The sequence below is a fragment of the Parashewanella curva genome, from assembly GCF_003675895.1.
GTDB lineage: Bacteria > Pseudomonadota > Gammaproteobacteria > Enterobacterales > Shewanellaceae > Parashewanella > Parashewanella curva.
This window is the reverse complement of sequence record NZ_ML014785.1, coordinates 1-45,300: the sequence shown is the minus strand read 5'-3', so window position 1 is coordinate 45,300 and position 45,300 is coordinate 1. Positions and strand designations below refer to the sequence as shown.

At 41.0% G+C, this 45,300-nt stretch carries 40 protein-coding genes and 1 other RNA gene; 17 read left to right on the top strand and 24 right to left on the bottom strand.

From position 1 onward, the window contains the following. Positions 1–203: 203 nt before the first annotated feature. The 7 genes from D5018_RS12540 to rsmI all read right to left on the bottom strand — a co-directional run bounded on the left by D5018_RS12540 (position 204) and on the right by rsmI (position 7,919). On the bottom strand, positions 204–749 hold the full coding sequence (locus D5018_RS12540; protein ID WP_121839345.1) for an outer membrane beta-barrel protein: 546 nt from the start codon (positions 747–749) through the stop codon (positions 204–206). A gap of 36 nt (positions 750–785) precedes the next feature. Further along, positions 786–1,415, bottom strand: coding sequence for a phosphatase PAP2 family protein (locus D5018_RS12535; RefSeq protein WP_165905060.1), 630 nt, complete (start codon positions 1,413–1,415; stop codon positions 786–788). An 85-nt stretch (positions 1,416–1,500) separates the two neighbouring features. Then, positions 1,501–1,865, bottom strand: an RNA gene (rnpB, locus tag D5018_RS12530) — RNase P RNA component class A. Between the two features lie 105 nt (positions 1,866–1,970). Continuing rightward, the gene (locus D5018_RS12525) at positions 1,971–5,093 is read right to left on the bottom strand and encodes an efflux RND transporter permease subunit (RefSeq protein WP_121839343.1); all 3,123 of its coding nucleotides are present in this window, start codon (positions 5,091–5,093) and stop codon (positions 1,971–1,973) included. 4 nt (positions 5,094–5,097) lie between these two features. Then, entirely contained in the window at positions 5,098–6,192 is a 1,095-nt protein-coding gene (locus D5018_RS12520; protein ID WP_121839342.1) for an efflux RND transporter periplasmic adaptor subunit, read from the bottom strand. Between the two features lie 36 nt (positions 6,193–6,228). Next, positions 6,229–6,864: a TetR/AcrR family transcriptional regulator gene (locus D5018_RS12515; protein WP_121839341.1), complete on the bottom strand. Its 636-nt coding sequence runs from the start codon at positions 6,862–6,864 to the stop codon at positions 6,229–6,231. Between the two features lie 212 nt (positions 6,865–7,076). Next, positions 7,077–7,919 carry a 16S rRNA (cytidine(1402)-2'-O)-methyltransferase gene (rsmI, locus tag D5018_RS12510; protein ID WP_121839340.1) on the bottom strand — a complete coding sequence of 281 codons (843 nt, stop codon included), beginning with the start codon at positions 7,917–7,919 and terminating at the stop codon, positions 7,077–7,079. Between the two features lie 95 nt (positions 7,920–8,014). Between rsmI and D5018_RS12505 the strand changes: the two genes are divergently transcribed. The 7 genes from D5018_RS12505 to D5018_RS12475 all read left to right on the top strand — a co-directional run bounded on the left by D5018_RS12505 (position 8,015) and on the right by D5018_RS12475 (position 14,643). Then, the gene (locus D5018_RS12505) at positions 8,015–9,835 is read left to right on the top strand and encodes a penicillin-binding protein activator (protein ID WP_121839339.1); all 1,821 of its coding nucleotides are present in this window, start codon (positions 8,015–8,017) and stop codon (positions 9,833–9,835) included. Beyond that, positions 9,832–10,158 carry a YraN family protein gene (locus D5018_RS12500; protein ID WP_121839338.1) on the top strand — a complete coding sequence of 109 codons (327 nt, stop codon included), beginning with the start codon at positions 9,832–9,834 and terminating at the stop codon, positions 10,156–10,158. Before D5018_RS12505 ends, D5018_RS12500 begins: the two co-directional genes overlap by 4 nt. 348 nt (positions 10,159–10,506) lie before the next feature. Continuing rightward, positions 10,507–11,337 carry a hypothetical protein gene (locus D5018_RS12495; protein ID WP_133309288.1) on the top strand — a complete coding sequence of 277 codons (831 nt, stop codon included), beginning with the start codon at positions 10,507–10,509 and terminating at the stop codon, positions 11,335–11,337. 87 nt (positions 11,338–11,424) lie between these two features. Next, the gene (locus D5018_RS12490) at positions 11,425–12,018 is read left to right on the top strand and encodes a phosphoheptose isomerase (RefSeq protein WP_121839336.1); all 594 of its coding nucleotides are present in this window, start codon (positions 11,425–11,427) and stop codon (positions 12,016–12,018) included. Beyond that, positions 12,015–12,581: a division/outer membrane stress-associated lipid-binding lipoprotein gene (gene dolP / locus D5018_RS12485; RefSeq protein ID WP_121839335.1), complete on the top strand. Its 567-nt coding sequence runs from the start codon at positions 12,015–12,017 to the stop codon at positions 12,579–12,581. Before D5018_RS12490 ends, dolP begins: the two co-directional genes overlap by 4 nt. Before the next feature lie 123 nt (positions 12,582–12,704). Further along, positions 12,705–14,174, top strand: a complete 1,470-nt coding sequence (locus D5018_RS12480; RefSeq protein ID WP_133309287.1) for a hypothetical protein — start codon at positions 12,705–12,707, stop codon at positions 14,172–14,174. A 118-nt stretch (positions 14,175–14,292) separates the two neighbouring features. Further along, positions 14,293–14,643 carry a RidA family protein gene (locus D5018_RS12475; RefSeq protein ID WP_121839333.1) on the top strand — a complete coding sequence of 117 codons (351 nt, stop codon included), beginning with the start codon at positions 14,293–14,295 and terminating at the stop codon, positions 14,641–14,643. A 52-nt stretch (positions 14,644–14,695) separates the two neighbouring features. Here D5018_RS12475 and D5018_RS12470 read toward each other — a convergent pair whose 3' ends face one another. Next, complete coding sequence (locus D5018_RS12470; RefSeq protein ID WP_121839332.1) at positions 14,696–16,720, bottom strand: methyl-accepting chemotaxis protein; 2,025 nt, start codon at positions 16,718–16,720, stop codon at positions 14,696–14,698. A gap of 227 nt (positions 16,721–16,947) precedes the next feature. Between D5018_RS12470 and D5018_RS12465 the strand changes: the two genes are divergently transcribed. After that, on the top strand, positions 16,948–17,127 hold the full coding sequence (locus D5018_RS12465) for a cytoplasmic protein (protein ID WP_121839331.1): 180 nt from the start codon (positions 16,948–16,950) through the stop codon (positions 17,125–17,127). Positions 17,128–17,231: 104 nt separating this feature from the next. Here D5018_RS12465 and D5018_RS12460 read toward each other — a convergent pair whose 3' ends face one another. The 6 genes from D5018_RS12460 to rpe form a co-directional block, all read right to left on the bottom strand. Further along, complete coding sequence (locus D5018_RS12460) at positions 17,232–18,455, bottom strand: hypothetical protein (RefSeq protein ID WP_121839330.1); 1,224 nt, start codon at positions 18,453–18,455, stop codon at positions 17,232–17,234. Between the two features lie 30 nt (positions 18,456–18,485). Then, a complete protein-coding gene (locus tag D5018_RS12455) occupies positions 18,486–20,849 on the bottom strand; it encodes a bifunctional diguanylate cyclase/phosphodiesterase (RefSeq protein WP_121839329.1) in 2,364 nt (787 codons plus the stop codon). Continuing rightward, positions 20,849–21,508 carry a cupredoxin domain-containing protein gene (locus D5018_RS12450; protein WP_121839328.1) on the bottom strand — a complete coding sequence of 220 codons (660 nt, stop codon included), beginning with the start codon at positions 21,506–21,508 and terminating at the stop codon, positions 20,849–20,851. The genes D5018_RS12455 and D5018_RS12450 overlap by 1 nt, the downstream gene beginning before the upstream one ends. Positions 21,509–21,813: 305 nt before the next feature. Then, entirely contained in the window at positions 21,814–22,812 is a 999-nt protein-coding gene (trpS, locus tag D5018_RS12445; RefSeq protein ID WP_121839327.1) for a tryptophan--tRNA ligase, read from the bottom strand. A 21-nt stretch (positions 22,813–22,833) separates the two neighbouring features. Beyond that, complete coding sequence (locus D5018_RS12440; protein WP_121839326.1) at positions 22,834–23,511, bottom strand: phosphoglycolate phosphatase; 678 nt, start codon at positions 23,509–23,511, stop codon at positions 22,834–22,836. Continuing rightward, a complete protein-coding gene (rpe, locus tag D5018_RS12435; RefSeq protein WP_121839325.1) occupies positions 23,508–24,185 on the bottom strand; it encodes a ribulose-phosphate 3-epimerase in 678 nt (225 codons plus the stop codon). The genes D5018_RS12440 and rpe overlap by 4 nt, the downstream gene beginning before the upstream one ends. Before the next feature lie 212 nt (positions 24,186–24,397). Here rpe and D5018_RS12430 point away from each other — a divergent pair, with 212 nt between their 5' ends. Further along, on the top strand, positions 24,398–24,709 hold the full coding sequence (locus D5018_RS12430) for a hypothetical protein (RefSeq protein ID WP_133309286.1): 312 nt from the start codon (positions 24,398–24,400) through the stop codon (positions 24,707–24,709). Beyond that, a complete protein-coding gene (locus D5018_RS12425) occupies positions 24,709–24,897 on the top strand; it encodes a DUF2970 domain-containing protein (RefSeq protein ID WP_121839323.1) in 189 nt (62 codons plus the stop codon). Before D5018_RS12430 ends, D5018_RS12425 begins: the two co-directional genes overlap by 1 nt. 50 nt (positions 24,898–24,947) lie before the next feature. Here D5018_RS12425 and D5018_RS12420 read toward each other — a convergent pair whose 3' ends face one another. From D5018_RS12420 to D5018_RS12380, 9 genes are all read right to left on the bottom strand, one after another. Then, entirely contained in the window at positions 24,948–25,787 is an 840-nt protein-coding gene (locus tag D5018_RS12420) for a Dam family site-specific DNA-(adenine-N6)-methyltransferase (protein ID WP_121839322.1), read from the bottom strand. 68 nt (positions 25,788–25,855) lie between these two features. Then, the gene (locus tag D5018_RS12415) at positions 25,856–27,259 is read right to left on the bottom strand and encodes an SPOR domain-containing protein (protein ID WP_121839321.1); all 1,404 of its coding nucleotides are present in this window, start codon (positions 27,257–27,259) and stop codon (positions 25,856–25,858) included. Positions 27,260–27,304: 45 nt separating this feature from the next. Continuing rightward, positions 27,305–28,408 carry a 3-dehydroquinate synthase gene (gene aroB / locus D5018_RS12410; RefSeq protein ID WP_416351542.1) on the bottom strand — a complete coding sequence of 368 codons (1,104 nt, stop codon included), beginning with the start codon at positions 28,406–28,408 and terminating at the stop codon, positions 27,305–27,307. Between the two features lie 406 nt (positions 28,409–28,814). Further along, positions 28,815–29,330, bottom strand: a complete 516-nt coding sequence (gene aroK / locus D5018_RS12405) for a shikimate kinase AroK (protein ID WP_121839319.1) — start codon at positions 29,328–29,330, stop codon at positions 28,815–28,817. A 238-nt stretch (positions 29,331–29,568) separates the two neighbouring features. Continuing rightward, positions 29,569–31,626, bottom strand: coding sequence for a type IV pilus secretin PilQ (locus tag D5018_RS12400; RefSeq protein WP_121839347.1), 2,058 nt, complete (start codon positions 31,624–31,626; stop codon positions 29,569–29,571). Positions 31,627–31,648: 22 nt separating this feature from the next. Further along, positions 31,649–32,173, bottom strand: coding sequence for a pilus assembly protein PilP (locus D5018_RS12395; protein WP_121839318.1), 525 nt, complete (start codon positions 32,171–32,173; stop codon positions 31,649–31,651). Continuing rightward, the gene (locus tag D5018_RS12390; protein WP_121839317.1) at positions 32,173–32,784 is read right to left on the bottom strand and encodes a type IV pilus inner membrane component PilO; all 612 of its coding nucleotides are present in this window, start codon (positions 32,782–32,784) and stop codon (positions 32,173–32,175) included. The genes D5018_RS12395 and D5018_RS12390 overlap by 1 nt, the downstream gene beginning before the upstream one ends. After that, positions 32,781–33,362 (bottom strand): PilN domain-containing protein, encoded by a 582-nt coding sequence (locus D5018_RS12385; RefSeq protein WP_121839316.1) that lies wholly within the window; start codon positions 33,360–33,362, stop codon positions 32,781–32,783. The genes D5018_RS12390 and D5018_RS12385 overlap by 4 nt, the downstream gene beginning before the upstream one ends. Then, positions 33,350–34,429: a pilus assembly protein PilM gene (locus D5018_RS12380; RefSeq protein WP_121839315.1), complete on the bottom strand. Its 1,080-nt coding sequence runs from the start codon at positions 34,427–34,429 to the stop codon at positions 33,350–33,352. The genes D5018_RS12385 and D5018_RS12380 overlap by 13 nt, the downstream gene beginning before the upstream one ends. Before the next feature lie 339 nt (positions 34,430–34,768). Between D5018_RS12380 and D5018_RS12375 the strand changes: the two genes are divergently transcribed. From D5018_RS12375 to D5018_RS12345, 7 genes are all read left to right on the top strand, one after another. Further along, complete coding sequence (locus D5018_RS12375) at positions 34,769–37,330, top strand: penicillin-binding protein 1A (protein WP_121839314.1); 2,562 nt, start codon at positions 34,769–34,771, stop codon at positions 37,328–37,330. An 83-nt stretch (positions 37,331–37,413) separates the two neighbouring features. Next, complete coding sequence (locus D5018_RS12370) at positions 37,414–38,346, top strand: calcium/sodium antiporter (protein WP_121839313.1); 933 nt, start codon at positions 37,414–37,416, stop codon at positions 38,344–38,346. Positions 38,347–38,516: 170 nt separating this feature from the next. Continuing rightward, positions 38,517–39,200 carry a tetratricopeptide repeat protein gene (locus D5018_RS12365; protein WP_121839312.1) on the top strand — a complete coding sequence of 228 codons (684 nt, stop codon included), beginning with the start codon at positions 38,517–38,519 and terminating at the stop codon, positions 39,198–39,200. A gap of 92 nt (positions 39,201–39,292) precedes the next feature. Continuing rightward, entirely contained in the window at positions 39,293–40,375 is a 1,083-nt protein-coding gene (locus D5018_RS12360) for a sensor histidine kinase (protein ID WP_121839311.1), read from the top strand. Next, complete coding sequence (locus tag D5018_RS12355; RefSeq protein WP_121839346.1) at positions 40,375–40,971, top strand: response regulator transcription factor; 597 nt, start codon at positions 40,375–40,377, stop codon at positions 40,969–40,971. The genes D5018_RS12360 and D5018_RS12355 overlap by 1 nt, the downstream gene beginning before the upstream one ends. A gap of 57 nt (positions 40,972–41,028) precedes the next feature. Continuing rightward, the gene (recG, locus tag D5018_RS12350; RefSeq protein ID WP_121839310.1) at positions 41,029–43,104 is read left to right on the top strand and encodes an ATP-dependent DNA helicase RecG; all 2,076 of its coding nucleotides are present in this window, start codon (positions 41,029–41,031) and stop codon (positions 43,102–43,104) included. 421 nt (positions 43,105–43,525) lie between these two features. After that, positions 43,526–44,407, top strand: a complete 882-nt coding sequence (locus tag D5018_RS12345; protein ID WP_121839309.1) for a DUF3014 domain-containing protein — start codon at positions 43,526–43,528, stop codon at positions 44,405–44,407. 293 nt (positions 44,408–44,700) lie between these two features. On the opposite strand, the gene D5018_RS12340 is transcribed toward D5018_RS12345, so the two are convergent. Next, positions 44,701–45,156 (bottom strand): hypothetical protein, encoded by a 456-nt coding sequence (locus tag D5018_RS12340; protein WP_121839308.1) that lies wholly within the window; start codon positions 45,154–45,156, stop codon positions 44,701–44,703. Positions 45,157–45,300: the final 144 nt, after the last annotated feature.

The window sequence follows — 45,300 nt, the reverse complement described above, 5'->3', positions numbered from 1 at the left end:
TAAGGGTTTGTGTGTTTTAGTTTTTGTCTAAGCAACAAGATTATAACACGCAAACCCTTACCTTTTCTTTAAATATCAACATGATAAACGATTTTTATTGTTGGATTTGAACTCCGAAACTTGAGTTAAATAGATAAAGATAGAAAGAGGGCATATTTTTAATGCCCCCTTTTCAATTTAATCATTGCCGTTTGATGAAAAACTTAAAAATCAAACCGCAAGCCAATGTTAGCAATATCCACATCATTTGAACGATTGTAAGAAAAATCAACCACTAAACTGTCGGTTAAGCGATATCCTACGCCAGCACCAATGCCGAGTTTCCAATCATCAGAGTCAACACTCAGGTTATTTCCAAGAATGCTTGTCGTACCTTTAGAATCTATACGGGTATAAGTCGGTTCGCCATAAATGATGAATCCATTATCCCATTCATATTGAGCGCGAACAGCCAAACCAAATGCAGCTTCAAGCTCAATGTCAATGGTTTGCACTTGGCCAGGAATAGGACTTGGTACAGAAACGTCATCTTCACCGACACCTGTTGCATATCTAAGCTCGGGGATGATATCGAAACCTTCACCGACATCAAAACGGTAGGATAACGATCCTTGAATTCCATTTAACGATACATCTGGCCCACTATCATTACTCATAATACCAATGTAATGTACACCAGCTCCCCACTGAGCCATTGCTGTCGTAGAGAAACCCGCCAGTATTATTGCCAATAGTGTTTTTTTCATCATTCACGTCCTTATGTTGATAAATTTCATTAGGCAGAGTCAGTATAGTTGAGATTTAATTTTTTGAAGTGCGAAAGCAAAACAGCTTAATCCAATAGCCATGCCCACCAACACATCAGAGAAGAAATGAATGCTGATAATGATCCGACTTAATCCTAAAAATACGCCAAAGCTAACAGTCAACAAGGCAAGCAGTCTGTGTTTTTGATAAAGGACTATCCCTATTGGGATAATCAAACTCGCCGCCATAGTGGCATGCCCAGACGGCATTGAGCTGTAATCGTGGATGAGTGTGAAGCCATGAAAGCCATACCAGTCATGCTCGATAAATAGTTTCGGACGATAACGACCAAGCAAAAACTTAAGCAAAAAAGTAACGCCAATCGCTAAAGTATAACCGCTAAATACGACTTTCATATCATGAATACTATCAATTTTGCCTTTCGAATAAAGAAGCAAAATCAATAGCCCAACGATGATAACAAGCGGTAAGATCACCCCTGTTCCTGTACTTGCGCCTAATAAATGCATAGCATCAAATAAAGCAGTATTTTCAAACAGCTGGTAACAGTAGAGAGCAATCGCCTTATCCCAATAAACAAAACTGACGATTGCAAGTACGATAAGCACTAATGAAATACGATAAAGAACATCACTGATAGATTGCATGCCCATTCTATCCTGATCTAGAGGTTATAGATTGAGCCTAGCGTAGAAAGCAAAAATGTCGACCGAAGTCGACATTTTTATAGAATTAGTGAGTTGACACTTGTAAGCCGGGTTCTGTTCTGTCTTGCGACAGCGACAATCATTCGTCTAGGCCTGCAATCGCTCGCAGGCTCAAGCAATCTACCCGTTCCCAACGCGAGCCACGCCATGCGGGAACCTATTTGATCTTGCTCCGAGTGGAGTTTACCTTGCAACCAACTGTTACCAGTGGCCCGGTGCGCTCTTACCGCACCCTTTCACCCTTACCAAGCAAGCTTGGCGGTCTTCTCTCTGCTGCACTTGTCGTCGGCTCACGCCGCCCAGACGTTATCTGGCACCCTGCTCTTTGGAGCCCGGACTTTCCTCCCCACCATCCATAAAGATGATGCAGCGATTGTCTCGGTCAACTCGCGAGGTATTATACCCGTGATAACTCAAGATGCAACTGTGTATCTTGAGACATCACGGGTATACACCCAAACCATAGACTCTAGGTTATGGCTTAGGCATGGAATATCACGCCGTTTTAACAGAGCGACGATTATTCCACCAACTCGAGACATTAGCCCCTAACACCAACAAGCACGGAGTTAAGAATAAGGTCAGTACCGTTGCAAACGCTAAGCCACCGGCAATCGCACTGGCTAATTGTGTCCACCATTGAGTAGACGGTGCGCCGAACGCGGCTTCTCGATTAATAAAATCAAGGTTCATCGACAGTACCATAGGGATCAAACCAAGTACGGTCGTCCCTGCGGTTAACAGCACTGGTCGTAAACGTAATTCCCCTGTTATCAAAGCCGTATGATAAGCAGAATGACCTTGTTTACGCATTGCATTGTAAGTATCAATCAATACGATATTGTTGTTTACCACAATCCCTGCTAACGCAATGATCCCTAAACCAACCATCACAACACCGAAAGCTTGTTGAGCGACTAACAGTCCGAGTAATACCCCAGCGGTTGAAAAAATAATAGCACTCAGTACCAGCAAGCTTTGATAAAAGCTATTAAACTGCATAAGCAGAATCATCAACATGGCAAACACCGAAATAAAGAAAGCTTGAGATAAAAATACCCCTGTTTCTTTTTGATCTTCAGAATCGCCTTTTTCGGTAATACGAATATCAGCAGGGAAGCTCTCGTTTTTCAACTTGGATTGCAGGGTTTGCAAACGTTCGCTGGCTAAAAAACCCTCTTTTATGTCTGCTTGTATGGTAATAACCCGTTTGGCATCGACACGTTTAATGGTTCCTGTTTTCGCAACTGGCTTTAACTCTACAAAATTAGATAACGGCACAGAGCCAGATGGCGTTTGAATACTGAAATTAGACAGCTGATCTAAATTGCGTTCGCTTTGTGGAAAGCGGATCATAATATCGACTTCTTCTTCAGCATCATCGGGTCTAAAGTCTGTAACCTTATAACCACGAGTCATCATTTGGATGGCACTACCAATAAGGTTAATGTCAGCGCCATAACGCGCAGCAGCGCGGCGATCTACCGTCACCTGCCAGTCGATGCCAGGCAGAGGTCGGTTATCTTCAATATCTTTTAGACCGTCAGTTTTATCCATTTCAGCTCGGATCATATCTACCGCATGGTAAATGTTCTCTTGGCTAATACCACTGACTTGTAATTGAATAGGTTTACCGGCACTTGGACCATCTTCTTGTTTACGAAACTCTAATTTAACGCCAGCAATATCGGCTGTTTTTTGGCGCATTTCGTCAAGGATTTTCGATGCAGGACGACGCCATTTCCAATCAATAAATTGAAACTGAACCGTACCCACGACATCTTCAGCCAGCTGGTTAGGCGCTTGATTATAAGATTGTGCTGAAACAGACTTAAGCTCAGGCATACCAATCAAACGTTCTTCAACGTGGCGAAGCAGCTTATCTTTTTCGTAAATAGACAAATCACCACGAGCATGAACCAGTACTTTAGCACTATCAGGCTCTGTATCAGGGAAGAACTCTGTCCCTAATCCAAAGGTAAAATAACTCATGTAACTGATAATGATCGCCATGATCGTCAGGCCAAACACCTTGGTTGGGTGACGTAAGCCTAACGCTAAGGTCTTTGAATACCAGCCTTTACCATGGGCTTCAGCTTGCTCTGTGTCATCAACAAGAGCAGTCTCAGCACTCTCGTTTCTACTGGGAGCTTTTTTGCTTATGGCAGCACCTAGCACAGGCAGGAACACCAAAGCCACGAACAATGAAGCGATCAAGCAGATCATTACCGTGATCGGCAGGTATTTCATAAATTCACCAACAATACCCGGCCAACCCACTAATGGAACAAACACTGCTAATGTTGTAGCTGTAGATGCGATGATAGGCCAGCTCATTCTTTTTGATGCCATGGCAAACGCTTGCTTGGGCGTTAGGCCGTTATCGGCATAACGATTAGCCAGTTCGGTAACCACAATAGCACCATCAACCAACATTCCCACCACTAAAATTAAGCTGAACAAAACCACGATATTTAAGGTATAGCCAATCATGTAGATGACTAAAATCCCAGCAAGAAATGACGCTGGTATCGCCATGCCCACTAACAGAGAAGAGCGAAAACCTAAGGCACCGATGATCACAATCATCACCATAATAACCGCACTGATGACATTATTTTGTAGGTCACCAATCATGGTGTTGATTTGATCGGACTGATCTAAGGTGTAATCTAAGCTCAATGTACTCGGCCAGAAACCCTCTTTTTCAGCGACTATCTGTTTCACCTTAGAAATAGTGGCAATGATATTTTCACCGACACGCTTTTTCACTTCAAGGTTAATTGAGCTTTGGCCATTTAGTCGTGCAAAACCTTGGGCATCTTTGTAAGTACGGCGAATAGAAGCGACATCTCCAAAGGTTACCACGGTATCATTAACGGTTTTGATCGGCAGCGCGAGCATGTCATCAATATCTTCGACAACGCCCGGTACTTTAACCACCATTCGTCCATCACCATTATCAATGGCTCCGGCAGCAACAAGTTTATTGTTGTTACTGATACTGCGGATCACTTGCAGAAAATCGATGTTGTAGGTCTCCAGGATTAGAGGATCGACAATTACATCTAATACTTCCTCACGGTCGCCACCAATCTCTACTTCCAATACTTCAGGTAAGGCTTCAATATCATCCTTAAGATCCCGAGCTAATCTAAGCAGTTGTCGTTCAGGGATCGGTCCTGACAAACTCATGGATAACACGGGAAACAAAGCCACATTTACTTCGTGAACTTCAGGTTCTTCACCGCCCGACGGCAACTTAACTTTGGCTAAATCGACTTTTTCTCTCACATCTAGCAAAGCTTGAGCGGAATCAAAACCAGCATCGAACTCAAGCGATACCGACGCATGGCCTTCCGAGGCCACCGATTTCATCTCTTTTACGCCTTCAATGCTGCGAAGCTCTTTTTCCATCGGACGCACTAACAAACGCTCGGCATCTGATGATGAGATCCCTTCGTGCACCATAGAAACATAAATATTGGGAATAGCAACATCTGGCTGCGATTCACGGGGTATAGCCACATAAGCCACTGAACCCGCTAAAATCACACAAAACAATAATAATAAAACGGCGCGGCTTCTATCCATCGCCCAGTCTATCAATCGACCCATACCGTTATTCCTTTTCCAAGGTCACATACTGAGGTTCAACAGTTTGCCCATTGGCAACGAACCCCTGACCAACGGTGATTAAGGTGACTTGCTCTGGGAGACCTGTTACGTAAACTCCAGAAAGATCTGAACGAATAAGATCAACCAAATAAGTGTTCACTTGATTATGCTCATTTACCCCTTTGACTTGTAAACGACCATCAGTGGATAAATCCAGCATTGATGCTGGTATTTTGTGGGTATTAATTGAATTCAAATCCAATGCTACTTTGGCACTTTGCCCAAAAGCAGGTAATGACTGTAAGCCTGTGACTTTAGCTTCCACTCGGTAAGTACGAGTTTGAGGATCGGCAGATTGAGAAATGTAACTCACCTTACCTTGTACCATACTACCATTGGTCAACTCTGCCGTTACTGGCAAGCCCTGCTTGATATTTGCAATGTCCCGCTGAGGCACTTGAGCCACGATCAACAAATAACTATTGTCTACTAGAGTACCTATCGGATCGCCGACCCCTACATAACTACCGGGTTCTGCAGTGAGTTCATTCAAAATACCACTAAACGGTGCTTTGATTTGTGTATGTTGTAGGTTAAGTTGCAACTGTTTTACGTTAGCTTCGGCATTCGCTAACTGTGCCTGTGCTTGCTTATGTTGATTTGATGAAACCAGCTTCTTTTTGAACAGGCGTTCGCTGGCTTGTAAATCAGCTTGCTTTACTAATAAATCGGCTTTAGCTGATTCAAGAGAGAGTTTTCTGGCATTTTCCTCAAGTTGAATAATCACTTGCCCTTTTTGGGCTTGCTCACCTTTAAGGATGTTCTTTTTGATCACTTTACCAGAGACTTCAGCTTTTAATGACACCTGTTTTGGTGCTTCGATTTGACCGCGAAGATTAAGGATATTGCTCATTTCATTTGCGGTAAAATCAGCAACTTGCACTTTAAATAATGACTGCTTTTTTTGTTGCTGCTGGTGAGTTTGAGCTTGCTCACTACTGTCTTGACTGGTTGAAATCGTGCCTGTTGCAATCCATGCAACCGCAACTAGTGCCAGTACAACCGCTATCGTTACGGAGTTTAACTTTGGTTTGATCATATTTTCCAACTTATATTAATTTCTACCATGAAAGATCTAATGGCTTCTTTTACCTAAAATGCCGGCCACCATAAATCGGCTGTTAATTTCAATAAAACGCTCAGGTGTTAGCCCTTTAAATGCGGCTATGTCACCATCCCAAATCATTCTTAAGGTACCGTGAAAACTGGCATGTAACGCAATCACCAACTCTTCAACCGATTGTCTTGGGATCTCACCACAGCTCATACCCGCTTCAAGCAGTTCTTCAAAAAAGCACTGATCTTGCTTTTCCAGTTCTTCAAAAGCTTTAGCAACCGCTTCAGGTAAACGCTTTCTTACTTCTGCACGATGACAGAAGTGTGCGACTTTAGCGCCAACAGGATCATCTAGACTAACTTGAAACGCCAACCTTAAAATTTGCTCGACGGCTGCTAACCGATTGTCTTCAGGAATTTTTGTCGGCCATTGTTCTCTAAATTTTTCAAAGTGAGACAATGCAATACGCGCATAAATTTCTTCTTTACAGCTAAAGTGCTTATATACTGTGCCCTTACCTATTTCGGCTTTGTTAGCGATCTGTGCCACTGTGACACTTTGCCAATCATTACCATCAAACAAACTCAAGGCTGCAGATAGAATATCTTCCTCTCTGCGTGCAAACTCTCGCTGTTTTCGCGTTAACTCAACCATAAACCACCTCAAGAAAAACCAATAGTCATTTTGTGACTAATGGTCACAAATTAAAACACAAAGATAGCAGAAGGTAAATTGAGCACATGTACTTTTGTGTTATTTGAGTGGAAATGTGGATAAGGAAATTGTAAATAGATGTGGATAGTTTCTAGAAAAGCTTATCTAAGGATATGTTTTTATTAGATAAGCTTACTAAGAATAAATTAGAGTTATAAATCCAGTTCTAAACCGGTTTTATAAAGGGCATTCTTTTTTAACCCATAGATTTGCGCGGTAATGGCGGCAGCTTTTTTTAAGGGTAACTCTTTGCTTAACAGAGTTAGTGTGCTGATAACTTCTGGCGATAACTCGCCATCTTCTTTCACCTCAGCACCTTTGATCATCAGCACTATTTCACCTTTTTGTTGATTAGCATCCGACTCAACTTTTTCAATAACTTGAGCAATCGTGCCCGATAAAAAGGTTTCAAAAGTTTTAGTGATCTCTCTGGCCATCACCATAAGTCTATCTTCACCAAAGTGCTGCGCCATAGAATTAAGGCTTGGTAATATTCGATGTGGAGACTCATAAAAAATCAAGGTTCGAGTAGCATCAACCAAGGCTGATAATCGATCGCTCCGCCCCTTTTCTTTGGCTGGTAAAAAACCCTCAAATGAGAAGCGATCTGAAGGCAAGCCTGATGCGCTTAGTGCGGTGATTGCAGCACAAGCCCCCGGCAGAGGAATAACAGCAAATCCGGCTTCACGGACTTGAGAGACTAAGTGATAACCAGGATCTGATATCAGTGGCGTACCTGCATCAGAGATCAAAGCGATCGATTCGCCTTGCTCCAGTTTGGCAATAATACTGGCAGCACGATTACGCTCATTATGATCATGAACCGCCATAGTGCGAGTTTCTATACCAAAGTGATTTAATAATTTGCCACTGTGTCGAGTATCTTCACACGCAATGAGATCTACCTGTTTAAGTACCTCTATGGCTCTAGGGGTAATATCGGCTAGATTTCCAATGGGTGTTGGCACCACATATAACGCCGCGACGTGATCCATAATTTCCTCTTTCGTCATATATAAGAGCAGGTTAAACTATATCCAAAGCGCTGCCCTTCAGGGTGGGAATATTATCATAATCAGAGAGTAAATCTGTGTTGAAAAACCAAAATATTCGGGGATACTTAGTTGGATTATTAGCAAGCTTAATTCTGCTTGGCTGTAGTTCGTCACCTAATAAAACCTTAACGGCTACCGATTTGGCCTTAAATGAAGTCAAATTTTCAGCCACCGAATATTTAGCGCAAGCGAAACAACTCAAAGCAAACAACTTAAAGTTACGTGCTCAATTACTTGCTGCTCACGCTTTTTTAGATAAAAACCAAAGTGAGCAAGCAATCACTCTCTTAGCGCAGATTTCAAGCCAATTAACGACAAACTCTGAAATTCAAGCCGAATATCGTTACTTGCAATCATTGATTGCCTATCAAAAACAGCAATATCAACAAGCACTGGATATCTTATCTTACCCTGACGCTTGGCAACTTCCTCGTTGGCAATGGCGAAACTATTACCAACAACGAGCACTGCTTTTCGGGCTAGTGCAACAACCGATAAAAAAATTACAGTCATACACATCATTAGCTATGTATGTTGATGCGAATGAAGCAAGCAAGCTTAATCAACATATTTGGCAAACACTCAGTCAATTAAAACAAGAGCAACTGGCGAGCCTTAAACAGCAACCTTTACCCAAAATATTTTCAGGTTGGATTCAACTGGCTTACATTGCTAAATTTTATGGCGCTGATCCCATGCAATTGATCAGTAATCTAAGCCGTTGGCAACACGCTCATTCTCAGCACCCTGCTGCTGTTAAACTACCGGACGATCTTCAAAAAGCCATTAATACTAAGCCTTATCAGCCGCAAAAAATTGCAGTGTTATTGCCATTAACAGGAAATGGTTCGTCTTTTGCTGAACCAATCAAAGCTGGCATTGTGAATCGCTATTACAAAGATAGTATTCAAACGTCTATACAGTTCTATGATACCAGCCCGAACGTAGAACAAGCCTACCAACAAGCATTAACTGATGGTGCCGAATTCATTATTGGTCCTTTACTACCCAATAATGTCGTTAACCTCCACCAATTACAGAAATCTGAAGGTGTTCGTGCTCCTCAACTATTTTTAAACCAATTAATGAAGCCAAGTGAAGTTGAAAATACTTACTTTTTCTCATTGTCTCCTCAACAAGAAGCCGTTGACGGAGCTTTACGCATGCAACGTAGCGGTGTCAAAACACCGTTAGTATTCGCGACCGATAATTCAACTGGTCGCAATATGGCATTAGCCTTTAAAAATGAGTGGTTCAAATTGACAGGTGCAGAAGCCGAAACCCACTTCTACGCAGATGCCAATAAAATGAAGCAAACGGTTCAACAAGCCATGGGAGTATCTGATAGTTTAAGTCGCATTGCTCAAATCAAATCCTTGTTAAGGAATAAAGTTAAAGCCGATTTCAGATCTCGCCGCGACATCGATGCCATTTATATGCTTTCCGGTTCTCGAGACTTGCCTTTGTTAAAACCATTCATCGATGTCAGTTTTAGCGTCTTCGCTCGCCCTGTACCTTTATATACAAGCAGCCGCAGTCGCCCTAACCTTGGTAACAGCAAAAAGAATCAAGAGTATAATGGAATCATCATGAGTGAGGCGCCTTGGTTAATGCAAAACACCGCTGAGCACCGCACGATCAATCAGCTATGGCCAACGTGGAGCTATAACCAACAACGGCTTTATACTATGGGAAACGATGCGCTAGCTTTGATTGGTCAACTGGCTCAAATGCGCGCTTTTCCGGGTTTTCAGTTTAGAGGGGAAAGCGGTACGTTATCAGTTGAAAAAAATGGCGTTATCCGCCGTCAATTACAATGGGGACAATACAAACAAGGAGTGTTATACCCACTATGAATCTTGGCCAGCAGGGAGAGCGGCAAGCACAAGACTATTTAACTAAGCAAGGATTAAACTTTGTTAAAGCCAATGTTCGTTACCCTTTTGGCGAATTAGATTTAATCATGCGTGATGGTGCACATTGGGTTTTTATTGAAGTAAAGCTTCGAACCAACCCTAATTTCGGCGGCGCCATCAGTGCCATCTCACCCCAGAAAATACAGCGGATACGTAAAGCGGCAAGTGCTTACCTTCAACAGCAACGTATTCAAGCACCCTGCCGATTTGATGTCATCGCCATCGATAATCAAAATATTCAATGGATAAAAGGGGCGTTTTAAGATAAAGGCTAGATTAAGCTCACTTCATATATCTATAAAAGAGCTTTATCACCCGTTACTATTTATTAAATTTTTTACAATTAAGACTTCATGAGCTCGATTCTAAATTGCACGATAAATAGCCAGGAAAGGGTTATTTTAGATATAAACTCATTTTTTATTCCCATCGAACCAGAGTGTTCAGTAGAGCTCCTCATATGTTGTCATGACAAGACGACTAGTTCACAAATCAACTTTGTTTACTATTGCTCTTACTTTAAACCTGACTGGTATTTAGCTACACAACACGTAGATAACACATTAATCAGTACTTGGTTTGAAAACCAACTTGTTAAAAAATTAAGTGCCATGACACTAAAAACGCCAAATGAGCTAGCCAAACCAAGAGAATACCAAGTCAAAAGATGGGAAGTACTGCAACAAGAAGATCACTGGGCTTATAACATTTTAACAACTTCATATAATCAACAATTGATACATCAGCTCGCACAAGAGTTATTAACAAAAATCGAAACTCAACCTGACCTTTATGATGAAGAGTTTGCAGCACTTTTTTACAGTAAAATTTTATCAAGGACAGAAGCTTACCCAACACCATCAGACTTTAAAAATGATACTGAAATTTCACATAGAGAATACTTAATTTATTACCTTTATACTAATATCAAAAGCTCTGACTTTGATAGTCACATAAAGCTCATGTGCTTACTTTGGCTATTACCTTCAGCAATGTTAAACAAACAATCAATAGAACAAACACAAAGGCTCTGGGATATCTATTGCACAGAAGTAACCCCCAGAAGAGAGCACCATATTGGTGACTTTATAGAAACAAAATCTGATAGATTTGGGAATACACAAATACCTGTAAAAAGTAAATTATTTAGAAATGTACTACCTCGTTGCCACACAGCTGTTCAATATCAACACTACAGCAAACCACAAAACCCTTATGTATGCCAACTGATTGAAGCAAATTTACCTTATGTTTCAGGTGTTTCAGGCATGGCGAACTCGTTTAGTGGAATATTTTCACTTCTCAACATTGATATGAAATCCGCTTTGGGCATGCAAATTCGAGTTTGCAGTACAGCATTTATCATTGGTGCAGCTATGCATTCTAAAGTTGAGGTGGAACACAGTTTTGCATTAACTGAGCAGTTTTTTGCGAATCAGTAATAGATCACTTCCTCTGCATAATCTTTGCTTTTGACATCTGTAAGAATATGGCAAACTACCCTCAATTTAGTATGTTAGGGTATATCCATGTTAGATCGCATCAAAGACAGCTTCACAGAGTCTATTCAAACTAAAATTGACGCAGCAGAAGCACTCCCAGAGTCTATTGAGCTTGCAGCACAAATGATGGTGAACTGTCTGCTTAATGGTAATAAAATTTTAGCTTGTGGCAACGGTGGTAGCGCAGGCGATGCCCAACACTTTTCGGCTGAACTGCTCAATCGTTATGAAATCGAGCGTCCACCACTTCCAGCCATTGCACTAACAACTGATTCTTCCACTTTAACCGCCATTGCTAATGATTACAGCTATGATGAAGTGTTTTCAAAACAAATTCTGGCATTGGGTCAACCGGGTGATATTTTGTTAGCGATTTCAACCAGTGGCAACTCTGGTAACGTCATCAAAGCCATGGAAGCGGCACTAAGCCGAGACATGACAATTGTCGCGCTTACAGGTAAAGATGGTGGTGCAATGGCAGGACTTATGGGACCTAATGATGTTGAGATTCGAGTACCCTCCAATATCACTGCCCGTGTTCAAGAAGTCCACTTACTTGCGATTCACTGTTTGTGTGACAACATAGACAAAACGCTATTTCCACAGGACGAGCAAGCATGAAAAAACTGATTGTCTTATTGTTAACCTGTTTTATGCTACAAGGTTGCGCTGGGTTAATCATCGCTGGAGCAGCAGGTGGTGCAGTAGCACTCAATGATAAGCGCAGTCTAGGTACTCAACTTGATGATACTGATACTGATTTTAAAATCATGGCTGAATTAGCCAAGCAACAAGATATCAAAAATCAAACTCACATTCGTGCGATTACCGTTAATCGTAAAGTGTTAGTAATTGGCCAAGCGCCAAATACTATGTTGCGTAGTAAAGCGATCAGTGTCATCAAAGGCATGAATATTGCCGATAAGGTTTACGATCAAATAAGGATCAGCTCACCTACGGGTTTTACCACTCGCACTAATGACACTTGGATCACCACCAAAGTGAAAAGCAGAATGCTGAATCAAAAAGGTCTAGATGCTACTCGCATTAAAGTCATCACTGAAAATAGTGAAGTCTTTTTAATGGGGGTTATTCACCCTCAGCAAGCTGATTTAGCGGTGAATGTTGCTCGCCATACAACAGGGGTTCAGAAAGTCATTAAAGTCTTTGATTATTCGAATTAATGTTAACCAAATTTAACTTGGCTGCTTTTCGTCCTACTTGCTAATTTAAAGGCATTATAGGACTAAAAGTGGTACGGTATGGCTACGATTCAAGTCAGGAAAGAAATAATCAGAGAAGTAACAATGTACTCAAGTACAGTTGTTGCTTCACCTCAAGAGTTAATTGTTGAAAATACGCATCAAGCATATTCTGTTCGTTTCCTTAAGCAACACAAGGATGAATCAACAGAAAATAAAACGATAAAGGAAAGTTTAGAGTCTTTGCAAATAGAACTATTTGGTCGCTTTCAAAGCATTTCCTTCGAACAAGGCCAAACTTACTTCTGCTTAGCTCGATATGTCTGCCGCACCTCAATGGATTGTTTAAGGTTCATTCGATTTTTTAACGTCGAGCCCAACCCAGCAAAAGCTTTAAATAACTTTCTGATAGGCGCAAATTATAGACAAAGCCAAACATCTCATCTCATAAAGTTTTTTCAGCTATTTAAAGCAGCACAAGCCGATATTATTCTACCTCGATCTGTTACATCTAGCCTTGATAAAGTATCTTTTGAGCCACAAAGATTAAGCTTACCCGAAATGAAATCGGCCTCAACTGATACTTTGTCACTCACTTATACCCATGACATGTTAAATCCTGATGTTCAGTTTCCTCGTAATGGACGTTTCTCCCAACTCCCTTTAGTTTTTTGCCAAACAGTCCTTTCTTCCTTAGCGGCACAGATGCAATTACTTGTATCACAAGTACCTGAAGCAAGAGTCTGTTGCAAAAGCCCGAATGTCGAATTTTTAAAAGCCATTGAATCTGTACTATCTGGCTATTTTATTGAAGCAAAAATACCAAAAATAAGAATACCGTATAATACTAACAAGCAAGCGCTGTTTTCATTAGCGCTCCTATATCAAAGCCAAATAGCATTGAACCTGACACCAATCAATCTTCTTTTAGGGATTCTATTATTAGAAACCGCGGTAAATTCTCATAGACCACCACCATGTTCATTAAAAAACGAAACGCAGTTCTTCGAAGCTCACCGCCAGTTGCTCAATCAAGCTTTTAGACTGCTTCATGATGAGCATAAAGACTTTACTGATGCTCAGATAAATACGATCGCCGTACCACTGATACTTTCAGGCTGTAATTTATTGACACCTATGAAAAGCCCTAGGAATAGTTCCAAAGTCAGTCAAACCAACCAAGTAGCATTACTAGCTCCAAAACAATTAAGGCAAACTCAGCAAATTAAAAAAACTGAAGTGCCTGAAACCACTTCACCAAATGAACATGATAAAACCACCCAAACATGTTATGTGAAATTGATTAGAAAAATTTTCAACGATCCAGATAAATTGAATTTATTGCGCCAAAACTTTTCATCGCTCCAAGATCATCTTATCAGTAAGGGGTTATTTACCCCGGAGGATTTATCTACATTTGCCAGTCAAACAACTGAGACTCCATTCAGTAAAGCGAGAAGGTGGCTATATAATTTTCAATTAGCACTCACAGAAAAACGTTGTAAAAGTCTATATGAAGCATTAAAAGCAGTTGAATACTTAAATAGTGGAATAGCAGAAGTTCTAGAAGATTAATAGAGTTCAAAGTACCAAATATCATATCTATAATACAATAATTACTACACGTGTTACGTATCTTTGATAAGATATATCGTTTTTTTGAAGAAAAAATTACAACCAAGGAACCTCTGTAATGTCCATAGAAAGACTTGAAACCAAACAACGTATGAGCCGTATTGTTAAGCATAATGGCACCATTTATTTATGTGGTCAGGTATGCGCCGATGCCACTAAAGGGATCACTGAGCAAACCCAAACCATGTTAGACAAGGTTGATGGATTACTAGAGCAAGCAGGTAGCGACCGCGAGCATATTTTGTCGGCCACCATTTACATTAAAGATATGCAGTACTTTGCAGAAATGAATGCCGTTTGGGATGCATGGGTGCCAGAAGGCCATGCACCAGCAAGAGCTTGTGTCACGGCTAATATGGCACGTGAAGAGTTGTTGGTTGAGATTTCAGTGGTAGCAGCAGAAAAGTAATGATTCCCCTACAAAAAAGGCTGCTCTCGCAGCCTTTTGATTGAACCACTTTTTATTTAAAGTAACTGACTTTCTCAGACAACTGAGTCGATAGATGATTGAGTTCTTGTGAGCTTTGAGCCGTATCTTGTGCCGCTTTATAATTACTTTGGTTTAAAACAGTTACTTCATTAGCACTAGAGGCAATTTCAGTGCTCACGTTCGCTTGTTGTTCAGAAGTAGCGGCTATTTCTTGTGCCATTTGTTCGATATGGGATATTTGAGTCGCGATACCAGAAAGCGCACCACCAGTCTCTTCAGCCTGCTTGTCAACTTCTAGTCCATAGTCACTGCTAAGTTTCATCAACTTAACGGCAGTTTGTGTACTGCTTTGTAACTGGCTGATGATACCCACCACTTCTTTAACTGATTGCTGGGTTCTGGCCGCTAGGCTTCGAACTTCATCTGCCACAACCGCAAAGCCTCGACCTTGCTCTCCAGCCCTTGCTGCTTCAATGGCCGCATTCAACGCTAACAAGTTGGTTTGCTCAGCGATCTCATCAATCATTTTGGTGACGCTTTGAATATTGTTGCTTTCTACTTCTACGGTTTGGATCGCTTCAGACGATGATTGAATTTGCTCAGATAGAGAAGATACTTTTGCCTGCATATTCTCAACGATTTTAGTGCCAGCTATTGCATCATCATTAGCCTCTCGCACACTCATTGCTATTTGCTCAACCTGCCCAGCAACACTTTGTGCCGACGCGGCCATTTCTTCCGTTGCTGTCGCTATATGCTCAATTTGCGACTGTAGAGACTCCGCTGAAATTAAACTTCCTTCCGCATTACCTTTGGCCTGTTCGGCTTGGGCGGCTAAGGATGTACTGATATCTTTTATATCTGTTGTCAATTCAAACAGTCTACCAGCCATACCGCCGACAACAGCGGTCAATTGCGACATCTCATTATTTGATGAGGCATCCCCTCCTTCAACCGTTATACTTACTTCTCCATTACCTAGGCGTTTCATGTACTCGTGATTTTTTGCCATTGGTGCTAATAACCTTTGCATGACTAAATACAAGATCACAATCACCACAAGGCACACAACAACGGCAATGGTTAAGATTATTTTAAGCAAATAGGTACTGCCTTCAGTAATTTCTGCAACTGAAGTTCCACCACCTATCACCCAATCCCAACCTGATACATAGGAGGTCACCATGTATTTTTGTAGTTTATCTTTACCTGATTGAGATTGATAAAAATGCACTTCATTAATCGTATCCATTAAATTAGCCAGTGGACGACTACCATCATCATTTACTGTGTTTTGGATATTTTGCCCTATAAAGTTGATATTAGAGTGCAATAAATAATTTCCACGCTCAGCACTTGCAGCATTAACCACAAAACTCTCACCGCCTTTACCCCACTTCACCTCTTCAATTGCTTTAAATATGGATTCAGTCGCTTTCTGTAGGGGGATAGCTGCAAATGCGACCGCAAAAATGCGACCGTTATTGAGTAATGGCCGATAATAAGCAAGGTAGTTTTTACCAAATAATTTGACCATAGATGAATAAGGCTGCCCTGACATTAACTGGCTATAACCAGGGTGTGATTTTCCAAGGTATGTTCCTACCACTCTTTGACCATTGGCATTTTTTAAAGTAGTAATACCGCGAATAAAATCATCACCATCTCGTAAAAAGATGGTGGCGTCGGCTTCAGTGTTTTGTTTAAAACGGTCAATAACGTGTGTTAGTTCCGATAAAGGAATACCGGTTACCTCGACTCGGTTAACAACCTTACCATTTATGGCGTCACTTCCGGATACAGGAGCTAATCCATTCAGATACCCACTGACTAACGCTCCTTCGAGATGCTCGGCTGAAAGTAAAAAAGCTTGATATTCTTCGCTGAGGGCTTTTGCTAAGGTATCAATTTTACTTTGATGATCTTCTAAGGTTTGTTCTAAATAAAGGGTTTTGGCTTGCCTATATATCAGGGTGGCGGTGCTAGCAAAGGCAAATACGATTAACAGCGTTATCAGAGATAACACCTGAAATGAGATACTTTTATTTTTAAACATAGTTGATACGACTACCGAATAGGTTTTTTACTCTATTTTCAGCGGATTTTATATGATTTAATTTTTATGAACCCTGTGCGATATCTCACTTTTTGTTAATCGACATTAAATTTAACGTTAGGAAATACTGGCCTTTGCAACTAATAGAGATCTTCTATTAAATATGATTAAAGAACACCAAAATGGAGTCGATAAACTAAGAACTTAGGGTTCTATGAGAAACACAAATGGATATCAGCGGTTCAAGCGTACAGTCAGCAGCAAATCAACAAACCACTAATGTGAAAGTGATGCAAATGGCCAAGCAACAGCAAAAGGCAGAGGGTGAAACGGCTATGCAGCTCATCAACAGTGCTGCGCCAAAACCAGTCGGAAATGCAGGTCATATCATTAATACTAAGGCTTGATATACTCGTGAATTAATGATTACTCCACGATAGAAATGCCTTTGATGGCTTACTATGCAACCAAAGGCACTTTTTTTATGAGAACTTTAGAGACCATTCCCAATTTAGAAAAAATACCGAGTCGCAAGTTGCCACTGTCTTTCAATGAGATGCTTTGGCAAACCGATACTGGTTCGAGCTTGTCTCTCACTGTCTACCCAATTGAATTCAGTATGGATAAACCAGCCTCGTTGAATACGATAACGGTAAGATAAAGTCAAAGAGCGACCAGATTCATTATTATTATCAGCCACCATTTCATCATTATCTGTCACCGAAAAGTGTTCTAGACGACCACTTACAGTATGTTTCTGCCAGCGTCGACTGAGCAAAATATTTGCACTCTGATAATCATTATTGACGGCATCGAACCCTTCAGGCGCCATCATTTTTGTGTCACCTTTCATGTATTGAGCAATCATTTCAACTCGAGCTGGTAAGCGCCATTTGACTCCAAGATGATGGAAGCGGGTACGCCAAGCATATTGACCATGCTTCACGATCTTGGTATTGGCATTGTTGTCATAATAACCTGCCAATAATCGACCTTTACCGCGCCATGTCCATTGCGCTGAAATATGGGTGCCGAGTCTGTTATCTAGCTCAATGAAGGGATCAGATTGTTTTGCCTGCCCTTTTAACACACCGTCAAATTGAGGCAGATGAGGAACTGGTATGGTTTCATGCCATAGTGTTTGTCGAGAACTTTGGGTCCAGCCATGCCATGCTAATAGCGCTCCTGTCGTATCATTATTGGTAAACGCTTCTACATTGAATGAAAAGCTATGAGGCGATTGAAAGAACTTCCCTAAACGAGTGATTCCGATTTTTACACCAGTATGACGGACTTCTTCGGCTAACCATGCATTGATAGCAGAATAATTTAATGTGTATGGCGATGCCCAAGCCGTTGCAAGGTTTTCAAGAGTAATATTGGGGTACATGATCCCAGCTTGCACTTCAACCCGATAACCACTGTCAGTCGGTAAACCGCGATATTTAACAACGGCTTCAGTAATACCAATGCCATCATCGACATTATCCCAATAGCCATTAGCTACGATTTTAGTTGACCATTTATCACTAAGCTCAAGATGATGGCTGAGGCCAAACTGAGATAGTGCTAGCTGGGTACCATTATTAGCTCTGAACTTTCCTAGTCCACCTTTAAGGTAACTCTGTGTTCCATCAACATTAGCCACTGATAGGTCAATAATTCCCGACCACTTTTGTTCAACGGCTAGAGCGGAAGTTGATAAACACAACAAGCCAATAACAACTAACTTCATGTTATTCCTTTTTTATTCTTTATTCTTAAACTAAATCTGTACTTGAGGGGTGCTGTGGTAAAAATATTCACTTTGTAATAACCAGGTTTCAAGATCCGACCCTGAAATTGGCTTGCTTAGATGATAACCTTGGGCCATTTCACACCCACGTTCTCTTAACCAATCAAGCGTATCTTGGTTTTCAACTCCCTCAGCAACAACAAACAGGTTTAAGTTATGAGCCAGCTCAATGGTAGATTTAACAATGATTTGATCATCGGTATTGGACATCAACTGCTGAACAAAAGAGCGATCAATTTTGACTTCATCTACAGGGAGTTGCTTTAGTTGTCCTAATGATGAATATCCTGTACCAAAATCATCAATAGACAGTTTCAACCCTTTCGCTCGCCAATAACTTAGCTGCATAATGGCGCTGTCCAAATCAGACACCACCGCATCTTCGGTAATTTCTAGAGTAAAAGCTGAGATTGGCACTTGATGCTGGCTAATGGTATTTAACACCCATTGACAAAAACTGCTGTCTTTGAGGTTTTCAGCAGAAATGTTGATGGCGATCCCCAGCTCAATACCTTTTGCACGCCATTGTTTATATTGTTTGATCGCAGTCTCTAACACCCAACGTGTCAGCGCATTCATTTGCCCTGTTTTTTCCGCAATGGGAATAAATACGTCAGGTGGGATCATGCCTTTTTCAGGGTGTGCCCAACGTACAAGCGCTTCAACTTTGATCACTGCATTTTTTTTTAAACACAACTTAGGTTGGTAGTACAAAACTAACTGATCACTTTCAATCGCAGATTTTAAGCCATTGATGAGTTGTAATCGTTCAACCGTATGCTGATCAATCTGTTTATCATAGATCTGATATTCAAGCTTATTACTTTTAGCGTATTGCAAAGCGGTATTGGCTTGCTGTAAGACTGAGAACATTGAAGATGAGTGATTGCGAATCGCAACCCCCATCGTTAAATCTAGTTCAAGCGATAATCCTTGATAGCGATAACGGCGAGCCATTTTTTCACGTAATGATGCGATTAACTGACCGATATCATCGACATGAAAGTCATTCAATACCAGTGCAAATTCATCACCAGAAATACGGCATGCAAAGTTCACATTCTTCATGCTTTCTAAGCGACGACCGACTTCTTTAATGATTTCATCCCCAACGCCATGACCTAGCGTTGCATTCACTTCTGTCATGCGTTTCACATTCACCAAGCAAATCATGAATTGTTCATCTTGCTCCATCCAAGTAGAGAGCATTCTGTCCAATTCATTTCGGTTCGGTAAATTGGTCAAAGGATCATGGAATGCTTGATACACAATTCGCTGTTCACGACTCAAGATGGCTTGTTGCATTTCAGAAAATTCGTGAGCCAATTGCGCAAGTTCAATGGTAGAACTTTCTTTTACTTTATGGTCGTAATTACCACCTGCAATGAACTTAGCCTGTTCAATCAAGTGTTTGATGGGCTTAGTAATACTGCGCGAGATGTAATAAGCTGCCAGCATCGATAAAGGCAACATCGAAATCACAATCCACAGCTGTTGCCACCATTGCTCTTTTAACGGAGCCAATACTTGCTCCCTTGGCAGATACATGTAGGTGTAGAGTGCTTTATTATCAATAGCACCGAGTTTTTGACTCCAAAATAGATAGCGGTGATCACTAAATTTGCCGACCAACTGATAGGCCAAGTCTTTTAACATATCACCGTCTGTAGCAGTCGACTGGCGAACTTCAGACACCTTAAATTGCGGGTCAACCAAAGCAAATCCCGTTGTCAGCCCCGTTTGATGCATTAATTCTGTTGCTAATTCAGCGTCAATTTTAAAACCAAAGCCTACCCAACCTAGTAAGGTGTTTCCTCCTGCAGTGATACGAGAAAACTGCATCTGATAAAGACTGCCACCCACTTGATACAGTAAATTCACTGTAGATTGAGCTTTATTGAATGAAACAGAAAAGACTTTTCCTTGTTCAGGTCCTAAACGATAGCGAGTTTGCCCTTTATCATTTTTACCACTGATCAACTGAGCAATAATTTTTCCGTCTTTATCCACCGACATGGATAAATTCGCTTTAATTCGGCGCTGATGATTACCTAAGGCAGTGAGAAAGCTGCCCATGTCGCCTTCGATGAAAATTTCTTTCAAGCTATAGTCTTGAGAAACGACCTCGGAAAATACACCTAGGTAAAAGCTACGCGCATCAAATTGGTTTCTAAATACTTCCACCGCATTGGCTATACGGCTGCTGATTTGCTGCTGCTCAAGTTGCTTATGGGTTTGAAAAGACATCCAAAATGAAAAACCTTGGATGATAACCAATAAAATAACAAAAAACAGGAAGATTCGAGTTTGCAGTTTATTCCAAAATCGAGGCATCAATATGATTCCCAAAACTCGAATTCATCCAGAGCTTTTTGCTCTGGAATTGGCAAAATATCAGAGATTATTTTAATGGATAAGGGATCATTCTTCGGCAAGGTAATCTTGCTTATTTGCTGTTGAGCTTCGGCTTGCATTTGAGGATGCCATACGACCAATTGATACTCGCCAGTTGGTGCATCATCAAAATTAACCTTTCCATTTTCATCAGTTAATCCATAAAAAGGTGTATCAACGACTTTCACATAACTGCTCATCCAATCATGCACATTACAGCCTAATGCGATTTCACCAGCTTTATCTATAGTTAGTACGTCACTCTTTGATTGTTTTGGCATTCTTATAGAGAAACGCTTAACACCTGCTGCAGAATAGACATGATGAGAAATACTATCCTCATTAGTAATAGCAACTTTACTTCCTGCACGCATTACTACAATGTAAGGATCAAATTGCTTATCTTTTTGTCGAACAATATGAGGAGTCTCAGGGAGCGGATAAGCCGAAATATCAAAAGAGGGAGACGGTTTTAGGTAAACCACCATATTTGCTAAAGGTTTAGAATTGTTATCAACCACTATGACTTGGTTTGCCCATGATATCGGCACCCAAAAACACAGCATCAGGCATACTGATAACCACTTACAATAATTCATTCTTTGCCCTTAACTGAGTTACAACTCATGATCGTTTTTATTTTGACAACTTATTAATTAGCGCGTGTGTTTTATAAAATTTCATCATGAAAATCAACACTTAACTTTTTAGACAGGTAAACCTGCTTAAAACTTTCCCAAATTTTACAAAAAATTTGCCCCTGTATGCCTGATTAAGCTTATTTATTTTCGGCATTTGGGCTTAAAAGTTAACAAAATTTCTCAATAGATGCACTCAAATTCACTTCTATTTTAAAATAAAAAATCCGGCTCATTGGCCGGATTTTCTCCCATCCACACCTGATTTAGACAATTAATCCAATCTTTTCATATACTTTCTTCAGGGTCACTTCAGCACGAGCTTGCGCTTTCTCTGCCCCCTCTTTCATGACTGAATCAAGATAAGCTTGATCGGCACGGATTTGACGGTAACGCTCTTGCAGTGGTTCTAACATCGCAACAACCGCTTCGCCTGTCGCCACTTTCAAGTGACCGTACATTTTACCTTCAAATTCAGCTTCAAGCTCTGCAATTGAACGTCCAGTTGTGCCCGACATAATACTCAATAAGTTAGACACGCCAGGTTTGTTGTCTACATCGAAAGCAACTCTTGGTGGCTCTTCTGAGTCAGTCACCGCTTTTTTGATCTTTTTAAGGACTTTCTTAGGATCTTCCAACAAGCCAATTACGTTGTTGTTATTGTCATCCGATTTCGACATCTTCTTGGTTGGATCTTGCAATGACATTACTTTCGCCCCTAAAGGCGGAATGAATGGCTCAGGAATGGTAAAGGTATCACCGTAAGCATTATTGAAACGCGTAGCGATATCACGGGTTAGTTCAAGATGCTGTTTTTGATCTTGCCCTACAGGAATTTCATTAGCTTGATACAACAAGATATCAGCAGCCATTAAAACAGGATAACCAAAAAGCCCAACATTGATGTTATTCGCGTGTTTTTGTGACTTGTCTTTAAACTGAGTCATACGGTTCAACTCACCCATTTGGGCATAGCAGTTTAATGCCCAGCTCAATTGAGTGTGTTGAGGCACTTGTGATTGAATGAACACAGTGCTTTTTTTCGGATCAACCCCACAAGCAAGGTATAAAGCTAACGTATCTAAGCAAGCTTCACGTAAAGCTTTAGGATCTTGCCTTACGGTGATGGCATGTAAATCAACAACACAATACAAACAGTCATGGCTGTCCTGCATTTGTACCCACTGGCGAAGTGCGCCCATATAGTTTCCTATGGTTAATTCACCAGAAGGCTGTGCGCCACTCAATACAATGGGTTTGGTCATTGGTTTACCTAACTCCTATAATTAAAATTGGGTGTTCACCCAATTTTCAATATGATGAAAATCGTCAAATACGGCATCTGGACCGCAAAGGCCAATATCTTCTCCGTAGTTATAGCCATAGGTCAAGCCTATTGAAGCAATTGACGCTGATTTTGCCGATAAAATGTCATTTTTAGAGTCTCCCACCATCAACAATTGGCTATTTTCAAGTTGCCATTGCTGCAAAATATGGTTTAGAGGGAGTGGATCAGGTTTTTTTCGACCCAAAGTATCGCCGCCAATGATAAGGCTAAAATAAGCATCAAGGCCAAACGCCTGCAGTAAAGGGGCAATAAATTGTTGTGGCTTGTTGGTTACAATCGCCAGTTGATAGCCTTGCTTATGTAAATTAGAAAGCGTGGCCTTAACACTTGGGTATAAACGACTATGCTGATTTAGGTGTAAATCATAATGACGCAAAAATACCGCTAAAGCTTCCTTTAATACGGACGACTCAGGAGACCGCTGAATCGACCATGTAATTGCTCGCTGAACTAACACTTCAGCGCCGTTACCGACCCATGAACGTACTTGATCCTCAGAAGCCAACTCTAAGTTGAGTTCCATCATCATACCGTTTATTGCTGCAGCGAGATCAGGCACACTGTCAACTAAGGTGCCATCTAAATCAAAAGCAATGGCTTTGAAGCGACGATTCATTTGCCATCTACCTTAGCCAACTCCTCACGCATCTCATCAATTACAACCTTGTAATCTGGTTGAGTAAAGATGGCTGAACCTGCTACGAACATATCAGCACCAGCGGCCGCTATTTCGGCAATATTATCCACTTTAACACCGCCATCGATCTCTAATCGAATATCACGTCCACTTTCATCAATACGACGACGAACTTCACGTAATTTATCAAGGGTGCCCGGAATAAAGGATTGGCCACCAAAGCCTGGATTTACTGACATTAATAGAATCACATCCAATTTATCCAAAACATGATCCAGATAATGAAGTGGTGTTGCAGGGTTAAATACCAAACCAGCTTTACAACCTGCATTTTTGATGAGCTGTAAGCTACGATCTATATGCTCTGAAGCTTCAGGGTGGAACGTAATAATAGAAGCACCTGCATCAATAAAGTCAGGAATAATACGGTCAACTGGCTTAACCATTAAATGGACATCAATATCAGCCGTAATACCATGATCACGTAATGCTTTACAAACCATAGGGCCAATGGTTAAATTTGGCACGTAGTGGTTATCCATCACATCAAAGTGAACCACATCAGCACCAGCATTTAATACATTTTCGACTTCTTCACCAAGGCGGGCAAAATCGGCTGATAAAATAGAAGGGGCAATCAGAAATGGGCGCATAAAAGACTCTCATAATGAGCTAAATTTAATCTTATTTTACCCTTGGAATACCATTCTCGATAGTCTTGATCTTATAATTATTGAACCAGATCAGCCCTCTGCTTGTAAGGGCTAAATTAGCTGTTTAAATTACAATCGATAATGGGTTATAATCGCGAGTTGGTATGGTTATCAAAAGGGCTAACATCGTGGCGATATTAGGGAAAATAAACTTGAAAAAAAATAAATTCAAGCTTGCCATGGGACTAACAGGGACACTGTCAGCCATTACTGTTTTTGCCGTTCAATCAACTCATTCTGACTCTTATTGTTCATACAGCAATGCAGTTGAATACAATCAAATGCTACCAAGCAACCACCCAGTTAACCGCTGCTCAACTCAGGCGAAACAGTTAAACTGGGGCAGTTGGCTCACTGGTAAAAGTGATTCTAATCAATTCCATTTCTTTGATTTATTTGAATTATTACATGGTGATCACGACCGTCAAATTCCACAAAACAGCGACGATATTCCAACTCAGTAATGTTTAAATTATTTTGGCAGGTCTTAACCAGCACATTAGCCGCTTTTTTTGGAGTACAAAGCGATAAAAATCGGCAGCGAGACTTTCAAATGAGTTCGCCACTTCCCTTTATTATTATGGGCATCGTCCTAGCGGCTCTATTAGTCTTGAGCTTAATTGCTATTGTACGCTGGGTTATCTATTCGTGACACTTGAAGATGCAACTTTCAGGTATCACGAGTATAGGCTAGAGGCCCCTCTAGTTTTCTGGCAAGTGATAATGTTCGTCATATAACGCAATCAATTCATCCACTTTGGTTCTACCACTGCCCTTTTGACTGATGTTTCTTTGCACTTTTATTTGATCAAACATGGCACCATGATACAACTCTCGAGTTAACGGTATATCATGGTTACTGATCACCACAGGAATATTCTTCTCTCTTGCAACTAAACGAGCTCGACGAGCCAATAACGCTTGATCATCCAAACTAAAGCCTGCACCTACATAAGTGGTAAAACTCGCGGTCGTCGACAAAGGGGCATAAGGCGGATCACAATAGATCACATCCCCTGATTTAGCTAAATCAAACGCCTGCTCATATCCTACACATCGAAATTCGGCTAACTGTGCTTTCTCAGCGAATGCCAATAGTTCTTTTTCTGGAAAATAAGGCTTCTTATATGAACCAAAAGGAACATTAAAGCCCCCTTTGCGGTTATAGCGACACAAACCATTAAATCCATGTCGATTCATGTATAAAAACCACAATGAGCGTTCAAATTTATTCTGGGTTTGATTAAAGGCTGAACGAATGTCGTAATAAGCCTCTTTGCGGTTCATGTCTGGCACAAATAACTTACGGGACTCTTTGATGTATCGTTCAGGTGTGCGCTGCAAAATTTGATATAGGTTGATCAAATCTTGGTTGATATCGCAAAGTAAATACGATGGATAGTCCGTATTCAAAAAGACACTGCCAGCTCCAACAAAAGGCTCAACTAAACGTTGTCCTTCAGGTAAAGACTTTTTGAGTGTATCAACAAGTTTAAATTTACCACCAGCCCACTTTAAAAAGGCTCTATTTTTATTGCTCATGGACTGGTTTCATTCCAAGTGAATGCTGAAGAACATCATGATTGTACGATGATTTGTAAAGGATTTCATTAGCGAAAATCATACTCTTTTAACGCCGACCACTTTCTAAGCCATGGTGCTGACAATTTAGTCTCCGCTTTCAACTTATTAGCCGTTTTCTGAGCTTGGTTACGAGTAGCAAAATCGCCTAACACTACCACCCATTTATTGTTACGCTTGGCAACTCTGATATTTTTCCAGCTATCAAGTTTTTTTAGCAGTTTAGTCAGTGAATCCTTCTGGCTCATGGTGGCTAACTGTAAGGTGTAACCCTCAGGGTATTTGGGACTGAACTTTCGTGATTCGTTATTTTTTGGGGTCTCTATCTCAGTTTTCAATTTTGCAGAATTACTCTTTTCACGAGAGCTAGGCTGAGGTTGTAGCTGTTTTTTCCCTTCTTTCTTTTCAAGAATCGACTTTGAAACAATACCCTTAGAATGCTCAATGCTCGAGTTGTGCTTAATGATAAGTTGAGTTTCCTCAGCCTGTTTGTCTTCACTCTTTTCATCAACAACCAGAGGTTCTAGCTTTGTTTGTACCTCTATTGTTTGTTGGGTAGGCTTGGACATGGGTAAGTCAACTACAGAATCCATTGGCCTATTTGTTGAAACCACGGGCGAGGATGAATAAGTCAACTGCGTAGCATCTATGACTGTTTGAGTCTGAGTTGTATCTTTGGCTGAAGGTTTTTGTTGGTAACTCACTTGAAAACCCCAATACCCTAAAAATATCAATAAGGCTGTGATTGAGGCCATGCTCACTTTCATCAGCGGTGACAGTCGAATAGAAGCAGCTTTAGATGAATCACCATTAAATGCTCTAATGTATTCATCAGGATACACCTCTACACCACCAAAGTCGGGAAGAACCACCGATTGTTCTCGCCTGTCAGTTTGCTGACCTAACAAAATTAGATATAAATTGTATTGCTCTTCTACCGATAATGGCTCGATATGCAAACAGGTATACACATCTGTATCAGCGGTCAGATCTGCATCTAAATTTTCAATAAAGGCTGGCGGCACACTGGCTATAACACTGATAGGCTGATGGATAGCTTGCATCTGTGATAGGGTCATCAACTCAGCTAACAGCGGCAAAGACAGCCGATGTGCGTCATCGACTAAGATAAGCAGGGGTTGTGTTATCGTATTCTGAACAGCAAGCCACATATCAGCCAAAGGGATATCGTCATCAAAAACCGGTTCGTCAAGCAATTGGATCCAAATCTTGCGACGAATTTCGGTATCATCCGCATACTCTGGACAAGATACAAATGCACACTTAACTTCATGACTTTGTTGACTTATCGCGGTAAGAATGGTGGTTTTCCCACTACCCGTTTCGCCACTAAGCAACTGTAATTGTTCAACATAACTGGCGTTATGCATTAAACGCTCGACGATAGATTGTTGTGAAGCTAATAACGCCATTATGGATTCGCTGTTGAATATAATCTAAAGCTAAGTTATAGCTAATTAAGCACTTAGCACTTGAGTTAATACTGATTCTGGTGCTTGTGACGTCACGATAGTGTTGCCGATCGCTTGAGGTAAGATCAATCTCAATTGACCCTCTTTGACCTTTTTATCTCTCTGCATTAATGCTAACATTTGTTCACTTTTCAGTTGCTCAGGCTTACAAGTCGGTAAATCAAAAGCAGCTATTAATTCAATCACTCGCTCAACAACTTCTTCAGAAATCCACCCCAAGTGTTGTGAGGTTTGAAACGCCATCACCATACCTGCTGCCACGGCTTCACCGTGTAACCATGTACCGTGACCTAATCCGGTTTCGATGGCGTGCCCAAAGGTGTGACCTAAGTTTAATAGCGCTCTACAGCCTTGTTCGGTTTCATCTTGTATCACAATTTCGGCTTTGATTTCACAGCATCGCTTAATCGCTTCTATTATGATTTGAGGATGTTTAGCTTTCAGTTCAACTTGGTATTGCTCTATCCATTCAAAAAATTCAATATCCCACAGCAATCCATATTTAATGACTTCAGCCATACCTGCAGCAAATTCTCTGTCAGGTAACGTCGCGAGACAATCACTATCAATCAAGACTAATTTAGGCTGATGAAAGCTACCTATCATGTTTTTACCTAGCGCATGGTTCACACCGGTTTTCCCACCCACTGATGAATCAACTTGTGCCAGTAACGTGGTTGGGATCTGAATAAAGTCCACTCCGCGCTGATAGCAAGCAGCAGCAAACCCAGTCATATCTCCTATTACTCCACCGCCAAGAGCAACAAGAATACAATCACGACCAAATTGCTTTTCAATTAAAGCATCAAAAATACGATTTAGGTGCTCTAAATCTTTGTATTGCTCACCATCCGGCAAGATAACAACCTCAACTGCGTTAACATTAAATTGCAAACACCAGTGTTTTGCCTGCTCAAGATATAAAGGAGCAACAGTGTCATTACTGACAATCAATAGCTTTTTATTTGTTAAAAACTCAGTGGGGTCGATAGGAAGCTTATGTGAGGAACAAGCATTAACAAACAACTGTTGACCAATTATAATTGGATAACTGCGATTTTCGAGTTGAACATTAATACATTCCATGATGAGCCCTAAGTTATAGTTGAGTCCTGCCAAGGGGGCGTTCCCAATTAGATTTTTGATTTGCTGCTGTTAATTTTTTGGTTAAACAAGGCGGAAAATGTGCGGTGTAGTTACTCTACATAAACATTTTACAACGCAGTTTAAACACAAAATAAACGCAGCCCTACGGGGTACGACTAAAATTCGCAAACACTTCGTTACTCATCTTTCGTTTAGTTCACTAAACTTCATTCTTCGTGCCTTGATTTTGCGAATTTTAGGCTGTAACAAATCAAAAAGTCTTTAATTGAGAACGACCCCTAACACAATTATGCATTATAACCTGAATGATTAACGAAGAAAGAGTGGGAATGACGCGCAGCCGAGATCACAACATAAAAGCTATCTGGCTGCACGGAACAAAAGGAAATTAAAAACCTAATTTTTCAATAATCTGGTTTGCAACTACTTTTGCACTCTGGTCGTCAGTTTTCACCACCACATCCGCAATCTCTTCATAAAGAGGATTACGAGTTTCAGCGAGTGTTTCCAATACTTCACGTGGGTCATCTACTTGCAATAGAGGACGTCGCTTGTCACGTTGAGTACGAGCCACTTGCTTATCTATGGTGGTTTCAAGATACACCACAAAACCACGAGCAGAAAGGTAGTTACGGATATCTTTACTTTCGATTGAACCACCCCCAGTGGCCAATACGATACCTTGCTTTTCAGAAAGATCTGAAATGACTTTAGTTTCACGAAGACGGAAGCCTTCCTCGCCTTCAACATCAAATACCCATGCTATATCCGCACCTGTACGGTGTTCAATCTCTTGGTCGGAGTCATGGAATTCTAAATGTAGCATCTGCGCCAAATGGCGACCGATAGTACTTTTACCTGCGCCCATTGGGCCAATAAGAAAAATATTACGTTTTTCAGCCATTGTATATACGTCTGAATCTTATGAAATGTTTGCCAATACCGATGGACGTGCCAATCGACCTATATTTACCTTGCTCTAAAGAGACTTGACTGCGGATTATCTCAGTTTAGCTCTATCTTTGGCAAGTATTGCGCACGATTATTGAGTGATTATATGAGCTTGATTATTATTTTATCAAAATAAAAAAGCCTAACTAGAGCATAGCACACTCAGCTTAGGCTTATGTATTAAAACAAATTTATAACTGATCCGTTACGATTTTGGTTGTCACAAAAATCAGTAATTCACGTCGTTCATTTTTTTCTTGGGTATTTCTAAATAAGTAACCAAGATAGGGAATATCGCCCAAAATTGGCACTTTGCTCACATTATTGATGAGATTTCGTTGATAGATCCCACCTAACACAATTGTTTCACCATTTTTCACTAGCGCTTGAGTACCTATACGTTGGGTATCAATGGAAACAGCATCCCCTACCGCCGTGGGTACGGTCTCACCACGGGAATCTTGAGTAATTTTCAGATCTAATATTACTCTATTATCTGGAGTGATTTGTGGTACTACCTCGAGTAATAGTACCGCAGGTTTGAATGTTACAGAGGTGGCACCACTAGATGTTGATTGTACGAATGGAATTTCAATACCTTGAGAAATATAACCTTTTTGCTGGTTAGATACCGTCAATCGCGGGCTAGCCACAATTTCAGCTTTATCTTCTTGCTCTAACGCACTCAGCTCAAGATCCAGTAACGTACCATCAGCCAATTTAGCGACGTGAAATGCAATGCCTGCGGCATTGTCGTTACGAGCTGGTAAGTTTACATTCAAGCGATCTGACAATGAAGGAATTCGTCCATTAGCGATTTCATTAGCTCCTTCTAAAGAACCAGAAGTGCCATCACGGCCTTGTTGATCACTAAAGCCCCAACGTACGCCGAGATCTTCAGCTACGTTATCTCGAACTGTCACAACTCGAGCTTCGATTTCAACTTGGCGAATCGGGATATCAATGATTTTTACCAAACGATGCACACTCTCAATGGTATCTGCAGTATCTTTAACCAATAAGGTATTAGTGCGTTCATCTACTGCCACTGAACCACGCTTAGTCAACAAACTGGAGTCTTCATTTTTTAACAGACTAGCAATGTTGCTCGCTTTAGCGTAATTGATCTGGATATATTCTGAAAACAGTGGAGCCAACTCTTCTACTTCTTGTTTGTTTTTCAGCTGTTGTGACTCACGAATCGCAAGCTCTTCAGCTGGAGCCACCATCAAGATATTTCCTTCAATACGCTTACCCAAACCCTTAGTTTGTAGAATTAGATCTAAGGCTTGATCCCAAGGTACTTGATCTAATCTAAGCGTGATATCGCCTTCAACAGTATCTGAAACGATCAAATTAAATTGATTCATATCAGCAATGATTTGCAACGCAGTTCGTACTGAAATGTTCTGGAAGTTTAAAGAAAATGCCTTTCCCTTATAGTTTTTTTGTTTTTTTACAGCCGCTTCTCGTACCACTTTATCTACATTCAACCTTAAAGTATTACCTTCTTGGTTATAGTGATATTCATACTCACCTTCAACATCAACCATAATGCGAGATATCAGGCCATCACGAAACGTTTCAAAGCTTTTTACAGGGGTATCAAAGTCATTCACATCTACGATATAGAGGAGATCATCGTTAATTTCAGTATTAAAAAATTTCACCTCAAGCTTGGCACCGACTTGCTCAATATCTACGGCAATAGAACGATTATTGAGTTCGACAATCAACTCGCTACCACCGGACTGAGAACGCTTAAAATCAATATTATTAATGTCATTCACAAACGCTTGCACCGCTTTTGGGTTTTGATCGTTTTGCTGCACGGCATCATTGACCGTCAGACGATAGCGGTTACCAATCACTCGCCCTTGGTAAGGTAGTACCTGCTCCATCGATAGAGTTAAATGTAAACTGGAGCCTTGTTGCTCTACCTGTAAACCATCAACACCTACTTTATCAATCAGAATGGAGCTTTTCCCTAAATCGGAAACACTGTCGGCGAAATGCAATTCTAATTTAGCAGGATTAACACTCATATCAGATGTGGGGACCGCAATATCATTTTCGAATAAAAATTCGATTTCTAACTGATGATCCACCACTGCATGATATTGAACATCCAGCAAGCGATTAGCACTCATGGCTTGAGGGATCATAGCCAATAAGGCAAATAACCCGACCCAGATATTCAACCTGAGATTTTTCAGGTTTTGGATACGGTTAATGATTGAGAAATCCATGATTAATTTGTCCTTTACTTCACTATTCACTGGTTAATTCCATGGTGCTTATCCGTTCGGTCCAACAACCTGAACCATCGGGAATTAACTCAATAATATCAATTCTCTTACCTAATATTCTTACGATTTGCCCATGATATAAGCCTAAGTATTGGCCTGTTCCTGAACGGTAAATGCTACCATCACTGGTTTCAATTAACGCCCAAATACGGTTATCTTGTGTAATCGAACCTCGCATTTTTAAATTATCCAATGCATAGGTTTCTAATCGACTTTTTCGTCTGGATAAATCAGGCTGAAGGCAGTTTTTGCTCGAGTCAATCACTTCCTCCGTTAATTCGCGAGATGGAGGTGAGAAGGGGCTACGAAGCAACTCTGCCTGATACGCAAAATGCTCAAATTTAGGTGGCTGTTTTATCGCAGGAATATGAGCCACATGTTGAGCTTTTGTGGTGGTGACAAATAATTCTAAATCAGCTCTATCTTTTGAACAGCCAGACAATGCCAATAGCACGAAGCATAGAAAGCATAGAGTTAATCGATTCATTATCTCCCTCCCTGCTTTTTATTGGATGCTTCGGAAGCGGTATTTTTGAAACGATAAGTTTTCGCTAAAATCTCCATTTCAAGTTGACCGTCCGAACTTCGCTTAATCACAAAATCATGCAAACTCACAATTCGAGGCAGTTTAGCCACACTACTGACCATGGTTCCTAGTTCGTGGTAATCACCTTTAACCGACAATTTAATAGGAAACTCTAAATAGAAATCTTTAGGGATTTCTTGCTCCCAGTTAATCCGATTGATTTTTAATCCTGCATCCGTTGCGACAAAGGTCAAATCATCTAATAATCCAGGCATTTCATTTTGTGACGGCAGCATTTTCAGTAGCTCTGAAAATTGATCTTCCAATTGCGTCAATTGTTCACGATACAATTTTAAATTAGAGGCCATTTGATATTTTTGTTTAAATGACTGCCGTAACTCCTGCTCTTTGTCTTGCATTCGGCTTAACGATTTAATTTCATCGGATACAACAAAATAGTAACTGAATACTAAAACAATAATCGCTAATAAAGCACCAAAGACGATTTTTACCTCTTTGGGCCAAATCCCCATATTTTCAAATTCGAGGTCATTGAATTGATCTAGGTTCATCCCTTTCCTCCTAAATCAAGTTGATCACCCTTATCTGGCTCAGGGGCAATAATGACTCTCATATTAAAATACTGAAACTGTCTTGTTTCTACATCTTGAGTCGTAATTTCTTTGGTATTGGCGTCGTGAAGCCACTTTGAAATTTCAACCTTTCGCATCATATTTGATACATGGTTATTGGATTCACTCTTACCTTCAACCCACAACAAATCCCCTTTTTTTTCTATTGTAGATAAATAAATCCCTGCAGGAGTGATACGAACGACTTCATCTAATACATGTGTAGGTAGGTTTCTGGCTTGCTGTAGGTTCAAAATAATATCGGTGCGTCGCTCGATATCGCTTTTTCGAAGGTTAATGCCCTGTATTTCTTTAATTTGACTCTCAAGTAGTTGAATTTCAGATTGAAGATAAGCGTTACGCTGCTGTTGCTCAGACTTCAAATAATCAATATACATTAATCCGATATACACCACTGCACATGCTGCAATGAACACTAAGCCCAGCACGCCCATATAATCGCGTTTTTTCTTTTCTCTGGCTTCTTCGCGCCAAGGGAGCAGGTTTATGTTCGCCATGGGGTATAACTCCTCAAGGCTAGACCACAAGCCACCATATACTTGCTAATGTGTTTTTTTAGTACCAGTTCATCCTTTTCATTTGCAGTAACATTACCTTCAAGGGGGTTTGCTATCACGGCATGAATGCCCAATTCATTGGTGATTAAATTCACCATTCCTTCTAATTTAGCTGTACCACCCGACAACACAATATAGTCGACATTATCGATGTTAGTGTTTGCACAAAACACTTGAATGGATTTTTTGATCTGCTGTAAAAGCTGGGCTTGAAAGGGGGAAAGCACTTCATACATATAGTCCCGAGGTAACTCACCCGTAACTTTTGCCTTTTCCGCCTCGTCATACTCCATACCATAAAACGATTGAATTGAGTGAGTAAATTGATCACCACCAAAAGCTTGTTCTCGAGTGAAGATTGTCTCCCCTTCCTTGGCAACGGCAAACGTCATAATATTTGCCCCCATATCCACCATCATCACGGCTTTATCAAAAGCATCGTCTGGTAATTGCCCTAAAATTAATTCATGTGCTCGCCCCAGAGCATAGCCTTCAACATCAATTACTTTAGCTTCTAAATCTACACTGTTGAGGGCGTCAACTTTGGCATCAATATTTTCTGTACGGCAAGCACTCAGAAGTACATTGACTTTACTTATATCAGTTTCATTAGGCTGTAAGGTTTCGAAATCAATGCTGACTTCATCAAGGGGATAAGGGATCAGGCTATCAGCTTCAACTTCAATTTGAGCTTCCATTTCTTCTTCGCTCAAATTGGCATCCATAAAAATGACTTTGGTTAATACTGCTGAACCAGAAACAGACGCAGCAGCCACTTTTACTGTTTTAGGCAAACGACGTTTAATCAGTTCTAAAGCTTCGATAACGGCTGTAGCATCAAGAATATGATGGTCACTCACAGCCCCTTTTTTAACAGGAACTGCAATATGGCTATTAATTTTGTAACCATCCGTGGTTTTACTCAACAAAACAGCTTTGATTTCATGAGCGCCAATATCAATGCCGACCATTTGTGGAGTCAAACGCTTCCATAAGTTTGAAAACATATATCGTTATCACTTCACCATAAAAGTTAAAATATTTAAGCGCATTCGACTGAGAACCTATAAGATTAGTATAGTTATTATGCACTGCCTAATATTTTTCTCAATACTTTTATTTATAATACAAATAAAATCAACAAAAAATTAACGCCACTTGAAGATAGTCCCAAATGCTATTTTTCAATGCTAATCTTCACAAAGCCTGTTTGATTATTGACCATTAAAATCACAAGATTTTGACGCATTTCTGAAGATTTGACACATTCATGCCATCCACATTGGCTCTTTTTCCGTTTATACTGTTCTCATTAAAAGACATAACGATAAGTTGAGACACGCTACGTGAAATGGATAAAACGATTAGGGATACTGTTTATCAGTTCTATCATTCTTGCGATTGCAGGTATTGGTGGGGCGTATTGGTATGTTTCACCTGAGCTTCCAGATGTAGCAACGTTAAAAACCGTTCAACTCCAAACACCGCTGCGAATTTATAGTAAAGATGGCAAATTGATTTCTCAATTTGGCGAAAAGCGCCGTATTCCACTAAAGCTAGAAGACATCCCTAAACCCATGATTGATGCCTTTTTGGCCACGGAAGATGCACGCTTTTATGATCATGGTGGTATCGATCCTATTGGTGTCGTTCGCGCAGCATTTGTTATGCTCTCAACAGGTCAAAAGAAGCAAGGTGCTTCCACCATCACTATGCAAGTGGCAAGGAACTTTTTTTTAACCCGCGATAAGACCATTATTCGTAAGGTTAAAGAAATTTTTATTTCATATCACATTGAGCAATTACTGACTAAAGATGAAATTTTAGAACTTTACCTCAATCGTATTTATCTTGGGCAACGCGCTTATGGTGTCGGAGCCGCTGCGCAAGTGTATTACGGAAAAGACGTTGGAGAACTTACATTACCTGAAATCGCTGTCATTGCAGGTCTACCTAAAGCACCATCGACGTTGAATCCAATCACTTCAGAGCGTCGCGCAATGGCTCGTCGCAATATTGTTTTGTTGAGGATGAGAGATGTAAACGCCATTACTCAAGCTCAATATGATGAAGCCATTCATGCTCCAAACACTGCATCCTATCATGGTGCTGAAATCGACTTATATGCCCCCTACATATCAGAGATGGCAAGAAACTATATGGTGGATAAATACGGTCGAGAGCAAGCCTATACTGGAGGGTATAAGGTTTACACCACGGTTTCCTCGAAACTGCAGTTAGAGGCCCAATCAGCATTAAGGAACAATGTCTTTGCCTATGATGAGCGCCATGGCTACCGCGGCCCAATCGCTACCTTATGGCAGCCAACAGCATTACCTTCTGAGATCCCATCCCATGACGCGCTTGTTTCAACCTTAAAAAAGACAGCTCCAGTCGTATCATTACATCCAGCCGTTGTGCTCCAAGTAGAAGAAAAACAAGCCACAGTGCTTGCTCTTGATGGAAACCCTATCACTCTTAACTGGGATGGACTCAAATGGGCAAGAAGTTATATATCAGACAGTAAACAAGGACCTGCGCCGAAAACAGCCTACGAAGTCTTGCATGCAGGACAACAGATTTGGATAAGGCAGCACAATGAGCAATGGCAGTTATCGCAAGTGCCTAAAGTATCGAGTGCAATGGTGAGTTTAAATCCTCATGACGGTGCCATCGAAGCATTAGTGGGTGGCTTTTCCTTTGGTAAAAGCCAATATAACCGAGTTACTCAGGCACAACGACAATTAGGTTCCAATATTAAGCCTTTCATTTATACAGCAGCGCTGGAAAAAGGCTATACCCTTGCCACGTTAATTAATAACGCCCCAATTAATGAACCGGATATTCGTCAAGGTATCGCATGGCGTCCAAAGAACTCGCCAGATGTGTATGGTGGTCCAACTCGAATACGAGTTGGCTTAGCAAAATCAATCAACGTCATGGCGGTAAGAGCATTGCGTATGGCAGGGCTTACGGCAACTCGAAACCGTCTTATGGATTTTGGCTTTACACCTGATGAGCTACCTAAAAACGAATCTATTGCACTAGGTTCGCCAGCTGTTACACCTATGCAAGTAGTCAGAGCTTTCAGTGTCTTTGCTAATGGCGGTTATTTAGTAGAGCCATATTTTATCAATGAAATAAAAGATTCAGACAATAATGTTGTTCAGCAAGCTCATCCAACATTAGCTTGTACCCCCGTTGAACAAAATGACAGTGATGATAAATGGGAAGCAACATTAGCTGCCCTTTCAGCCGAACAAGGCATTGAATACCAGCCTGAACAAAATGACAATGATCAGTGTAATCCCACGACTCCACACCGCTATGCTAAACAAGTGATCTCACAGCAAACTGCTTTTTTGATCCGACAAGCTCTGAATAGCACTATTTTCGGTGGTGGCAATTGGAGCAAAGGCAATGGTTGGAATGGTACCGCATGGCGCGCCGCCAGAACGGTAAAACGTCGTGATATTGCAGGTAAAACAGGAACAACCAATGAATCAAAAGATACTTGGTTTAGTGGCTTTAACCCCAAACTGGTTACCACAGTCTGGGTAGGGTTTGATGATCATTCTCGTGAACTTGGGCGCACAGCTTGGAACGCCAACGCCGGTCAAGGTCAAATTGCTGGTGCGGAATCAGGCGCTAAAACTGCAGGACCTGCATGGAATGCCTTTATGCGTGATGCGTTAAAAGGTACGCCTGAAGTGGCAGATACGCCACCTGAAGGCATCATTTCTGTGCGCATCGATCTTAAAACCGGTAAGTTGACCCACAAAACTGACTATACCACTCGGTTTGAGTATTTCATTAAGGGCACAGAACCCACTGAATATGTCAATGGCAACAATGATGATGAGAATATCTTCATCGACTCCAATAGTGGAGAGTCGCTATTCCAGTAACAACTTATTACTGACATATTGTGTCAATTACATCGAAAAATGCGTATCCTAGGCGCACTACAATCTATCGTTCACAACAACACATGCTGATTTTTCTTTCTATTGTTGGTGGGTTTCTTATTCTCACCATTGGTGCAGAAGCTCTGGTACGTGGTGCCAGTGCCATTGCGCTTCGCCTTGGCGTAACGCCTCTGATTATTGGTTTAACTATTGTTGCCTTTGGTACAAGTGCACCAGAGCTCGCCGTGAGTTTAAAATCAGCCTTAGCTGGCAGTTCAGGTATTGCCTTAGGAAACGTCATTGGCTCAAACATTGCCAACATTGGTTTAATTCTAGCCATTACCGCCATCATTAGACCAATAGAAGTGCAGTCTCAAATAGTAAAACGCGACATCCCATTGATGATAGCTGTCACGCTATTGTTTGGTGGTTTATTACTAGACGGTGAATTAGACATTGCTGATGGTACAGCACTCAGTTTGTTACTGGTTGCCTATTTGGTTTACGGGTACTACGACGCAAAAAAAACTGGCGAAGTTGAAGAGCTTCCTGAAGGCAACTATACCCCAATCATCTCTGCGATACTTATTGTTGTAGGTATCGGAATGTTGATCGGTGGTGGCATATTATTTGTTGATGGTGCCGTTGATTTAGCGCGTAAATTTGGTATTTCAGAGATCATTATTGGTTTAACGGTCGTCGCAATCGGCACCAGTATGCCAGAACTAGCCACTTCCGTTGTTGCGGCTTTGAAGGGCGAAAGTGATATTGCCATCGGTAGTGTCGTCGGCTCAAACCTGTTTAATATTCTTTCAGTATTAGGCATCACTGCCATTATTCACCCAATCTCAGCTGATGGATTAGAATTGGTTGATTTCAGCACCATGCTGGGGCTGTCACTGTTAATGCTGCCTTTTGCTTATACAGGAAAAATCATCAGTCGCATGGAAGGGGTGGTGTTACTTATCATTTATCTTGCCTACACTTCATACCTTGTTAGTGAAGCCGTTACGTAAATGAATGGCTCACGGTGGCTTGCTCCAAGCAAATCACCAATGATGACATTTCATCTTGTTTTAATGATGACATTTGTCATCTTGTTTTGATGACCTTTGTGCCTGCCTTTTTCTACTCCCATCTTTAATAATTGTTTCCGTACTCGACATTAACCGTAAGGAAACAATTCATGAAAACTTTATTACTCGCTACTAGCGCACTTTTATCTTCATCAGCATTGGCACTCGATGCTGAAAATACAATCTCACAAATTGATATTGCGTCGAATAGTAAAAGCAGAGCGGAATTATCTGAGCTTGCCAAAAACTCAACGGGTTACGCCAAAGCGTATGCGAATTATCGTATAGCGATTTTAGCGAATATTTCAGGACAGCGTAATATCGCTAAATCAGCTCTAAAAACAGCAGCACAAACACTAGAGCAATTAAATGACAGTGAAAGTGATTCAGAAAACTACGCCTTACTTTCAGCAGTTTATGGAATGCAGATTGCCGTTGACCCAATGAAAGGAATGACATTAGGTCGTATATCAGCGCAAACGATTAAAACAGCAGAGTCACTGGATGCTACAAATCCAAGAGTTTACTTGGTGAAAGCCATTAGTGCCTATAATACGCCTGCCATGTTTGGCGGCAGTATGGAAAACACCATCAAATACGCCGATAAAGCCCTGAGCTTATACGACAATGACTGTACTAATATTTGTTGGGGTAAAGCCGAAGCATATACATGGCGTGGTCTGGCAAAGCAGCAAGAAAATCTTCAAGACCAAGCCATTGCCGACTGGAAGCAAGCCGTCACGGTAAATCCTAACTACAGCTGGGCTAAGTTTCTGTTAAGCCAAAATCAATAGTGCATTTTTAAGTATCACGAGTATAGAAGAAAGTCACAAGAGACTTTCTTCTTTGGATCATGTTATAACAGTTCGAACACATGGAGAAAGGCATGAAAAACAACAACAAATCCAAGACTAAAGATAAACTTGCATGGTTATACCTTTGTAATCTAGTTTTCTATTTTATTCCTATGTTTGTTGATGCCAGAGAGCTATCAGACGATCTCATTAGCCTTGCTATCATACCTGTCTATGTCCTTGTGTATTTCCAAGCTTACCGTTGTCCAACTAAGCAAGTACATTACCCAATACTAGGTCTGCTTACGCTAGCCATTATCGCCACTCCCTTTAACTCTGGCTCAATGGCATTATTCTCTTTTGTGGGCTTTTTCTGTGGCTTTCATTATTCCCTAAAACGCTTAGCCATCATCATCCCAATCATTGTGTTACTGCTATTTGGATTAAACATTTGGCTATTCCCAAATTACTACTTTTTTGGCTACGCATCAGCCATCTATTTAGCATTGAGCTTAATTGGCTATGCATCCAGTCAAAAGGGGCTCGCGAATAGACAAAAACAGCAATCAGCTGAAGAAATCAAAACCCTTGCTACCATCGTTGAGCGTGAACGTATCGCCAGAGACTTACACGATTTAATTGGCCATAGTCTGTCATCCATTTCACTTAAAGCCGAATTAGCAGAGACGCTTATTCAGCAAAACCGACTTGAAGAAGCACAACAGCATCTGAGTGAATTGGCTGAGATCTCTAGAAATGGACTAAGCGAGATACGAGAAACCGTTTCGGATTACAAATGCAAAGGGTTAGCCAATACCGTCACAGATTTATGTAAACGACTACGAGAAAAATCATTAGTGGTGTCTCTAACGAGTGATATTCCAAGTCAACTTTCTGCTCGTGTGGAAAGCCAGTTAAGCCTCATGTTAACGGAACTTGGTAATAATATTTTGCGCCATAGTCAGGCTGATGAATGTGAAATTAACTTTGAGCAAACACAAACTTCACTCAAAGTCACAGTTATGGATAATGGACATTGTGAGTCTATTTCAGAAGGCAATGGCATAACGGGAATACGTGAGCGAATTAAAGCCCTCAATGGTGAGTTTGACTATCAAACCTCACCAAACTGCATTTTTACAATCAAGCTAGATATACACAAGGAACAACAATGATCCGAATTTTGCTTGCTGAAGATCAATCTATGGTACGGGGAGCTCTTGCCGCCCTTCTCTCCATTAAAGGCAATTACGAGATCACCGAAGCCAAAGATGGTGATGAAGCACTAACATTACTCAAAACCCAAGAGTTTGATTTATTGCTCACCGATATCGAAATGCCCGGTCGAACAGGGCTCGAATTAGCCACTTGGCTCAAAGATCAACAGAGTAAAATCAAAGTCATCATCCTCACAACTTTTGGTCGCAGCGGTTACATCAAGCGCGCTTTAGAAGCAGGTGTGGGTGGCTTTTTATTGAAAGATGCACCAACAGATGAATTGCAACATGCCATTGAACAAATTATGAATGGCAGACGCATTATCGATCCAGAACTGGCCATGATGGCCATCGGTGAACAAGATCTCCTTAACGATAAAGAGCGCCGAGCGTTACGTTTAGCTGCAGACGGAAAATCCACAGCCGAGATTGCCAGTAGCCTATTTATCGCAGAAGGCACAGCTAGAAATTATTTATCCGAAGCGATTAACAAACTCAACGCCAGTAATCGTATTGATGCGGCTCGAATTGCCAAGCAGAAAGGTTGGTTGTAATAAATAACTACTTTGATAGTATATGTATAAATTCACAGTACTTTAGGTCGCTACCACTTGCTGCAATTGGAACAAGTGCCTGTCACCGAATTAAAAGGTGTGGCAAAGAAAGTCGCAGAAAAACTCGAAAAACTGAGCATTCGCACGGTTCAAGATCTGCTGTTCCATCTTCCAATGCGTTATGAAGACCGCACTCACATATATCAAATTGCTGATTTGTTTCCCGGACAATACGGCACCATCGTTGGCGAAATCCAATCGACACAAATTATTCATGGTCGTAAACGCATGCTAACCTGCACACTGCGAGATTCAAGCGGTGTACTCACCCTGCGTTTTTTTAATTTCTCCGCAGCACAGCGCAACGGCATGCAAAATGGTCGCTTAATGAAAGCCTACGGTGAAATCAAAGCCGGAAAACACCATGCAGAGATCATTCATCCTGACTATAAAGTGATTGAGCCTGACCAACCGATCGAAATGGATGCCAGCTTAACCCCTATCTACCCAAGCACCGAAGGATTAAAGCAAGCCAGTTGGATCAAATTGACCGAGCAAGCTTTAACCATGTTGAGCCAAGGCGGATTAACCGAGCTGATCCCAGAAAGCTTGCGCCCCAATAACCTGCCACTCGCTGAAGCAGTTCGGGTTCTACATCGCCCAGATAATACGGTGTCACTAGAAGAATTAAAGTTAGGACAACACCCAGCACAGCAGCGATTGGTACAAGAGGAGTTACTCGCTCATAACCTGAGTATGCTCAAACTTCGTCAGCGCAGTAATCAAGATCCTGCTATTGCATTACCCGCCACAGGACAATTACTGAATCCATTTTTAAAAGAACTTCCCTTTAAACCGACTGATGCACAGCAACGAGTAGTAGCAGAGATCGGCAGCGATCTTGAACAAAAACATCCTATGATGCGCTTAGTTCAGGGGGATGTAGGTTCAGGAAAAACCTTAGTCGCCGCCTTGGCTGCATTACAAGCGATAGAAAATGGCTATCAAGTGGCATTAATGGCGCCTACAGAACTATTAGCAGAACAACACGCTGACAATTTTGCCGAATGGTTTGCACCTCTAGGCTTAAAAGTCGGTTGGCTCGCAGGTAAATTAAAAGGCAAAGCCAGAGAACAATCTTTAGCCGATATTGCTAGTGGTGATGCTCATATCATCATTGGTACTCATGCGATCTTCCAAGAGCAAGTGGAATACAAAAATCTAGCGTTAACCATCATTGATGAACAGCATCGCTTTGGCGTTCATCAACGATTAGGACTTCGTGAAAAAGGGATCAAACAAGGATTTTATCCTCATCAATTGATCATGACCGCAACTCCAATTCCCAGAACGTTGGCGATGACAGCCTATGCTGATCTAGATACTTCGATTATTGATGAGCTTCCACCAGGCCGAACTCCAGTTACAACGGTAGCCATTTCCGATCAACGTCGCCAAGAAGTGATCGAGCGTGTTCGTCATGCTTCAACCGTCAATAAACGTCAAACCTATTGGGTTTGCACCTTAATTGATGAATCAGAAGTACTTGAATGTCAAGCGGCTGAAGATACGGCTGAAGAGTTAAAGCAACTGTTACCAGAGCTCAAAATTGGTTTAGTTCACGGTCGATTAAAAAGCAAAGACAAACAAGCTATTATGGATCAATTTTCTAGCGGTGAATTGGATTTATTGGTGGCAACCACGGTAATTGAAGTTGGTGTTAACGTCCCTAATGCCAGTTTAATGATCATTGAAAATCCCGAGCGATTAGGTTTAGCACAATTACATCAGCTTCGTGGTCGAGTAGGCCGAGGGGCGATCGAAAGCCACTGCGTTATGTTATACAAATCTCCTCTTACTTTAACAGCTAAACAACGCCTTAGCGTATTAAGAGAGAGTAATGATGGCTTTGTGATTGCTCAAAAAGATCTCGAAATCAGAGGGCCGGGTGAAGTGCTCGGTACAAAGCAAACAGGGTTAGTTGAAATGAAAGTTGCTGATTTAATGCGTGATCAACACCTTGTGCCACAAGTGCAAAATTTAGCTGGACACATGGTAAAACAAGCTCCGAAAAATGTAGACGCCATCATTGCTCGCTGGCTTGGCAATAAAGACCAATATATTCAAGCGTGATACCTTAGGGCGTGTTGATCTTTCAGGATTAAATTTTGTGCTATTTGAGCACTTGTCTGTTCAAGGCATGAGCAGTGAGCTTAGCCATCTAAGTAAGCTGGTCACAACACAGTACAGGGAGTGCTCAAAAGCATCGAAGACAGCGTAAATTGGTCACTTCTGCTGCGTTATCGTTTGTTTATGTGGAGCAACCACACTTTACAAACTCCGCCTTGCATAAGATAACCAATTTATCGCTGCAAAAACAATCAAGAAAGATCAACACGCCCTAGAAATGTTTCATTAAAAGACATTGCATTATGTAACATTTTATTGAAACGCATTGACATGCTAAGCAATCTTGCGAAGATATAATCTCATTCGTAATAACTGATGCCTCACTGCAACGAATGACATAACAGAAGTACCAAAAGGAAAACTTATGCAAGCGAATCAAGACGATCGAGTTTCTCAAGCTCCACAGGCTAGAAGCAATAGTAGTTTAGTGTTTAGCGCCATTGGCTTAGTGGTCTTAATTAGTGCTTCTGTGTATTACTATCTAGGCGATGAACCTCAGCAACTTGAGCCTGAGCCAGAAGTGACTCAACCAGAAGTTAAAGCGCCTGAGCCACTTCCAGAAACTCCGCTGCCAACAGAGCCAATCCCTGAGCCACCAGCCCCAAAAGTGGAGCCAAAACCAGAACCTCAACCAGTGGTGAAAAAGCCAGAAGAGCCCAAACCTGAGCCATTGCCTAGCCTGCAGCAAAGCGATGACTTTTTGTATCAGCAAACTATGAATGCCTTCAAAGGCTTATCATTAGACAAGCAGCTGCTCCGTACTAACTTAGCCAGACAATTTGTGGTGTTTGTTGATAATTTGGCTTATGGCCAGCTAGCGCGCAAAGCAAGTCCATTAATTGCACCTCAGCAATCTTTTTCTGTTCTTGAAGTGAACAATAAGATTTATTTAGATCCTGACAGTTACCACAGATATGATTTTTACGCTGAACTGCTATCTACTATGAACTCAGAACAATTGCTCAAAACTTATCGCTATGTGTTACCACTGCTGAATGATGCCTTTGCAGAACTTGGTTATGAAAATGACACCTTCACTCAGCGTCTAAAACAAGCGATTAATGAGATGTTGAAAGCCCCCGTTATCGAACAACCGATTGAACTAACATCAATCAGCGTCAATTACAAATTCAAAAATAAGCGTCTTGAACAGCTGCCTAATGCGCAAAAACTAATGATCCGTATGGGACCTGAAAATAGCCGTAAGGTAAAAGCTGCATTGCAAAAAATAGCCGCTAAGCTTTAAATTTTTAATCTTTGCCTATAAAAACGCCCCGACAATGTCGAGGCGTTTTTACTTTAATGAGGGTACATAACCTGAGCTCTGCATAAGTGAACCTCTACAGCACTGCTACTTATGCGTATTTCTGCGTTAAAACAGCCCGAAATTGAAACGCAGTAACGAAAGTTTTGTATGTCGGTACTGGCTATTACGAACTGTTCCGCCTTGAACTACACACAATTAGCAATACTGTAGATTGAATTTACATTTCAATAATAAAAACAAAACGATACAGATTTCTTTATACAGAGCTCAGGTTACATACCTTCTTCTAAACTCTGCTTCAGAGTGATTTCCATATTTTCTTGTTCTTCCTCACTATTAAAGTGAGGGCTTAAATCACCCGCTGGTTCAAAAGTGATCTCTCCGCCCTCATAAAGCACAGAGTAATTCAGGGTCGCATTGTTATTAGATTTGGCATCCGATAACCGCACCTCTAAATTATAGATATCGACTTCTTTCTTCAACTGCTTTGATAGATCTTTTATTTGACGAAGCTTATCTCTCAGTCTTTTTGCATGGTTTTCACGATTGGGTAAGTCTATCTCGCCTTCACTATTTATCGGCAATTTCCCAAGGTCATCGAAAAAGAACTCAAGCTGTAGGATAAAATGTTCCAGCGATTTCTCGCTTAGTTTGGTAACTTGGGCGAGTCGTTTGATTTGTGAGTCACTGATTTTATTGAAGGGCGTGAAAGGTCTATTGGTGAGCATGATGGATACCCTATAGCCATAGGTATCTACATGGTTTGTCCAAAAAACGAACTAGCCAACTCTCTAAATGCTTCAATCTCCTCAATGGTATAGTTAGAAAGAACTTCGTTGAGCTGTAAAAAGACCCATAAGCCAGCTAATAAT

What these genes read in the sequence shown, in the direction of transcription:
- D5018_RS12365 (WP_121839312.1), top strand. Translation starts at nt 38,517, where the DNA reads ATGAAAACTTTATTACTCGCTACTAGCGCACTTTTATCTTCATCAGCA.
- D5018_RS12540 (WP_121839345.1), bottom strand. Translation starts at nt 749, where the DNA reads ATGATGAAAAAAACACTATTGGCAATAATACTGGCGGGTTTCTCTACG.
- dolP (WP_121839335.1), top strand. Translation starts at nt 12,015, where the DNA reads ATGAAAAAACTGATTGTCTTATTGTTAACCTGTTTTATGCTACAAGGT.
- D5018_RS12500 (WP_121839338.1), top strand. Translation starts at nt 9,832, where the DNA reads ATGAATCTTGGCCAGCAGGGAGAGCGGCAAGCACAAGACTATTTAACT.
- D5018_RS12390 (WP_121839317.1), bottom strand. Translation starts at nt 32,784, where the DNA reads ATGAACCTAGATCAATTCAATGACCTCGAATTTGAAAATATGGGGATT.
- D5018_RS12345 (WP_121839309.1), top strand. Translation starts at nt 43,526, where the DNA reads ATGCAAGCGAATCAAGACGATCGAGTTTCTCAAGCTCCACAGGCTAGA.
- D5018_RS12340 (WP_121839308.1), bottom strand. Translation starts at nt 45,156, where the DNA reads ATGCTCACCAATAGACCTTTCACGCCCTTCAATAAAATCAGTGACTCA.
- D5018_RS12360 (WP_121839311.1), top strand. Translation starts at nt 39,293, where the DNA reads ATGAAAAACAACAACAAATCCAAGACTAAAGATAAACTTGCATGGTTA.
- D5018_RS12415 (WP_121839321.1), bottom strand. Translation starts at nt 27,259, where the DNA reads ATGGCGTTATTAGCTTCACAACAATCTATCGTCGAGCGTTTAATGCAT.
- D5018_RS12450 (WP_121839328.1), bottom strand. Translation starts at nt 21,508, where the DNA reads ATGAATTATTGTAAGTGGTTATCAGTATGCCTGATGCTGTGTTTTTGG.
- D5018_RS12480 (WP_133309287.1), top strand. Translation starts at nt 12,705, where the DNA reads ATGTACTCAAGTACAGTTGTTGCTTCACCTCAAGAGTTAATTGTTGAA.
- D5018_RS12380 (WP_121839315.1), bottom strand. Translation starts at nt 34,429, where the DNA reads ATGTTTTCAAACTTATGGAAGCGTTTGACTCCACAAATGGTCGGCATT.
- D5018_RS12420 (WP_121839322.1), bottom strand. Translation starts at nt 25,787, where the DNA reads ATGAGCAATAAAAATAGAGCCTTTTTAAAGTGGGCTGGTGGTAAATTT.
- trpS (WP_121839327.1), bottom strand. Translation starts at nt 22,812, where the DNA reads ATGACCAAACCCATTGTATTGAGTGGCGCACAGCCTTCTGGTGAATTA.
- D5018_RS12455 (WP_121839329.1), bottom strand. Translation starts at nt 20,849, where the DNA reads ATGCCTCGATTTTGGAATAAACTGCAAACTCGAATCTTCCTGTTTTTT.
- D5018_RS12475 (WP_121839333.1), top strand. Translation starts at nt 14,293, where the DNA reads ATGTCCATAGAAAGACTTGAAACCAAACAACGTATGAGCCGTATTGTT.
- D5018_RS12535 (WP_165905060.1), bottom strand. Translation starts at nt 1,415, where the DNA reads ATGCAATCTATCAGTGATGTTCTTTATCGTATTTCATTAGTGCTTATC.
- rpe (WP_121839325.1), bottom strand. Translation starts at nt 24,185, where the DNA reads ATGCGCCCATTTCTGATTGCCCCTTCTATTTTATCAGCCGATTTTGCC.
- D5018_RS12395 (WP_121839318.1), bottom strand. Translation starts at nt 32,173, where the DNA reads ATGAATCGATTAACTCTATGCTTTCTATGCTTCGTGCTATTGGCATTG.
- D5018_RS12425 (WP_121839323.1), top strand. Translation starts at nt 24,709, where the DNA reads ATGTTTAAATTATTTTGGCAGGTCTTAACCAGCACATTAGCCGCTTTT.
- D5018_RS12465 (WP_121839331.1), top strand. Translation starts at nt 16,948, where the DNA reads ATGGATATCAGCGGTTCAAGCGTACAGTCAGCAGCAAATCAACAAACC.
- aroK (WP_121839319.1), bottom strand. Translation starts at nt 29,330, where the DNA reads ATGGCTGAAAAACGTAATATTTTTCTTATTGGCCCAATGGGCGCAGGT.
- D5018_RS12440 (WP_121839326.1), bottom strand. Translation starts at nt 23,511, where the DNA reads ATGAATCGTCGCTTCAAAGCCATTGCTTTTGATTTAGATGGCACCTTA.
- D5018_RS12470 (WP_121839332.1), bottom strand. Translation starts at nt 16,720, where the DNA reads ATGTTTAAAAATAAAAGTATCTCATTTCAGGTGTTATCTCTGATAACG.
- D5018_RS12490 (WP_121839336.1), top strand. Translation starts at nt 11,425, where the DNA reads ATGTTAGATCGCATCAAAGACAGCTTCACAGAGTCTATTCAAACTAAA.
- D5018_RS12520 (WP_121839342.1), bottom strand. Translation starts at nt 6,192, where the DNA reads ATGATCAAACCAAAGTTAAACTCCGTAACGATAGCGGTTGTACTGGCA.
- D5018_RS12385 (WP_121839316.1), bottom strand. Translation starts at nt 33,362, where the DNA reads ATGGCGAACATAAACCTGCTCCCTTGGCGCGAAGAAGCCAGAGAAAAG.
- D5018_RS12400 (WP_121839347.1), bottom strand. Translation starts at nt 31,626, where the DNA reads ATGGATTTCTCAATCATTAACCGTATCCAAAACCTGAAAAATCTCAGG.
- D5018_RS12525 (WP_121839343.1), bottom strand. Translation starts at nt 5,093, where the DNA reads ATGGGTCGATTGATAGACTGGGCGATGGATAGAAGCCGCGCCGTTTTA.
- D5018_RS12495 (WP_133309288.1), top strand. Translation starts at nt 10,507, where the DNA reads ATGACACTAAAAACGCCAAATGAGCTAGCCAAACCAAGAGAATACCAA.
- D5018_RS12460 (WP_121839330.1), bottom strand. Translation starts at nt 18,455, where the DNA reads ATGAAGTTAGTTGTTATTGGCTTGTTGTGTTTATCAACTTCCGCTCTA.
- D5018_RS12370 (WP_121839313.1), top strand. Translation starts at nt 37,414, where the DNA reads ATGCTGATTTTTCTTTCTATTGTTGGTGGGTTTCTTATTCTCACCATT.
- rsmI (WP_121839340.1), bottom strand. Translation starts at nt 7,919, where the DNA reads ATGGATCACGTCGCGGCGTTATATGTGGTGCCAACACCCATTGGAAAT.
- D5018_RS12515 (WP_121839341.1), bottom strand. Translation starts at nt 6,864, where the DNA reads ATGGTTGAGTTAACGCGAAAACAGCGAGAGTTTGCACGCAGAGAGGAA.